This window comes from uncultured Sphingomonas sp. (genome assembly GCF_964237335.1).
GTDB lineage: Bacteria > Pseudomonadota > Alphaproteobacteria > Sphingomonadales > Sphingomonadaceae > Sphingomonas.
Genome location: NZ_CAXSHM010000004.1, coordinates 56617 through 114035 on the forward strand (window position 1 = coordinate 56617; position 57419 = coordinate 114035).

Sequence of the window (57419 nt, forward strand, 5' to 3'; positions counted from 1 at the left end):
CGCGAAGAAACTGTCGCGCCGGTCGATGCCGGGGGCGGGGAAGATGCGCGTGTCCGCCCGGTCGAACAGCGCCTTGATCTGCCCGGCCGCGCGCCGGACGGTGGCGGTGGAGGCGACGATCTTGGGGCGGACCCGCACCCGCTCGCCATCTGGCCCGGCCACCTCGCGCGTCGCCAGCCGGTCGATCGCCGCCTCGTACAGCCCCGCGACGGTGCCGAGCGGGCCGGAGATCAGGTGCAGCTCGTCCTGGATCACCAGATCGGGCGGATCGAGGCACCAGCCACGCCCCGCCCCGGCGTCGAGCGGGCGGCCCTTGCCGGGCTCCGCGGCGCCGTAGAAGCCGTCGTCGTCCGCGCGGTCGACATGGCCGAAGAACGCGCCCGCCTGCCCGCGCCACGGCAGCGCGGCGAACTTGTCGACGGTGGCAATCAGGAACGCGGGCAGCCGGCGATAGATCGCCTCGTCCACCGTCACGATCGGCAGCGACCGGTCGCCGGTGAACGCGCAGTCGACATCGGCGCAGCGCAGCTCCAGGTTGGTCGGGCGATCGTCATTGGGCACGCAGCGGAAGCTCTGCGCGACGAAGGCGGTGCCGCACCAGGGGCAGGCCTTGATCGGCGCGGGCGCGCGCGGGTCGCGGCCCGACCGGAAGCGGCGCACCCGCTTGACGGCGGTGTCGTCGCTCTTGTCGCCGCGGCCGCCCAGCCGGTTGGGGCTAGCGTCCGAGCCGACCCACAGCCCGATCTCGATCCGCCAGTCGCCCAGCGCCGGGCGACCGTCGGGAGGGCGATAGTCCCGCCCCTCGCGCAGCAGCTCCAGCGCGCAGACGAGCCCCGCGGCGCGGCCGAGCTGGTCGAGCGTCAGCAGCCGCAGCGTGTAGCGCATGACGACGCTGACGCCCGCGCCGATCAGCCCCGCCCCGCCCAGCCGCCGATGCGCGATGGCGAAGGCGGCCAGCCCCAGATACGCCTCCGTCTTGCCGCCGCCGGTGGGGAAGAACAACAGGTCGGCAATCTCGCGGTCGGGGTGGCGCTTGTCGGCCAGCCCTTCGAGGTTGAGCAGGATGAAGGCGAGCTGGAACGGCCGCCACGCGGGTGCCCGGTCGCCGGGCCGGCGCGCGCGGGCGGCGTCGGCGACCGCGCGGTTGGCGATCTCGAACGCGGTGCGCGCGCGCACGTCCGCCGCCAGCAGCGCGATGCCCGCCGCGATCCGGCCGCGCGCCGCCACCTGCGCCGCGATCAGCGCCGCGGCGGTCGCCGATCGTTGCGGCGCGGTCGCGACGTCGGCCGCCGACGCCGCGATATGCTGATCGACGGTCCAGGCCGCATAGCCGGTCACCAGCGGTTCCAGCACCGCCCGCAACGCCTCGCCGCCCTCCCGTGCCAGCTCGGCGAGCCGATCCATGCCGAAGGCGACGCCCGGCACGGCGGCGGCCACCGTCCGCTCCACCGCCGCGCGCGGCAGGTGGGTGGTGTGGACGCCACGCACCGCTCGGTCGGCATCCGCGACATGCCCGGTCGCGCAGCCGAGCCCGACGGCATAGGCGGCGGCATCGCGATAGTGGAGGTCGGCGAGCTGGTCGTCCCAGTCGTCGCGGCTGATGCGTGACAGGTCGTGCTGCGGCACGAAGCCGGCCGCGCAGCGCAGCGCCAGCCGCGCCTGGTAGGCATAGGCGAGGTCGCGGTAGCGGGCGTGCGGCTCCAGCCGCTTGTTGACCAGGAACACGGTCACGACCCGCACGTCGCGGAACGCGCCCGAGGCGAGCCGCAGGCGGAACGGCCGCGCGCGGATGCCAAGCTCCAGCGCGCCGCCGGGCCGCGCGGTGGCGGCCGAGTCCGGCACGACCGTCGTCACCAGCCCCTCGTCCTCGCGCGGGATCCGCAGCGTCCGGACCTGCGCACGGGGGACCCGCCGCCAGGTGACGGGCTCGCCCCGCGGCTCAGTGCCGCTGTCCAATATGTCGGGCGGCAGCGGCGGCTCGGGGACGTAATCGCCCCAGCTCACCGCGACCTCGATCTCGCTCACGTCGTGATCGAGCATCGCCGACAGCCCGATCGAGCTCGGCAGGAAGCGGCGCCGCGCGGCGGGCTGCTCGGGCTCGTCATGGTCGCCGGCCGCCCCGCCGGCGCCGAAGCCCTCGGACTCCGGGAAATAGCTGTCGACCTCGTCCGGCTCCGCCTCCGCCGACGTCATGTGGGCGGGGGTGAGCTCGCCCGACGGCGCGATGAAGCCGCTGAGATACCAGCGCGACGGGCTCTCGCCGGCGGGCAGGCGCTCGGCGGCGAGGTCCGCGTCGTCGGGCTCGCTCGGCCCGATCAGGTTGCGCCGCAGCCGCCGCACCAGCTCCTCGCGCACGCCAGCCGCTGTTTCTGGCGCCGCTATCATAGGCTCCGCTCCGCCGCCGCGCGCTGCTCGTTCAGGCGCAGGAGGCGCGCGAGCAGCTCGTCGCGGAACGCCGCCGGCCAGAACAGGCGGCCCTGGTACTGGTGATCGTCCTCAATCTCCGCGTCGAGGAACACGGGCGCGGCGCGCGTCGCGAGATCGTCCCAGCCATAGGCGCGCAGCACCGCGCGATCCATGTCGTCGTGCAGCCGGCGCAGCGCCACGATGTCGTCGGCTTCGTCGGCGCTGGCGTGGAAGCGGTTGTAAGTGGGCGTCATCCCCTGATCCCGCGCGATCATGAGCGCGGCGCGGGTGTCGTGGTACGCCAGGCCCGCGGCGTCGAGGTCGGGCGCGTCGGCATAGCCGGGCGGCAGCGGGAATGTCTCGAAACAGTCGGAGGGCGTGTAACGCAGATCGTCCTTCATCGAGGACGCGAAGAAGCGGGCCCAGACCTCGTGGACGCGGGACTGGAGGGTCGCGAAGGCGGCATGGGTTGAGAGGGCGAAGACGGCGGCCGTGTGCGAGAACACGCCTTCGGCCGATCTCCGGGCGAAGGATACGTGCGGCGTTGCTCCACAGTTGATTGCCAACACATGACTGAGGGGCTTGATGGTCCCGTACAACTCCGATCGCGTCCGCAGGAAGCGCCACCAGATGCGTCGTCCTGTTTCATCCCTCTGCTTCAGCCGCTCGGGTCTCACGCGATCTTCGACGATCGCCGCCAGTTCCGGCCAGTCCTCGGCCACGGGTCCCGGATACTCAGGTGCGACGATCCCGGATCGCAGTTGAACATGGCGCTCGACGTCCGACAACGATGACCAACTCGGCCCCTCGCCCTTCCGACGAAGCGGCCAGTTCGCGAAATCGATCGTGTATCGGTGATGTGAGAAGGTGGGCGAGTTGTTCAGCTCCTCCCCACCTATATACGGCTTTATCGCCTCCAGATTGCGAGGATCTTTCGCGATTAGCCGTTCCATGTCGGCCAGCGTCGACGCCTTGCCTCTTGCTGCGTTCACGTCGTCGAATGTGAATCCCATCCCCAACAGGAACGAGCCGATGAACGACTTGCCCGCATTCTCCCGCAGCGTCGCTGGCGAGCCGTCCATGTCGCCCTCGACCAGATAGGCGGAGATGCGCCGCACCGGTCGGCCGTCGAGCATCGCTCCCCCTCCGTCACCCCGGACTTGATCCGGGGTCCCGCTGACTGCCCCCGCGTCGAAGAAGCGGGACCCCGGGTCGAGCCCGGGGTGACGGTCAGGAGTGGGCCGGGTCGCCTGCGCATATGCTTCTTCGTGGCTGTGAGCGTCCGGATCCGGAGGGCTGTTACGGGATGGCGCCGACACCGTCGCGCCCTTCCGCACGAACACCTGGCTCACCACCACCGCCGCCTCGCCCTCCCAGCGGTGGCGGCTGACGGCGCGGTAGATGATGCCGCCGTCCGCCACGATCCGCTCGAGCCCGGTCGCGCGTGTGTCGCCCTGGCGGATGGTGTTGGTCGCGATCAGCCCGAACGCGCCGCCCCGCCGCAACAGGCCGAAGGCGCGGCGGAAGAAATGCGCCGACAGGTCCGCATTGCCGTGCGCGCCGGGGTGCAGCGTCTTGAGCCAGTCGGGATAGGCGAGCGGATGGCCGGACGCGATCGTGTTCTTGCCCGCGAACGGCGGATTGCCGACGATCGCGTCGAAGCCCGGATTGGGCCGGCTGAACACGCCCTCGAACTCGAGCTCCCAATGGAAGCCCGTGATCCCGATTGCGGAGGCGCGCAGCCGCTCACCCATCGCCGCAAGCCGCCCCCAACTCTGCGGGCTCGGCGCCTCGGCGCACTGCTGCACCTCGACGAGGTTGATCGCCCGCTCACGCGCATTGACGCCGGTGAAGAACGCCTCCAGCACCGCGTCAGCGATCAGTCGCGCATAGTGAAGCGCGCCAGCCTTTTTACGGTAGCGCGCCTCCTGCGCGGCGTAGGACGCGATCTCCGCCTCAGCGCGGATCAGCCGATCGAGTCCGGCCGCCTCGCGCAGGGCGTCCCGTACGATGCCTTCGATGAACGTGTGCTGGCCCGACACCTTGCCCCAGGTCACCGCCGTGATCTTGGGGTTGGGCAGGCCGACCAGGCTGTCGCCGTGGCGCAGCACATGGTCGAGGAAGGTGAACTCGTGCCGGCTCGCCAGCGTCTCCAGCCACAGCGACAGCTTCGCGAGGTCGAGCGCCAGCGGGTTGCGGTCGACGCCGTGCAGGCAATGCTGCGCCACCAGCCGCTTGGCGTGGAGCAGCGCGTCCTCGTCGGGTGGGATCGTCGGGCGCTGCGCGGGCCAGCGCTCCCACGCCTCGACCAGCCGGTCGCCCAATTGCCGGCACGCCTCGACCAGGAACGCGCCCGATCCCACCGCCGGGTCGCAGATCTTGAGGTCCAGCACCTCGCCTGGCGTCGCGTCCGGCCCGATCCGCATGAAGGCGGGTTCCAGCGCGTGGCGGACGATCGGCGCGGTCAGCGAGCGCGGCGTATAATGGCTACCGGTACGCCGCCGCTCGTCGGTCGGCTGCAGCGTCGGCGTCCCCTCCGCCACGGCGGCGCCGCGTGGGCAGGCGCGCGCGTCGATCACCGGGCGAGCGCGGCGGTCAGCGCCGCGACGTCCTCCGCCGTGCGAAGCGCCTTGGCCACCGTGGCCGGGAACTGCCCCCGCCCCGTCCACGCCTTCAGCAGCCGCGTCCGCTCCGTCCCGGCCGCCTGCGCGAGCGCGGCGAGGTCGACCCACACCGGCACCTTGTTGGCCTTGCCCGCGCGGATCGCCACCGTCGGCCCGCCCGCCAGCTCGACGGTGAAGCCCATCACCGTCTCGTACACCGACCCGATCTGCTCGACGCTGAGCGATCGGTACGCCACCCGCTCGCCGTCCAGCGTCAGCAGCCCGTCGAGCACGCGCAGCACACAGCCGTCGGACACCGTCAGCACCTGCTCAGGCTCGCCCGGCGCCGATCGGCCGAGCAGGAACGGGAACGCGCCCTCGTCGAACAGCTTGCCGCCGCGCGCCTGCATGAAGCCCGACGGATGCCCGCGCTCCACCAGCCGGAACAGCGCCAGCAGCCGCCCCCACGCACCGCGCCGGTCGTCCATCGTGTCGGGGTTGAGCGCCCGGTCGTCCAGCAGCCGGACGTGCAGCCCGCCCAGCGCATAGCCCTGCTCGTACAGCGTCGCCGCGGGGCCGCCCTCGGCGGACGGCATCAGGCCGCGATCCTCGGCGTAGAGGATGAAGATCAGCCGCAGCAGCACGGTCAGCAGTCCCTCGTACAACTGGTGCGGGTCGCTCGCCGCGACGCCGCGCACCAGCTCGGGCGCGGCGGCGTCCAGCCCGCGCAACAGCTCGTGGAGGCTGGCGAGCACCTGTCCCGCCAACCGCGCCGACACCGCCGCCTGCGCCGCCCGGCTTTCGGCCAGCAGCGTCGGCAGCCGGTGCGACGGAGCGCCGGTGAACAGCGCATGCGCATCGAGCAGCAGCTTCAGCCCCGCGAGCATCCCGCGCCCGGACACCTCCGCCAGCGCCGTCAGCGGCCAGGACGCGTGGCCCGACGCCTCGCCCTTGGGCGCGACGACCAGGCGCAGCACCGGCTCCAGCGGCGCGCGCTCGCCCTCGCCATCGCCGGGTTTGCGGCCCGTCTCGCGCAGGCCGACCAGCACGCCCGCCGCCACGCCCGTCTCGCGCAGCAGCCGCTCGAACCGTTGCTGCGCGGTCGCCTCCCACCCGTCGAGCGCGCCGCGCCGGTCGAGCACCGTGCCCGGCTCCTCGATGCAGACGAGCAACTGGACGCCGTCGCCGGCAGGATCGCCCGACGGGTCGACAGAGGGCGCGTGCACCGCCCAGTCGGGGCGCAGCAGCGTCTCGCCGTCGCGCAGCGAAACCGTCAGCCGGTCGGGCAACGGCGGCCCACCGGCCAGGCCCAGCATCCGTTCCGCCGGCCAGCCGAGTACGTCGCGGAACAGCGGCCACGCCTCGCCGCCCGCGAGCCGGTCGAGCGCCACCGCCACCGCCTCGCCGTCGCGCGCTCGCTGCGGCTCGGGCCACAGCCCCAGCCGCGCGAGCACCGCCGGCGCCACGACGAGCCCGGTGGGCTGGAGATAGCCGAGCCAGTCGTGCCGGCCCGCGTCCAGGAGGCCGCTCATGCTGCGCGCCCTCCCCCATTCTCCGTTCGTGCTGAGCCTGTCGAAGCACTGTCCTTCTTCGCGAGCGAGGACAGCCCTTCGACAAGCTCAGGGCGAACGGGATTGGGGGTGCCACGCTTTCCCTCAGGCCACAGGTACACCACCCCGATCGGCTCCAGCCGCGTGGCGCGGACGCGGTGGGCGGCGCGCACACGTTCGGGCTCGCGCTCCAGCTCGTCGTCCAGCCGCGTCGTGGCACGGTCCCAGGATCGCCGGTCCGCCGCCCGCTGCCGCGCCTCGCCCGCGTCGAGCAGCAGCGTGAGTTGGGCGTCGTCGTCGCCACGCTCGCGCCGGATGCGCTCGATCCGGTCGCGCAACAGCCGTTCGAGACTCGCCGCCTCCGCCTCCGCCCGGCGCGCGAGTTCCGCCGCCACCCGCTCCGCGCGTGCCGCCGCGCGCTCCTCCAGCGCCGGCCGGAGCGCGGCGACGTCGGCGGCCGCGCCGGCGGTCAGCCGCGCGACCAGCGCCGGATCGACGGTTCGCGCATTCGCCATCGCGGCGATCATCTCGTCCAGCACCCGCATCTCGGCCTCGCGGCCGGGCGCCAGCGGGCGCAGGCCACCTGCCTCGCCGGCGCGGTCCCGCCAGTCGGCGGCGACGCTCAGCACCTCCTCGTGCAGCCGCGCCGCGCCCTCGCCGTAGAGCGCCAGCCGCCCGATCAGCACGACTCGCGGGGCTGGGACGCTCGCCGCGATGACGCAGGCGCGGTCGAGGCCCTGCCGGAAGCCCGCGGTCAGGAACCGGCCGAGCAGCCGCCGCACCAGCCGATGCTCCAAGTGAAGCTGCACCACATCGCCCGCGTCGCGCCCGTCGGGCAGGATCGCGGGCGCGAAGCTGACGCGGCGGACGGCGGCGTCGGGGCTCGCGCGCCACTGCCCCGGCTTCTCGCCTGGCGCAGGGCCGCGGGCACGCAAGTCGTCGAGCAGCGGCTGCCAGCTCGGGTCCGCCGCCAGCGTCGCCTGGTCTAGCGCGAACACCGGCGTCGCGCCCACCGCGCCCTGCCCGTCCCACGCCCCGCCCGCGCGCGCCAGCGCCAGCCCCACCACCGATTGCAGCTCGTCCGGCTCCACCCCGACGCGCGCCCGCGCCTGCGCCAAGGCGGAAGCCAGATCCGCCTGCTCGCGCCGCAACCGCGCGAGCCGCGCCGCCTCGCCGTCATCGAGATCGCGCACCGCCGCCCGCACCCGCTCGTCCGCGCCTGCGTCGCGGATGCGCTCGGCGAGGTCGCGCGCGTCGGCCCGGCCGATGCCGCCGCCCGCCAGCCGCTCGGCGATCCGGTCGCCCAGCACCTGGCCCGCCGACCCAAGCTGCCGCCGGATCGCCTCGGTCTTCCGCACCAGCGCGTCGAGCACCACGTCCTCGGGCCGCTGCGCATAGACGAAATAGCGGCAGGTGACGGTGGCGCTCGGTTGCAGCTTGCGGTCGATCCGCCCGTTGCGCTGTTCGAGCCGCGACGGGTTCCACGGCAGGTCGACGTGCACCAGGTCGTGGCATTGCGACTGGAGGTTGATCCCCTCGCGCGCCGCGTCGGTGCAGATCAGGATGCGGATCGGATCGGCGGGATCGTTGAACGCGCGCTTCAGCGCCTCGCGCCGCTCGATGGAGGTGACGCCGGTGAAGCTGTCGATCCGCCTGGCCTCATGGCGATCCATCGGGTCGAGCAGAACCGACAGCTGCCGCTGCAGCCAGCGGCGCGTGTCCTCATATTCGGTGAACAGGATCAGCCGCCGATCGCGCCAGCGCCCGTCGGCATCGAGCAGGTCCGCGCGCGCCCAGTCGAGCAACCAGCGCACCCGCGCGTCCGGTCCGTGGCGCGCGGCTTCCGCCACCACCAGCATCGCCGCCGCCTGCGCACGCTCGGCCTCGAGCTGCGCGCGGTCCGCCTCCGCCGCGCCGGCGAGCGCCGCCGACGCCCCATGCGCCGCCTCGGCCAAGGCGAGCCGGTCGAGTGCCGCTTCCTCGTCGGCGGCAAGCTCCGGCGCTTCGGGCTCGGCATCGTCCACGTCACCGGGGCGCGCATCGCCGGCGATCAGCCGGTCCAGCGCGGCCAAATGGACGCGCAGCGTGCGCGCGAACGCCGGGATCGAGGAGAGCAACCGCTGCTGGAGCCCGACGAACGCGAGTCGCGCCTGCGCCGCGCGAACCTTCGCCAACCGCCCGACGCGCCGCTCCCGCAACGCCCGATAGTCGGCCAGCATCGCCGCCAGCCGCAGCTCGGGCGCGTCGTCGGCCAGGCCGTCGAGCACCACCGCCTCGACCAGCCGCTCGGGAAACGCCTCGCCCAGCGCGCGCAGGTCGCTCTTCAGCCGGCGCACCATCACCGGCTCCAGGTCCGCCGCCGTCACGGCCACGCCGCGCGTGAACCGCTGCGGGTCGAGCAGCTCCAGCAGCGTCGCGAAGCTGTTGGGGTGGCCGTTGTGCGGCGTCGCGGACAGGAACAGCCGGTGCTCGAACCGGTCCGACAGGTCGCGCAGCTCGCGGGTGAACTGGCTCTCGATCGCGTACCGGCCATCACCGGCGGGCGCGGCATGATGCGCCTCGTCGAGGATCAGGATCGATCGCGCGCGGAAATCCTCCAGTACATCACGTAGCCCGGCGACATAGGCCTCGTCGCCCAGCAGCCGGTGCGACAGGATGAAGCGCGATCCCGCCGCCCAGGGGTTGGCGCCATAGCCGCGCCGGCGGCGCAGATCCTCGAGGTAGCGGCGGTCGACGATGTCGAACGACAGGCCGAACTTGGTCGCCAACTCGTCGCGCCACTGGCCGGTCATCGACGCGGGCGCGAGCACCACCGCATAGTCGACCCGCCGCCGCACCAGCAGCTCGCGCAGGACGAGGCCAGCCTCCACCGTCTTGCCCAGCCCGACGTCGTCGGCGATCAGCAGGTTGACGCGCGGCAGCCGCAACGCCTTGCGCAGCGGCAGCAACTGGTACGGATCGAGGCGGATGCCGGCGCGGAACGGCGCCTGGAACAGGTCGCGCTCGGCAGCGGTCGCGGTGCGCCACTTGACCGTGCGCAGATAGGCGGAGAACGCGCGCGGATCGTCGCCACCGGCGGTTCCTAGCGCCGCCCACGCCTCCTCGTCGCGCAGCGTCGGATCGATCTCCGCGCCCCACAGCACCCGCGCGTTCTCGCCACTCGCATCGTCGTCGACGCAGGCGAGGCGGTGCCCCGCGAACGGCGCGTCGGGCTCGCCCTCGACCAGCCACAGCCGGCCGCGCAGCGAGACGAACTGGCCGGTGCGGGGTTGGAGGGTGGGCACGCGAGCGGGCGAGCGAACTAGAGCGACGTCATCGAGTAGGGCGACGCGGTTTCTGTCTCGCCAGCCCACGCAGCCTGTGCCTTCGCCACAACCTTGCTCCCCAACCCAGATCAGCGTGTCGCCGGATCGGGGCATGAGCCACCCGACGACTCATCCGTTTCGGCAGCAATGCCAGGATGTTCGATCGTCGTTTGATGTTCGTTCGACGATAGGTTCTTCCATTGCGGAGGGATCATGGTTCGTTCCGGGCGCATATCCGCTTCCGTCCTTCGAAATGGCGAACCATTGTCCCGACAGTTCATCCGCAAGGGACAGTGCCATGCCACCATTCGCCGACGTGATCTGGGCCAAGCTAGACTACGACTCGGACAAGAACGTCATCGCCGCGCTGCCGCTCGTCGAGCATGCGTTCGACGTGGCGGCGGCGTTCGAGGCGCTGCTGGCCGGCGGCGGGTGGGACGCCGCGCTGACGGCGACCGCCGGCCGCGCGCTCACCGCGCAGGATTGGGTGCGCCTGATCGTGCTGGCGGCGTTGCATGACATCGGCAAGGTGAATTGGGGCTTCCAGGCACGGCTGCACCCGGGGACGCAGAAGATCGGGCATGAAGGCCAGGTCGCGGCGCTGCTGTACAACCTCCGGCTGCTGAAGACGCCGGCGTCTCAGGCACTTTGGGGAATGCTGAGGGACTGGGGCGCGACAAGCTACATCTCGGCGTTGATGGCGCATCACGGCCGCCCGCGCGAGGAGTTCGGGCCAGCGCCATTATCCGGCGGCCAGAACCTGACATGGGAGAAGCACGTCAACTATTGGCTGCCCGCCGCCGGCTACGACCCCGCTGCGGAAGCCCTGCGCCTGATCGAGCAGGTGCGCGCGCGCTATCCTGACGCCTGGGAGCCAGGCGACAAGCTCCCGGACGCTCGGAGGTTCGTCGCGCTGTTCGCGGGGCTGGTGACGCTCGCCGACTGGCTCGGCTCGGACACGAGGCGCTTTCCGGTCGAGGGGCCTTACGGCGCCGAGCGCGAGGCGTGGCGGCCGACGCAGGCGGCGGCGACGGTCGCCGCGCGAGGCCTTGTCCCGCTCGCGACACCGGCCACCAATTTCGCCACCGCCTTCCGCTTCGACCCGCGCGGCGTGCAGGTCGAGGCGGCGGCCGACGACATGGGTCCGGTCGCGCTGATCGAGGCGGAGACCGGGTCGGGAAAGACGGAGGCGGCGCTGTGGCGCTGGCTGGAACTGCGGCGGCTGGGCCAGGTCGACGGGCTCTACTTTGCGTTGCCCACTCGGACGGCGGCGGTGCAGCTTTTCGAACGGGTAAAACGGATGCTGAAAGACGTTTGGGGCGAGGACGCGCCTGAGGCGGTGCTGGCGGTGCCTGGTTACCTGCAGGCGGGCGATGCCACCGGGCAGATACTATCCGGCTATGACGTGCAGTGGGGCGACGGCAACGATCACGACAGCCGCTGGGCGGCCGAGCGCACCAACCGCTTCCTCGCCGCGCGCGTCGCGGTCGGCACGATCGACCAGGCGCTGCTGGGGGCGCTGCGCGTCAAGCACGCGCCGGTTCGCGCCGCCGCGCTCGCGCGCAGCCTGCTGGTGGTGGACGAGGTCCATGCGTCGGACGCCTATATGGCCCGGCTGCTCGAACAGTTGCTCGACAACCATGTCGCCGCCGGGGGCCGCGCGCTGCTGCTGTCGGCGACGCTGGGCGGCACGGCGCGGGCGCGGCTGCTGAAACATCCCCTGCCGACGCTGGCCGAGGCGGAGGCGCAGCCCTATCCCGCGCTGTCCGGCCACGCGCTGCGGCCGCGGCAGGCGTCGTCGGCGGGCACGCCCGAGAAGCGGGTGACGATCGAGACCGCCGGCATCATCGAGGACGCGGACGCGATCGCCGCGCGCGCGATCGCGGCGGCCCGCGCGGGCGCGTCGGTGCTGGTGATCCGCAACAGCGTGGGCGGCGCGGTCGCGGTCGCGCAGGCGGTCGAGGCGCTCGCCCCCGATCTCGCCTCCCGCGTGAACGGAGTGGCGACGCTGCACCACGGCCGGTTCGCGCCGTCCGATCGCCGGCTGCTCGACGAGGGCGTGGAGGCGGCGTTCGGCAAGGGCCGCACCGCCGCCGGTCGCGTGCTGGTCGGCACGCAGACTCTGGAGCAGTCGCTCGACATCGATGCGGACCTGCTCATCACCGATCTGGCCCCGATGGACGTGCTGCTCCAGCGGATCGGCCGCCTGCACCGCCACCCGCGCAAAGACCGTGGTGCGTTCGCGGAGGCGACGGTGGTTGTCCTGCGCCCGGCGGACCGTGACCTCGCGCGGTTGCTCGGCTCGGTGCCCGATCGTCACGGCCTCGGCCCGATGGCGGACGGCGCCGGCGTGTACCCGAACCTCCTCCAGATCGAGGCGACGCTGCGGCTGCTGGAGACCAATCCGGCGGTGACGATCCCGGCCGACAATCGCCGGCTGGTCGAACATGCGCTCCACCCTGACGTACTGGCGGCGCTTGCCGTGGAACTGGGCACTGCCTGGCGCAACCATGCCGCGAACCGCGCCGCGAGCGACTATGGCGACCGCCAGACCGGCGGGGCGGTGGGGCTCAACCTCGACACGCCGTTCCGCGAGCTGCACTTCCCACCGGAGCATGTCGCGACCCGGTTGGGCGAGCAGCAGTTGCTGGTCGACTTCGAGACGCCGCTCGCCGGCCCGTTCAAGGCGCCGGTGAAAAGAATCGCGATCCCGCACTGGATGGCGGGCGGTGTCGGTCCCGACGATCAGCCCCAACTCCTCGGCGGCGACGCGGAAGGCGAGCGATTCGCGCTGGGTCCGCGTCACTACGCCTATGGGCGATGGGGACTCGTCAAAGCCGTCTGACGCCGATCGCGCGTCGACGCCTGCGTTGACGGCGATGGTCCTGACCGTGTTCCACCGCGTTGCAACAACGATCATGGTTACTGTCCCACGGACCGCTACAAGGTGGTTGAAGGCCGATCGGATCGCGTTAGGTAGCGCTCATGACATTACGGACCGCCGACGACTGCAACTTCGACCTGCTTCGGCATCAGCTTTCGGATGCGCTTGTCCAGGCGGACCGGTGCGATCCGATGATCGCCATCCACGTCGAGACTGCGTTGGCCCTGCTGGACGAGCGTTACGGCCCGGCCGATCAGTCCAACGCCCGCTGAGCGACGAACATTGCCTCCAATGCGTCTGTCAGCGCCATATGGCCGTCGACGCTCAACGCCAGCATGTCTCCCCGCCGATCGACCAGGCCCAACTGCACGAGATAGGCGACCCAGCGCTCGGTGACGGCAGGAATGTGATTTCCGGGCAAGGTCAGCTCACTGACCGACAGATAACGCGCATCTTCCTCGGCCACATAGAGCGACAGCAGGATGTCGAGCGCGGACGAGCCGACGATCCCTTGAGGAAGATGTTGCGCGAGCGTCAGCGACGCGTTCAGCATCCGGTGCGCCAGCTTGGTCGTCGTCGTCGGCGCCGGCACACGAGGCCGCGCTCCCCGTGCGTATAACGTCTTGGTCATATGGCGCCTACCTGCCCTCTCTCCGTTGATTTTATTACATAATATTGATAACACTTATGTCATCATACTGCCAAGAGTTATTATAAGATTATATCGACTTGCCGGTGTGACGGTTTTCCGCTCGCTCGTCACCATCACGTCGCACTCTAAAGATTTGTCCCCCGGTTGCCGCTGACTTGGCCCTCCCTGTGCGTCTGGCGGCCATCGATCAGCATGAACGACGGCATGTCGCGTGCGGCGCCCGCCTGCCGCGTTCGTCGATGGCCGGGGGTCATCTCGCCGGCACGGCGCTCGATGGCATGGAGCCGGTCGCCGCGCTGGGTGCTGCACCGGATGGGGGCGACGCTGCGGCGATGCTACGCACCATCTGGCCCATCTTGGCCATCCCGCGCTCGGTCGCCGGGCCATGGTACAGCGCCTTGAGATAACCGGCGTCGAACCCGGTCAGCCCGCGGGGACGACCGGCGGGATCGCCGGGGGCGAACAGCCCCAGGATCGTGTCGTCGGGGTTGGCGGAATGATGTCCCGTTCCCGCCGGCCGCGTCGGCGCCAGCGTGCGCATCGCGGCATAATCTGCGATCTGGTTCACCGTCTTGCCGATCACCGCGTCGACATCGATCAGCAGGACACTCGCTGTCATGTCGAGCCGGGTCGCGGCCAGGATGATGGATGCGTCGCGCACCTGGATCTCGGGCACGTCCTGCATCATCGTACCGACCCGCTCGGTATCGGCGTCGCGGCTGCGGCGGCGCGTGACGGTCCAGGCGTGGACAGGCCCCGCGTCGGCGGCCATTTCGGCGATCTGGTGCGGCTCCATGTCACCGAAGATGTAGCTCTGGGTCCGGCGCAGCGCGCGCACCACCGCTTGGCCGTTCGGCACGACCATGACGATCACGTTGGGATGGCAGCCCGGCTTGTCGACGCCGATCGCCGCCGCCGCCGCATCGGCGCGGATGCGCGCCACGATCCGCGCGTCATAATCGAGCGGCATTCCCTCGCTCGACGGGCACACCATGTCGGGAAAGCGCGCCAGCGCCTCGCTCGCATCGGCGCTCTGCGTCACCGCATGGGTCAGATGCTCCACCATTTTCGCGGGCGGCAACCGGCGGGCGGTGACGACGACGGTGGAGGACGACGCCGGCGGCGCGGAGGACGCGGGTCGGGTGGGCACACTCTGCGCAGGCGCGGTGTCGGCCGGCGTGGACGGCACGGGCTGCACGAGGGCCGCCGACGCCGTCGTCGCGGCACAGACCGGGGCCAGGACGAAGGCCAGGGACAGGAGGAAAGAACGGCGCATCACGGCACGATACGCCGCGATCGCCGCCCCGGCCAGTGTCGCCCGGGGCCTTTCGATCTCAGCGTGGGCACGGCGGAAAATATTTGCGTTCCCGGCCCGTTCCCTTGCGTTTCGCAGGAGGCGCGGAAGTCCACGCGTCGCGGCGGGCGTTGCGTCGGTAGTCGCCGTTCCAGGACAAACCAGGCCCGGATCGGACTTGCATCGTCCTTCACCCTTCTACAATCTCTTGTGGCAACAAGCGGTGCGGGACCCAAGTTGTGGTGTCGGGCGTCTTACCTCTTGAGGTCTGGACGTCATCGACACCATGGGTCCCCGACAGCGACGGTCTCATTTTGTTCTCGCGTGGCGCGTGGCAACCTAATAGCATGACCAGGCTCGTCCGAGTCGAACGAACGGTGAATCAGGAGCGTGGCGCAATGGACTTTAGGAACGACATGAACGGCGACACGATGGAATGGACGAATCCGGGCGAGCAGGTCACGGATACTGCCCAGATCAAGGCCGCATCGCCCGCGGCTCCGACGCCGCGCGGGCCCTATCCGGTCGAGGTCGACCATGGCCGCGACGCGCTCCTCACTGACTTCGGCCGCGAGACGCTGAAGGACCGCTACCTGCTGCCGGGCGAGAGCTATCAGGATCTGTTCGTCCGTGTCGCCTCCGCTTATGCCGACGATGCCGCGCATGCGCAGCGATTGTACGACTATATCTCGCGGCTGTGGTTCATGCCCGCGACGCCGGTCCTGTCCAACGGCGGCACCGGGCGCGGCCTGCCGATCTCCTGCTATCTCAACTCCGTCCCCGACAGCCTGAACGGCATCGTCGACACCTGGAACGAGAACGTCTGGCTCGCCTCGCGCGGCGGCGGGATCGGCACCTATTGGGGCAACGTGCGCGGCATCGGCGAGCCGGTCGGCCTCAACGGCAAGACCAGCGGCATCATCCCGTTCGTGCGCGTGATGGACAGCCTGACGCTCGCGATCAGCCAGGGCTCGCTGCGGCGCGGCTCGGCCGCCTGCTACCTCGACATCAGCCACCCGGAGATCGAGGAGTTCCTGGAGATCCGCAAGCCCTCGGGCGACTTCAACCGCAAGGCGCTCAACCTCCACCACGGCGTTCTGCTGACCGACGCGTTCATGGAGGCGGTGCGCGATGGCGCAGAGTGGCAGCTGCTCAGTCCCAAGGACGGTGCGGTCCGCCAGACGCTCGACGCGCGCTCGCTGTTCCAGAAGCTGGTCGAGACGCGGCTCCAGACCGGCGAGCCGTATATCGTCTTCGCCGACCATGTGAACCGCGCGATGCCCAAGCATCACCGCGATCTGGGGCTGAAGGTGTCGACGTCGAATCTGTGCTCAGAGATCACGCTGCCGACCGGCCGCGACCACCTCGGCAACGACCGCACCGCCGTGTGCTGCCTGTCCTCGCTCAACCTCGAGACATGGGACGAGTGGAACGCCGACCCGCGCTTCATCGAGGACGTGATGCGCTTCCTCGACAACGTGCTGCAGGACTATATCGACCGGCATGAGCCCGGCATGGAGCGCGCAGCCTATTCCGCGGGCCGCGAGCGCTCCGTGGGGCTGGGCGTCATGGGCTTCCACTCGTTCCTCCAGGCGCGCAACATCCCGTTCGAGGGGGCGATGGCCAAGAGCTGGAACCTGCGCATGTTCCGCCACGTGTCGGCGCAGGCAGCGAGCGCATCAATGATGCTGGCGCACGAGCGCGGGCCTTGCCCCGACGCGCAGGACATGGGCGTGATGGAGCGGTTCTCGTGCAAGATGGCGATCGCGCCGACCGCGTCGATCAGCATCATCTGCGGCGGCACCAGCGCGTGCATCGAGCCGATCCCGGCCAACATCTACACGCACAAGACGCTGTCGGGCAGCTTCTCGATCAAGAACCCGTATCTCGAACGGCTGCTGATCGCGAAATCCAAGAACTCGGACGCGGTGTGGAGCACGATCCTGGAGCAGGGTGGCAGCGTCCAGCACCTCGACTTCCTCTCGGTCGAGGAAAAGGACGTGTACAAGACCAGTTTCGAGATCGATCAGCGCTGGATCCTGGAACTGGCGGGCGATCGTACGCCGTTCATCGACCAGGCGCAGTCCTTGAACCTGTTCATCCCCGCCGACGTCGAGAAATGGGACCTGCTGATGCTCCACTTCCGCGCGTGGGAGCTCGGCATCAAGTCGCTCTATTACCTCCGCTCGAAGAGCATCCAGCGCGCAGGCTTCGCGGGCGGTGTGGAGGCGGACAACACGATCGAAGTGCCGCAATACGTGTTCGAGACGACGGATTACGACGAGTGTCTGGCGTGTCAGTGAGGTGCGGGCGGCCTCGCTTTGCGTAAGCAAAGCGAGGACTCGCCACGTCGGGCAGCGGTGTCGGCATAGCCGACAGCGTCTGACGACGTGGCGGAACGAGGCAATCTGGATGGATAATCGATGAATGAGGATAAAGAAAAGAAATCGGGAAGTTGGCGCAAGAACCTAGCCATAATTTTTGGCACGCTTGTCTATATGCTTCCGTTATTCTGGCTTTGGCAAAAGACGGGCTATCCAGAAAGTCTCGGCTTTCGCATCACTGCGCGTGGCAAAGGCGGCCTGATCGAGAATTGGTGGTATTCGTACCGTTTGATCGAGCGGCATAACATTTGGGATGTTGTAGCGTTCGTATATATGTGGGCAGCCGTCGTCGGGATTGTTGCGTGGTTGGTGTGGGCCGTCGTCAATGGCCGCCGCGCCGCTGCACAAGAAAAGGGCGCCGCCGCGTGAACGACGTCGCCCTCACCCTCCCAGTCTTCGACTGGGCCCCTCCCTCTCCCGATGGGAGAGGGACTATGGTCTCACGCGTCCTCTTCGAGCGTCAGCGCGTTGGCGCCAGTCGCGCTCAGGCGGACCTTGCCGTCCTCGATCTCGGCGACCAGGCCGATCGAGATATAGTGGTGCTTGGCACCCTCGCCGTCCTCGGCCTGGGGGCTGTCGTTCTTGGTCAGCTTGATGCGGTCGCCCTGGACGTGGTCCACGGTGCCGACATGGGTGCCGTCGGCGCCGATGACTTCCGCGTGCTCCTGGATCTGGCTGATGTCGACCATGATGCTTCTCCGTTGATGGTTGCGGGGGTGGAACGCACGTTGTGGGCGTTGGTCGCATGAGCGCGTCCGGCGATCCGACGCTGCTCGACTGGTTCACCGCGCCGCGCATCATGGGGCTGGTCGCCGCCGTGCTGACGGTCGCGACGGTGCTGGTGTGGACGCGGCCGGTGCGCAGCGACGGCGCGGTCTATGCGCGCCGCATCGCCGGCACGATGCTGGGCGCGGGCGCGGTGGTGCTGGCGATGTTCGCGTGGAACATGGCCGGCTGGGGGTCGGGGCGGTGAACGGTTTCTTGTTCGGCGCCGCCCTAGTGCTCCTCGCTGCCAGTGCCATGCTCTGGTTCAATCCCGAACGAGCGTTGCGTAACCTGCGCGTCGATTTCACCGGTTCTTTTCAGCCATCGCCTTGGTATCGTGTCGGCAGCATCCTCCTGCTGCTGATGGCTATTTCACTTATTCTGACCTCTTTATTTTCGGAGTAATCCCATGTCCCTCACCGAAGCCCGGAAGCAGTATAAGCCGTTCGAATACCCCTGGGCGTTCGAGTTCTGGAAGCGTCAGCAGCAGCTTCACTGGCTGCCCGAGGAGGTGCCGCTCGGCGAGGATTGCCGCGACTGGGTGCAGAAGCTCTCCGATCATGAACGCAACCTGCTGACGCAGATCTTCCGCTTCTTCACCCAGGCGGACGTCGAGGTGCAGGACTGCTACCACGAGAAATACGGCCGCGTGTTCAAGCCGACCGAGATCAAGATGATGCTGACCGCGTTCAGCAACATGGAGACGGTGCACATCGCCGCCTACAGCCATCTGCTCGACACGATCGGCATGCCCGAGAGCGAATACGGCGCCTTCCTCGAATATGCCGAGCTGAAGGACAAGCATGACTATATGCAGAACTTCGGCGTCGACACCGACGAGGATATCGCGCGCACGCTCGCGATGTTCGGCGGCTTCACCGAGGGCGTGCAGTTGTTCGCCAGCTTCGCGATGCTGATGAACTTCCCGCGCTTCAACAAGATGAAGGGCATGGGCCAGATCGTCACCTGGTCGATCCGCGACGAGACGCTGCATTGCGAGGGCATCATCAAGATGTTCCACACGTTCGTCCACGAGCGCCAGTGCCTGACCAAGGCGGTGAAGGACGATATCGCCGACGTGTGCCAGACGACGATCCGGCTGGAGGATAATTTCATCGATCTCGCGTTCGAGATGGGCCCGGTCAACGGCATGACGCCCAAGGAGATCAAGAAGTACATTCGCTACATCGCCGACTGGCGGCTGGGGCAATTGGGCCTGAAACCCGTCTACATGATCGACGAGCACCCCCTGCCCTGGCTCGCGCCGATGCTGAACGGCATCGAGCACGCCAATTTCTTCGAGGCCCGCGCGACCGAATACTCGAAAGCGGCAACCCGCGGCCAGTGGAACGACGTCTGGTCGAGCTTCGACTCGCGCCAGAAGGCCAAACTGCCGCGCGTGGCGAACGAGGAAGACGCGGGCGAGGACATGTTCGCGGCGGCCGGGATCGCGGCGGAGTAGAATAAGTGACGAGCAATGATGTCAGATTTCAAGTGTTCCTATCATCAACCTACGATGATTTAAGACTTGAGCGGCAGCAAGCCACGCAAGCGATTCTTGAAATGAGTCATATGCCAGCTGGTATGGAGCTGTTTCCTGCCTCTGATTTATCTCAGTGGGAACTAATAAAAACAGTTATAAACGAGAGTGATTATTACGTGGTAATCGTTGCCGGACGGTATGGAAGTATTCATCCCGAAACTGGACTAAGCTTCACCGAGATGGAGTATGACTACGCAGCAAGTCGAGGAGTCCCGATAATTGGATTTCTGCGTAAAGATGTTGGCAAGATAGTTGTTAAGTTTACTGACTCGGATCCCGCTGCTAAGATTAAGCTGGAAATATTTCGTAATAAAGTTACAAGTAAAATATGTAGGTTTTTTGATGAGCCGACTGAACTTGGCATGCTTGTAATGAAAAGTCTCATGAATGAGGTTCGTACGAATCCGCGTACAGGATGGGTCAAGGCTGACCAGGCTCGGAACAAAGAGGACTTAGATCGAGAGCAGACTCTGATTACAACTTTAAAGTCTAAAGAACGGTCTATAAAAAGACTTGAAAGAAAGCTTAGAGACATTTCAGTCCCACTAAAAGGAATAAACATAGAAGATTTGTCTCAAGGGAATGATAACGCTGGCTTAAGCGCGATTTATACTGACCCAAACAAGAGGGTCACATCTATACGACTTGACATAACTTGGGATGAGGCATTTGCTGTCATAGCGCCTAGTATGTATGGCTACATACTTCGTCGAGGCCCGCCGGCATATAATAAACTAATTGGCCAATACTCTTTTGAGTATGGCTTAATTGAGTACATCCGTTCGAAGATCATAGATCTTTGCGGCAATAGGCAAATATCTATACTTCCGCATCAAATCGACTCTATGCTAATTCAGTTTAAGCAGCTCGGATTAGTTGATATAACGGAAAAGACAGAAGAGGATGATGGAGAGAACTTTAGAGGATACTCTTTGACATTGGCTGGAGAAGAGCACCTTACGCTACTTAAAGTCAGCACCAGATTAAAACTCTCGACGCATTGAAGTGACTGCAATCCCGCTGTCCTACACGCCCCGCCTCGTATAACTGGTCCGGCTCCTCTCACCCAAGGAGCCACCCATGGCCAGTCAGCCTGCCACCCATCCCATCGACGCGGATCCCACCGACACCGATCCCGTCCAGCTCGACGCCTATCGCCCGGTTCCCCAGCGTCGCGTGCGGCATGATGGGTGGACTGCCGAGCGGCAGCGGACGTTCCTCACCGTGCTTGCGGAGACGGGCTGTATTTCGGAAGCTTGCGGCAAGGCTGGAGTGTCGTCGCGGTCCGCCTATCGCCTGCGCCAGCGTGCCGACGCGGTCGATTTCGCGCGCGGCTGGGACCAGGCGCTGCGGCTCGCGACGTTGCGCCTTACCACCATCGCGTTCGAGCGCGCGGTGCGCGGCACGGTCCGCGAGTTCTGGCGCAACGACGAGCTCGTCGCGACGACGCGCACGCCGTCGGACAAGTTGCTGACCTTCCTGCTCGGCCACCTGCTGCCCCGCAACGACGCGCCCAGCCGACTGGACGCGTTCGACAAGACGCTGGATACCATCCGCGCCGACTTCCCGGCCGCGCTTGACAGGCTGACCGATCATCCCGTCGACATGGTCGAGACAGAAAGCCGGGACTTCTTCCCGAACGCGCCCGGCGACCCGCGCGAGGACTGGTGAGCGTGCCGCGCGCGCGTACGCGAAGAGGGTGTGACTTTAGCGACTTTAGCCGCCATCCGACGAGGCGTTAACCGTGTCCGGAAACCTGCCCTCAACCCGGGGCGGGTGACGATCATCCATGGTCCCGTCCCGCATCTTCCGCAGCCGCTGGTCGGCGTTGTTCTGGGCCGGCGGCATCCTGTGGACCGCCTACGACGTGGCGAGCGGGCAGCCGCAGGAGGCGGCGGGCAACGCGCAGGCCGGGTCGGACACGGCGGCGGCCGGGGTCGATGCAACCGGCGAGCCGGTGAACGCACGCGATCTGGCGGCGCTGGCGAACGTGATGCAGTGAGGCGCGGGGCGATGAGGCGCGGGGCGATGAGGGACAAGGAACATCCTCACCCTCACCCTTTCGGCGCTTCGCGCCTCCCTACCTATCCATCCGGGAGAGGGAAACGCACAAGGGGCGCCGCTCACGCGACGCCCCCCGTGGTCCGATCGGAACCGATCAGAAGTGGGCGACGATGCCCGCCATCGGGCGCCAGCTGTGCGCCGCGCCGAAGGTGCTCACCTCGCCGCGGAACCGCAGCCCCGACCGGCCGGTGATGCCGCCAAGACCGATGTCCTTGGGACCGACCTCGAAGCCGATGCCATATTCCCAGTCCTTGTACGTCGGCGCGCTGTTGAACGTGCTGTTGGGGATCGAATTGAAGTTGACCCACTCATAGCCGACCTTGCCGTAGATCAGGCCACTGTCGCCCGCCCGGAAACCGGCACGACCCGCACCGCCATATTCCCACTTGATGTTGCCGCCGACGCCCTTGGCGACATTGCCCTCGGCACCGACGAACAAAACGCCCAGCGGGATGTTGAAGCCGACGATGCCCTGCGCCAGTGCGCTGTTCAGATCGCGCCGCTTGGTGCCGTTCGCGTTGAGGTTCTCCGGGATCTTGCGGTTCAGCTGGTTATCGAACTGTTCCCAGCCGCCCATGACGCCAAAATAGGGCTCGAAGCCGAAGGCCTTGCTGCCGTCGGGCGCGCTGGTGGACGGGGTCGGGTCGCCCGATGCGGTCGCGGTGTTGGTCGTGTCGGACGGGGCCGGCGCAGCGCTCATGGGAGCGGACGCATCCTGCGCCATGGCGGGGGCGGCGGCGATGATCGCCGCGGTCGCGGCGGCGAGGAGGAGGGTACGCATGGATCGAAAACCTTCTTGTTCTGCCCGGGCCCGGTGGCCGCATGCTCGCCGGGGTGTCGGGACTGGCTCAACCGTCGATGGGGACGTCGGTGCCACGGTTCAGACCCACGACGGCTGCTTTCGTGAAAGTGTTGCAGCGCGGCAACGGTTTATTGCTCAATGATGAACGAAAATAACAGCCGTGCTTGGCGCGTGGGCGCCAGTGGGACGGACGACGCGCGATCCGGACCGGCGTCGCCCATCGAGGATCAGGCTTTGGTCGCGACGTCGTCCCGATCGTCGAGGTCGTCGCCCTTGGCCAGCGTGTTGCCGTCAAAATCATCCTGCGCGTCGTCCTCGTCCATGTCCTCCTCGGACTGGGTGGCGTCGTCGTCCTCCTCGCCGGTCTCGCCGTCGGTCATGCTTTCCTCGTCGTCGTCGGGATCCTCGTCGTCGTCGGTGTCCGCGCCCAGGTCGGGATCGAGGTCGGTCAGGATCGTGCCGTCGGACGGCCCGTCGCGGGTCGCCTCCAGGATTTCGGCGCGCTGCTCCTCGTCATAGCCTTCGTCGTCATAGCCGTCGTCGCCGGGGCCACGGTTGGATACCTGGTTGCCACCCATGATCTTGCTCCTCGTCGGCCCGGACTTGGGCCTTCTCCGCCGCGAACGGCGCGGGGTGCAAACCGGTTCCGATCGACGACAGTCCGGGGGATCAGCCGGGGTGGAACAGCCGTCCACGCTCCGTCACCGCGACGACGGCCAGCGCGAACACGCCGGCGAGCAGGAAGCCCAGATGCACCGGCACCGTCGTGCCTGCATAGGATTGTCCGATCAGCGCACCCAGCATCGCGCCGCCGGTGACGGTGACGAAGCCCTGCACGCTCGACGCGGTGCCCGCGATCGCGCCCATGTCCGCCATCGCCAGCGCCGAGAAGTTCGCGTTGGCGAGCGCGAAACAGCCGAGCGCCACCGCCTGGAGCACGACGAAGCCGCCCAGCGTCTCATGCCCGGTCAGCGCCGCGCCCAGCGCGATCGCCGCACCGACGATCATCGTCACCAGCGCCGCCTGCGACAGGACGCGCGAGCCGACCCGCAGCACGAAACGCGAGTTGAGCAGGTTCGCCGCCGCCATCGCGCCCGCCGTGCCCGCGAACACGAGGTTGAGGAGCGGCGCGGCGTGGAAGGTGTCCGACACGATCGGCTGCACCGTCGTGACATAGCCGAAGATCGAGCCCTGCATCGCGGTCGCGGCGATCAGATAGCCGAGCGACCAGCGGTTCGCGAGCGTCTGGCGCATGCCCAGCCAGGTGCGCGCGATCGAGAAGGGCAAGCGGTCGGTGCGCGCCAGCGTCTCGGGCAGGCGGCGCCAGTACCAGGCCATCACCACCAGAGTCAGCGCGGCGATGACACCGAAGATCAGCCGCCACGATCCGAAGACCAACACGCCCTGCCCGAGCGTCGGCGCGAGCACGGGCGCGATCATGAACACCATCGAGGCAAGGCTCATCACCCGCGCCATCGGCCGGCCCGAATAGCAGTCGCGCACCGTTGCGACGGTGACGACGCGGGTCGCCGCGACCGCGACGGCGCCCGCGAAGCGTGCGACGAGGAGGACGACGAAACCGGTCGATGCGGCCGCGGCCAGCCCGGCGGCGGCATAGACGCCGAGCGCGGCGAGCATCACCGGCCGCCGTCCCACATGGTCCGACAGCGGCCCGTGGATCAACTGGCCGACGCCGAGGCCGAAGAGATAGACCGAGATCACGAACTGCGGCGCGTTGGCGCCGCGCGCGTGCAGCTCGGCCCCGATCGTGGGCAGCGCCGGCAGCATCGCATCGACGCCGAGCGCGCCCAGCGCCATCAGCGCGGCGACGAGCGCGACGAACTCGCCCATCGCGATCGGCGCGCTCTGATCGGCGGGGTGCGGGGGAGGAGATTGCATCATCGCGTGCCGCCATGCTGCATCGGGGCGCGCCGGTCACCCCCAGGCCGGCCACCCGGCATCGGCGGCGGGGCGGCGGGGGGTTGCCCGACCGCGATCAGCGCCTATCCTGGAGACATCCCGGCGCCCGGCGCCGCAACGGACACGCCCGCCATGCTCGACACGCCAGCCGCCCAGGTACCGACCCTCAGCCTATCCGACCAGGCGAGCGATCCCGACGGCTTCGCCCGGGCCTTCGGCGGATCGTTCCAGCGGTTCGGCTTCGCGATCGTCGCGGACCATGGCATCCCGCCGGCACTGATCGACCGCGCATGGGCCGAGACGGCGGCGCTGTTCGCGCTGCCCGACGAGGAGAAGCGCGGCTATCACCGCCCCGGCGGCGGCGGTGCGCGCGGCTATACCCCGTTCAAGACCGAGATCGCCAAGGGCGCGAGCGTCGTCGACCTCAAGGAATTCTGGCACGTCGGCCGCGAGCTGCCGACCGGGCATCGCTTCGCGACCGCGATGGCGCCCAACATCTGGCCGGACCGGCCCGAGGGGTTCCGCGACACCTTCGTGGAGCTGTTCGCTGCGTTCGACACGGCGGGCGACAAGCTGCTGTCGGCGATCGCGCGCTATCTGAAGCTGGCGCCGGACTGGTTCGATCGCGCCGTCGCGGACGGCAATTCGGTGCTGCGCCTGCTCCACTACCCGCCGATCCCCGCCGATGCCGAAGGCGTGCGGGCCGGCGCGCATGAGGACATCAACCTCATCACGCTGCTGCTCGGCGCCGAGGAGGCAGGGCTCGAACTCCTCGACCGTGACGGCCGCTGGCTGTCGATCAAGCCGCCGGAAGGCGCGCTGGTGGTGAACGTCGGCGACATGCTGCAGCGGCTGACCAACCATGTGCTACCGTCGACCACGCATCGCGTCGTCAACCCGCCGCCCGAGCGGCGCAGCCGCTCACGCTATTCGATGCCGTTCTTCCTGCATCCCGCGCCCGATTTCCTGATCGAGACGCTGCCCGGCTGCGTGACCACGGCCAATCCCGACCGATATCCGACGCCGATCACCGCGCATGACTATCTGCATGAGCGGCTGGTCGAGATCGGCCTGGTGAAGAGTTAGAGCGGCCTGACGCGAGGGCGGGCGCGTCGAGCCATGCCGGCTTGCGCGTCCAGCATGGTCCCGTAAGCAATGCCGCCGCCTCGCGTTGCTCGCGCGCGATGTGGCGGCGCATCCCCTCGATCATGGCGCGCGTGGCCGCGCGATATTCGGGCCAGGCGGCCGCCACGTCCCGCCGACTCCAGCGGGCAACATAGGCAGTGAAGTGACTGCCCGCCGCGATGCACTCGGCTCGCATCCGCCGCGCCACCGCTGCCTGATCCTTGTCGCCGTGCAGGATCGCGGGATCGAAGATCTCGGTGTGCTTGAACAGCTGGTATTCGCGCAGCATCCGCGCCAACGACCACCGTGCCTTGGCGATGGGGAGACAGGCGTCCGTCGCGTCGAGCGCCGCCAGCGCCATCGACTGCTCGATCTGCACGAGCAGACGGCTTTCATAGCCGCGTAGGCGGATCAGGACATCGACCGGCGTCATGGGACGGATGTGGACGGCGAGGATTAACGGAAACTGTCGAAACCATTGCGGCATCGATTGTGCCTGAGAACCGAGCTTCCGGGTTCAGGCGACGCCGAACGGCACGACGTGGTTGGTCACGACATGCCCGATCTCGGCCCGGCCGAGGTAGGGAACCCTCATCTCCCCGCACCAGCGCGGCAGCATCGTCTCCAGCGGCTCGGCCCAGGGGGGGTCGTTCCCCTGGATGTCGCTGACCGCGCCCAGCCGGACGCCGGCGATGCCCTGAAGCTGGGTCGCGTGCGCGATCTGGAACAGCTCGCGGTCGAACCGGTACATCGGTTCCGACACCTCCTCGATCAGCAGCACATGATCGGCGAGGTCGGGCAGCCACGGTGTGCCGACCAGCGCCTGCAGGATGGCGAGATTGAACGCCGCCGCCGGCGCGCTGCCGAGGCCGGGCTCCAGTCCGCGCCTGCCGCCGGTCAGCCAGTCGAGCGCGCGCGCCACCGTCGCGTCGCCGCCGCCGCCGTCGGCTCCCTTGGCGCGGTTGATGTCGATCGGCATCGGCCCGTGCGCGACCCGGCCGATGCCCTGGGTATAAAGCGCCGACAGCAGGAAACCCATGTCGGAATAGCCGATGTATCGCTTGGCGCGCGCGGCTGGGCCGAGCCTGTGCATCGCCTGCGCCAGGATGCGGTTGGAGCCATAGCCGCCGCGTGCGAACCAGATGGCGTCGACGGCGGGATCGTTGGCGACCTCGACGAAGACCGCCGCCCGCCGCGCGTCGGGGCCGGCGAAATGACCCTCGCTCTCGAAACACTGCGGGTGGATGACGAGGTCGACCGACGGGAAGGCGATCGCGGCGAACGCGGCGACGCGCGCGGCGACGACCGGTTCGATCGGGCGAGCGGGGGCGATCACGGCGATGCGCATCGTGGTGGTGTGCGGCACTCGGCCCCTACCCGCAAGCGCCGCAGTGCGCCGCAGTGCGCCGGGCGCACAAGCAGTCCGGTTGCCTTGTTGGAACCAAGCGGGGATAGCGCGCGCATGGACGATTACTTCCTCGTCGGCATCGGCGGATCGGGCATGATGCCGCTGGCGACCATCCTGCACGCGCGCGGCGCGCGGGTGGCAGGGTCCGATCGCGGGCTCGACGCCGGCCGGCTGCCCGCCAAGTTCGACGCGCTCGCCGCCGCGGGCATCGCGCTGTTCCCGCAGGACGGCAGCGGCATCGTGTCGCGCGACCAGGCCGTGGTCGCCTCCGCCGCGGTGGAGGAGGACGTTCCCGACATGGTCCGCGCGCGCGCGCTGGGCTGCACCGTGCTGCGCCGGCCCGAGCTAAACGCGCGCCTGTTCAACGCCGCGCGGCTGCCGATCGGCATCGCGGGCACGTCGGGCAAGTCCACCGTCACCGGCATGATCGGCTGGATCCTGCACGCCACCGGTCGCGACCCGACGGTGATGAACGGCGCGGTGATGCGCGACTTCCAGAACGAGCAGGGCGGCTATGCGAGCGCAATCGTTGGGACCGGCGACGCCTTCGTCAGCGAAGTCGACGAGAGCGACGGCTCGATCGCGCTGTACCGTCCTCGCATCGCGGTGCTGACCAACGTCAGCCTCGATCACAAGCCGATGGCGGAGCTGAAGACGCTGTTCGGCGGCTTCATCACCGCGGCCGGCACGGCGGTGGTCAACCTCGACAACGCGGACGGCGCGGCGCTGGCGATGACGTTGCCGCCCCCGCGCCGGATCGGTTTCGCGCTGGAGCGGGACGCGGACCTGTCCGCCCGCGCGATCGTGCTGGCGCCGACCGGCAGCCGCTTCGTCGCGGAGCATGGCGGCGAGCGCGTGGCCGTGGACCTGCGCGTGCCGGGCCGCCACAACGTCGCCAACGCGCTCGCCGCGCTGGGCGCGACGCTCGCCGCCGGCGTGCCGCTGGCCGCCGCTGCGGCGGCGCTGGCGGGTTTCACAGGCCTCAAGCGGCGGATGGAGCTGATCGGCAAGGCGGCCGGGATCACCGTCATCGACGATTTCGGGCACAATCCCGACAAGATCGCCGCGACGCTCGACGCGCTGCACGCGTTTCCGGGCCGGCTGCTGATCCTGTTCCAGCCGCACGGCTATGGCCCGCTGCGCCTGATGCAGCGCGAGCTGGTCGCCTGCTTCGCTGAGCGGCTCGCCCCCGGCGACGTGCTGGCGCTGCCCGATCCGGTCTATCAAGGCGGCACCGTCGACCGCTCGGTGGGCAGCGAGGCGATCGTCGCCCCGCTCGCCGCCGCCGGCCACGCCGCGAGCCACATCCCCGACCGCGCCGCCGCCGCCGCGCATCTGGTGGCGGAAGCGCGAGCGGGCGACCGCATACTGGTGATGGGGGCGCGCGACGACACGCTGGGGCTGCTGGCGGCGGAGATGCTGGCGCGGGTCGCCGACCGGGAGGACGACCGGTGAGCGGCGTGCCCCGGCCAGCGCTCGCCTATCACCTGACCGAGGGCACCGGGCCGACGATCATGTTCCTGCCCGGCTATGCTTCCGACATGACGGGCACCAAGGCGGTGACGCTGGAGCGATGGGCGCGAGCCACCGGCCGGCGGTTCCTGCGCTTCGACTATGGCGGCTGCGGCGCGAGCGAAGGCGCGTTCGAGGATCAGCGGTTCGCCGATTGGCTCGACGACGTGCTGGCGATGATCGACCTTGCCGGTGAGAAGACCGGCCGCCCGGTGGTGTTGGTCGGCTCGTCGCTCGGCGGCTGGCTGATGCTCCATGCGGCGCTGCGTCGACCCGGCCAGGTGATCGGCCTCGTCGGGGTAGCGGCGGCGCCCGACTTCACCGACTGGGGCTTCACGATGGAGGAGAAGATGACGATTCTCCAGCAGGGCCGATTGGCCAAGCCCAGCCGCTACGGGCCCGAGCCGACCGTCACCACCCGGGCCTTCTGGCAGTCGGGCGAGGCGCACCGGCTGATGGGCGGCCCGATCGGCATCGCCGCGCCGGTACGGCTGCTCCAGGGCCTGTCGGACGACGAGGTGCCGTGGGTGCGCGCCGGGCGGCTCGCCGAACTGATCGGTTCAGCCGACGTGCAGGCGTGGCTGGTCAAGGGAGGCGATCACCGCCTGTCGCGCGAGGCCGACCTCGCGCTGCTGGTCCGCGCGGTGGAGGAAGTGATCCCCGCCGCATGATCGACCTGATCCTCCTCCTGCTCGCCGGTCAGGTCGCCGCGGCGCCCGCCAGCCAGACTCGGTACGAGGCGTGCGTCAACCGCGCCGAGGATGATCCGGTGGTCGGCGAGCGCGAGGCCACGCGCTGGCGGATCGAGGGCGGCGGTTATTTCGCGCGCCAGTGCGAGGGAATTGCGATCGCCAACCAGCACCGCTGGCCAAGTGCGGCCGCCGCATTCGAGGAGGCCGCCCATGCGGCCGAGCTGTCCCACGACCGCCGATCCGCCGCTTACTGGTCGCAGGCTGGCAACGCGTGGCTGGCGGCGGGGGAGCCGGGCAAGGCGCGGGCGGCGCTCGACGCGGCACTGGCGTCGGGCGAGCTCGACGGGCTGGCGCTCGGCGAGGCGCGGCTCGATCGGGCCCGGGCGCTGGTCGCGGCCGGTGACCTGACGGAAGCGCGGACGGACCTCGACGCCGCGCTGGTGTCCGCGAAGGCGGACCCGCTCGCCTGGCTCCTGTCGGCGACGCTCGCCCGCCGCGCCGGCGACCTGTCCCGCGCGCAGCACGACATCATCGAGGCGCTGGCCCGCGCGCCCGACGACGCGTCCGTCGAGCTGGAACGTGGCAATATCGCGGCGGCGCGCGGCGACGTGCCCGAGGCGGAGGCCGGCTGGCGCGAGGCGATGAAGGTCCAACCCGCGAGCCCGGCGGCCGTTAACGCGGCGGTCGCGCTCACCCAGTTCGAGAGCACGCCGACTAGCACCGGGACGGGCACCAGGAAGATCGACGGGCGTTGACGCGCCGATACGAGACGGAGATCCCATGCGCTATCTGCACACCATGATCCGGGTCACCGATCCCGACGCGACGATCCGCTTCTTCGACCTGCTGGGGCTAAAGGAGGTCCGCCGGATGGAGAACGACAAGGGTCGCTTCACGCTGATCTTCCTCTCGACCCCCGAGGACCAGGCGATCGGTGATCGACGCGTCGAGGTGGAGCTGACGTACAACTGGCCGCCGGAAGGTGGCGAGGGTGAGGCCTATGCCGCCGGCCGCAACTTCGGCCATCTCGCCTATCGGGTCGAGAACATCTACGACACCTGCCGCCGGCTGATGGATGCTGGCGTCACGATCAACCGGCCGCCGCGCGACGGGCACATGGCGTTCGTGAAGACGCCGGACGGCATCTCGATCGAGCTGCTGCAAGCGGATGGCCCGCTGGAACCGGCCGAGCCCTGGGCGTCGATGCCCAACACGGGGAGCTGGTAGGTGGCCGGCCTGGAAGTCGTCCGCGTGCCGGTGCTGGCGGACAATTACGTCTGGCTGGTGCACGATCCGGTATCGAACGAGACGGTCGTCGTCGATCCGGGCGAGGCGCAGCCGGTGCTGGACACCGCCGCAGCGCGCGGGGCGCGTCACGCAGATCTGGAACACGCATTGGCATGCCGACCACACCGGCGGCAATGCCGAGGTGAAGGCGGAGACCGGTGCCGCCATCACCGGGCCGGCGGCGGAGGCGGCCAAGATCGCCGGGCTCGATGCGACCGTCGCCGACGGCGACACCCTGCGGATCGGCGAGCATATCGCGCGGGTGATCGCGACGCCCGGCCACACTGCGGGCCATGTGTCGTTCCACTTTCCCGACAACGGACTGGCCTTCACCGGGGACACGCTGTTCGCGATGGGTTGCGGCCGGCTGTTCGAAGGGACGCCGGCGGACATGTTCGCCTCACTCGCCCGCTTCGCCGACCTGCCCGACGAGACGATCATCCATTGCGGGCACGAGTACACGCAATCGAACGGACGCTATGCGCTGGTCGCGGAGCCGGACAATCCCGCGATCCACTCGCGGATGAACGACGTCGACCGGCTGCGCGCGCTCGGCGAGCCGACCGTGCCGACCACCATGGCCCTTGAACGCGCGACGAATCCGTTCCTGCGCGCGCAATCGGTGGAACAACTTGCCGCCCGGCGCGCGGCCAAGGATTCCTTTCGGGGTTAGCCGCGTTGAGCATGGCATAGTTCTATCGAGGATCAGACCCATGCTCCGCCTACCCCTGCTTCCGCCCACATTCGCCGCCAGTGCCCTCCTTGCCGCCAGTGCCCTCCTCGCCGGTTGTGCCCAGACTGCCGCCGGGCGGGCGCAGGCTCAGGCCGCCGAGGCAACGACGCAGCAGAAGCTCGCCGCGCGGCTGGCGGGACTTACGCCCGGCAAGCCCACCGACTGCATCCGCGAGTTCCCCACCGCCCATTCGACAGCCTATGGATCGCGGATCGTGTTCGAGGTCACCCGCAACGAGCTCTACGTCAACGAGACGACCGGCGGATGCGAGAGCATGGAGCGCGGCGACTATCTCGTCACCGTCTCAAACGAAGGGCGGCTCTGCCGTGGCGACATCGGCCGCACCTTCGAGCCGCAGGCCCATATCTCCACCGGCAGCTGCGCCCTCGGCTCGTTCACGCCCTACACCGGCCGCTGATCGGTCCAGCCTCAGCCGCTACAGCACGTAGCGGCTGAGGTCCGTGTCGCGCGCCACGCCGGCGAGGTGCGCGTCGACATAGGCCGCATCCACCGTCACCGTGCTGCCGACCCGGTCCTCCGCCTCGAAGCTCACTTCCTCCAGCAGCTTCTCCATCACCGTCTGCAGCCGGCGTGCGCCGATGTTCTCGATCTCGGCGTTCACCTCGGCGGCGATACGGGCGAGCGCACGAATGCCGTCCTCGGCGAACTCCACCGTCACGCCTTCGGTCGCAAGCAGCGCCTTGTACTGCTGCGGCAGGCTCGCCTTGGTGTCGGACAGGATGGCGACGAAATCGGCCTCGCTCAGCGCCTTGAGCTCGACGCGGATTGGCAGACGGCCTTGGAGTTCGGGCAACAGGTCGCTCGGCTTGGAGACGTGGAACGCACCGGACGCGATGAACAGGACGTGGTCGGTCTTCATCGGCCCGTATTTGGTCGCCACCGTCGTGCCCTCGATCAGCGGCAGCAGGTCGCGCTGCACGCCCTCGCGGCTGACCGAGCCGCCGCCGCGCTGTTCGGACATCGCGATCTTGTCGATCTCGTCGAGGAAGACGATCCCGTTCTCCTCCGCGTCCGCCAGCGCCACGCGGCTGACCTCGTCCTGATCGAGGCGTTTGTCGGCCTCCTCCTCCACCAGCTTGGTCCAGGCGGCGGGCACCGTCAGGCGGCGGCGCTTGAGCTGCTGGCCGCCGCCGAACGCCTTGCCCATCATGTCGCCCAGGTTGATCATGCCGACCTGGCCACCGCCGCCCGGCATCTCGAACGGCATCTGGGGCGCGGCCTCCAGCTCGATCTCGATCTCCGCGGTGTCGAGGTGGCCGTCGGCGAACCGCTGGCGGAAGCTCTCGCGCGTCGCCTGGCTCGAGTCCTTGCCGGTCAGCGCGTCGAGCAGCCGCTTCATCGCCGCTTCCTCCGCCTTCTCCTTCACCGCGACGCGGCGGCGGTCCTTCTCCAGCCGGATCGATTCCTCGACCAGGTCGCGCGCGATCTGCTCCACGTCGCGGCCGACATAGCCGACCTCGGTGAACTTGGTCGCCTCCACCTTCACGAACGGGGCGTCGGCAAGCTTGGCGAGACGCCTGCTGATCTCGGTCTTGCCGCAGCCGGTAGGTCCGATCATCAGGATGTTCTTGGGGCTAACTTCGTCGCGCAGGTCGGGGCTGAGCTGTTGCCGCCGCCAGCGGTTGCGCATCGCGACCGCGACCGCGCGCTTCGCGTCCGCCTGGCCGATGATGTGCGCGTCGAGCGCGGCGACGATTGTCTTGGGGGTAAGGGCGTCGTTCATCAGAAATACCGTTCGTTTCGAGCGAAGTCGAGAAACCCGTTCGGGCGCTCCATCAGCGTGTCTCGACTTCGCTCGACACGAACGGAGGAAAAATTGGCTAAGCCGCCGTATCGAGCGCTTCCACGGTCAGCCGGTCGTTGGTGTAGACGCACAGCTCGCCCGCGATCCCCATCGCCTTGCGGCAGATCGTCTCGGCGTCGCCCTCATATTCCACCAGCGCGCGGGCGGCGGCGAGGGCGAAGTTGCCGCCCGAGCCGATGGCGGCGATCCCCGCCTCAGGCTCCAGCACGTCGCCATTGCCCGTCACCACCAATGTCACATCCTTGTCGGCGACGATCAGCATCGCCTCCAGGTTGCGCAGGAACTTGTCCGTCCGCCAGTCCTTGGCGAGCTCGACGCACGCGCGCAGCAACTGGCCCTGGTGCCGCTCCAGCTTCGCCTCCAGCCGCTCGAACAGCGTGAACGCGTCGGCGGTCGCGCCCGCGAAGCCCGCGATCACCTTGCCTTCGTCCGGGCCCTTGCCGCCCAGCCGACGGACCTTGCGGGCGTTGGGCTTCATCACCGTCTGCCCCTGCGTCACCTGCCCGTCGCCGGCGATGACGACGCGGCCACCGCGGCGCACGGACAGGATCGTGGTGCCGTGCCACACCAGCTTGTTCTCGCTCATGCGGCGCATATGGGAGCCGCCCGCGTGCCCCGCAATCGACCCGGCGTTCGCGCGGCAAAGGTCACAAAGGTCACGCCATCCTCGCGTACGCGCGCGGGCGATGCGGCGCATCACGTCGAGGCCACCTCCTCACCCCGTCCGGTTGGCGAGCCAGCCGTACAGGAACGCCTCGTCCGCCGGGCGGCTCTCGGCGAGCTGCACATAGCGTGCGCCGCGCAGCGCCTGCACCGCGCGCACCAGCACCGCCTCCCCGCCCGCGCCACGCTTGCGGAGGAACGCGGCCAGCGCCGCCAGCGTGCCCGCGCCGACCTTGCCGTCGAGCGGGACGTCCGGATAGTCGCTCGCGCCGCGGTTCAGCGCGTTGAGCGCGCGCTGGAGGAAGCCGATCGCGGTGCCCGTCCCCATGTTGACGCCGGCGTCGAACAGCTCGGCGGCAAGCGTGGGCGCGAGCGCCGCGACCCGGTCGAGTCCCGGCGCGGTCCAGTAGAGCCGCCGGTAGATCGCCGCCGCCTGCGCCCGCGGCAGCGCCCGCATCGCGCCCGTATAGCCGTCGGCGCGCGCCACGGCCTGGGTGATGCCCCAGCACGTCGGTCCGCCGCGATCGGCGGGATGGTCGGCATAGCCGCCTTCGCGATTGATGACGGCATCGACAAGCGGGGCGACGAGATGATCGGTGTCCATGTCCATTCTCCTGCATCAAGGATCAGCGATTAACCCATCTGGTACGGTGTAGGACAGGATGGCCCGGCGCTGGGGAACTTCGGTGCGCGACGTGGCTTAGATGACGGATTCGACACTGGCCGCACGGCAGGTGGCCGCCGATGGTTCGGCCGTATCAAGGGGACGAGATGATGACGGACAAGCGATGCGTCGTGGTGAGCGGCGCGGAAAGCGGGATCGGGGCCGCCTGTGCGATCGCCTTCGGAGCGCAGGGCGACAATGTCGTCGTGCTGTTCCATGACGACCGCAACGACGGCAGCGACACGGTCGCCAAGGTGAAGGCGGCGGGTGGCGACGGCATCGCCGTCCAGTGCAACGTCGGCGACGAGGCGTCCGTCGAGGCGGCGTTCGCGGCGGCGGAGAAGGCCTATGGGCTCGCGACCGTGCTGGTGAACTCCGCCGGGATCAACATGGCGGGCGTCACCGTCCGCCAGATGACCATGCCCCAGTGGCAGCGGATGCTCGACACCGACCTGACGGGCGCGTTCCTGACGTCGCGGCGGTTCGTGCGCGACCGGCCGGCGGGCAATCCGGGATCGATCGTCCACATCTCGTCGATCCACGCCTATGCGGTGCGAGCGGGCGGCGCCGATTATTGCGCGGCCAAGGGCGGCCTGACGAACCTCATCGAGACGCTGGCGATCGAGGAGGCGCCCAACGGCATCCGCGTCAACGCGATCGAGCCGGGCATGATCCTGACGCCGATGAACGAGCGCGCCAGCACCGATGCCGCCTATCGCCAGTCGCTGGAGAAGAACATCCCGATGGACCGCGCGGGCAAGCCGGAGGAGGTGGGCGACCTCGCCGTGTTCCTCGCGTCCGACAAGGCGAGCTACATCACCGGCGCGAAGATCGTCATCGATGGTGGCTTGTCGCTGATGCAGGCGCTCGGCGCATGACCGACGGCACGGACATCCCCCGCGTGAGTGCCGGCACGAGCGACGTAACCGCCGGCGGCTGCTCGTTCTCCGCCCCGGCGACCGGGCATTCGGCGACCAACCAGGCGCAGGTCTCGGACAGCATCCCGATCGTCCGCTCGCGGCTGGCGCCTGACTCGGTCACCGGTGACCGCAAGGTGCTGCTGTACGACTCGCCCGGGCTGGTGGACTTCAACGTCCAGGCGATCCAGGATATCCAGCTCGATGGCCCACCGGTGTTGATGAACCGCGACCTGATGAGCCCGTACGTCTGGCTGGAGCCCGACGGCCGGTACGGCATCATGGTGCGCGCGGTGACGCGGCCAGGCGAACCGATGACCGATACCGGCATCATCTGGGCGGGCTGGAGCACCGACGGCGTGCATTTCGCGATGCTCGACGAGCCGTCGATCGTGCCCGGCACCGGTGCCGACAAGGATTCGGGCGGCGTCGAGGACCCGACGATGGTGAAGATGGAGGACGGCAGCTACGTCGTCTATTACACCGGCGTCGAGAGCGACATGTCGCATGGCGAGATGTTCTACGCCAGCGGGCCGACGGTGGACAAACTGGTGAAGACCGGCGTCGCGCTCGCCTCGACCAAGTCGCTGGGCAACACCAAGGAAGCGACCGTCGACCGCGAGAAGGACGGTCGCTGGAGCCTGTTCTACGAATATGCCGCCGACGAAGCGAGCCGCGTGGGCCTGGCGATCGGGCCCAAGGTGGACGGGCCATGGGACGAGCAACCGACGCCGTTCATGCCGCGCGAGGACGGCTGGGACAATTGGCACCTGTCGACGGGCCCGATGCTGCTCGACGATCCCCAGATGCCGGTGATGTTCTACAACGGCGCGACGCACGACGCGCGCTGGCGAATCGGCTGGGTGGCGTTCGACCGCGAGCTGACCCGCGTCGTCGATCGCTGTATCGAGCCGCTCATCACCCCACCTCCCTCGCCCGACCGTGCGGCGAGCGACATCGCCTTCGCCGCATCGTGCGTCAGTGGGAATGGTGAGATCTGGCTGTATTATTCGTTGGAGGACCGCCGCCTGTCGAGGGCGCGCATTCGTCGAAGCTAGAGACTATGCCCGACATCGTCATCCCGGCCTTGAGCCGGGATCCCGCTTCTTCCACGGCAAAAAGAAGCGGGACCCCAGATCAAGTCCGGGGTGACGGGCTTCGCAAGCGACAGCCGGTGAAGCAGCGCCCCACCGGCCACGGGATCACAGCTTCTTCGTCAGCTTGGTCGCGATCTCGTACATTTCCTCCGGCGCATAGTCCGGGGTGAACGCACACGGCACGCCCGCAAGCTGGGCGATCTTGCCGCCGTCGGGCAGGCCGGCGACGACTTCGAGCTCACCGGGGGGATCGCCGGGCAGCGCGACCTCGTCGTTGCTCCAGATGCCGGCGATCTCGGTATAGTCGTCGGGGCTCCAAGTATAGAGCCGGCGGTGCGAGCCCTCGTTCAGATACTTCTGGCACTCGGGGATCTTCGACAGGTCGATGTTGGGCGTCGGCAGCATCTTCTTCAGGTCGACGCCGGTGATCTTCTCCAGCGCCAGCGCATAGGCATGGGCGTGGACCGAGCCGCGGACCAGCAGATAGCCGCAGACCTCGCGCCCCGTGGGATCGGACAGCGTCTCGTACACGCGCAGCTTGTGCAGACGGGCGCCGCATTCCAAGTGGAAGTTGTGGAGGAGGTCCGTCACGACGTTGCCGGTCGTCGTGATGAAGTCCTTGTTCCAGGACAGGCCGTTGGAGTCCGCGGGCACGACGCCGCCGCCGTTGGACAGGAAGCTGGCGGCGTCGCGGATTTCCTTCATGCTCTCGAACGGCGTCATCGACACGTCGCCGCCGTCGCCCGTGTCGTCGCCGTCCGGGCCGTTATTCAGCATGTTGACGCCCGCCGACACGAGCTCGACATGGCCGAGCTCCTCGGCGGTGATCGACGCCACCAGGCTGTAGAACGGCCGGAGCTTGGACTTCGATTTGAAGTTGAAGCTCTGGAACATGTAATTGCCCAGCGTGGACATCTCGCCATATTTACCGCCCAGCAGCTCGCGGAGCGCGGCGCCGGCGTTGGGGTCCTGCTTCTCGGGCTCAGGCAGATTGGCTTGCAGCTTGTCGACACGCATGAACATGGGTCGGACCTTTCATAGAGGAGAGCCCCTGAACAGGTCGCGGCACAGCAAGGTTGCGCGCAATTTGACATACATCACGCTGATCGTGGTCAAGTCGGCGGGTCGTTTGTCTCTCGTCAGGCGTCCTTCGTCACGGGCGGCCCGCGGAACGTGTCGAGCGTGTCGTACCGCTTCAGCGTCTCGGGACGGTTGGACCGCTCGCTCTCGTACACCGCCTCCATGATGACATGGTCCTGCACACCCTCCTCGCCCGGTGTGCGGGGCTTGCGATCTTCGAGGAGGCAGGTCGCGAAATGGTCGATCTCGGCGGCGAACTGGTTCTTCGGTTCCAGCACGATCTCGTCGAGGCTGGTGGCGTCGCCCTCGCGGCCGATCACCGTCAGGCGCTGACCCTCGTATTGATAGGCGTTGGGCATGTCGACCGCCGCCGTCTCGAAGTTGAGCCGCTGATGCTTGTCGTCGCGCGCGCCATAGGAGCAGAAACACTGGATCAGCGCGTTTGACGGGAAGCGCAGCGTGAAGGCATTGGTCTCCTCCACCTGCGCGTAGCGCGGGTCGTTCGGCGGGCTGAACTGCGTCGCCCACAGGCTGACGGGCTCCTCGCCGGTCAGGAAGCGCGCGGTGTTGATGCAGTACAGCCCGATGTCGAACAGCGACCCGCCGCCCGCCAGCGCCTTCTTGTGCCGCCATTGCTCGGCGCCGTCGGGCGCGACCGTCTGGACGTTGATCGCGCTCATGCCGACCAGCCGGCCGTATTTCCTCGCCCGCGTCCATTCCATCAGGCGCGTGTTGTACGGCTCGAACTGGATGCGATAGGCGACCATCAGCTTGACGTTGGCCTTCGCGCACGCCGCGACCATCGCGCGAGCGTCGGCCGAGGTGGTGCTCATCGGCTTCTCGGTCAGGACGTGCTTGCCGATCCTCGCCGCGCGCTCGGTATACTCGCGGTGGAGCCCGTTGGGCAGCACGATGTACACCGCCTTCACGTCGGACAGGTCGCGCAGCTTCTCGAACGAGGCATAGTCCAGGCAACGGTCGGCAGGGATGCCGTATTGCTTGGCGACCACCGCGAGCTTCTCGGGACTGCCCGAGACAAGCGCCACCGGCTTCGCCTTCATCGACCGGGCGAAGGCGGGCAGGATCTCCTCCAGCGCCAGCCGTCCGAGACCGACGATCGCGAAGCCGACGCGGGCTTCGGGCGGCATCGGCGACGGCGGCGGCGCGGACGGCGTGTCGGCCGCCGCGCGCCAGGGCGGGAAGCGGACCTTGCCACCCTCGACATGGCCGGCGTCGACTGCGCTGGGCGGCGGGAGCGGCCCGCCCGGTCGCTGCGCACCGGTGGATTGGCCGCCGCCGGTGGATTGCGCTTCGGCCAGCCGCGGGGCGAGCAGCAGGCCGGCCGCGGTGGCTGTGCCGAGCTTAAGGAGGTTGCGGCGATCGAGCGCGGTCTTGTCGTCGGGATCGTCCATCGTGTCGTCCTTGGCAGGCTTCGCGTCACGGCTGAACGTGCGAGCGCGGGTTTGCTCCCCTCCCCGTTCGTGCTGAGCCTGTCGAAGCACATCATCGCCGTCATCTCGGACTTGATCCGGGATCCCGCTTCTTCCTGCCCGTCGAGAAGGTAGCGGGACCCCGGCTCAAGGCCGGGGTGACGGGAGAGGGGTCACGTCGCTAAGAACTGGTTTGTGCCCGCCCCACACCTCACCCACCCCTCCCGCGCCGGCCTCGGCCCCGTCGTGCCGCTCGTCGCCTCCATGGTGTCGCTGTGCGTCGGCACGTCGTGGGCGAAGTCGCTGTTCCCGATCGTGGGCGCGGCGGGGGTGACGGGGTTGCGCATCGGCCTGTCGATGCTGCTGCTGGTCGCGGTGCAGGGGCCGTGGCGGTGGCGGCCGACGGGCCGGCAACTGCGCGCGGTCGCCGCCTATGGCGTGGTGCTCGCGTGCATGAACCTCAGTTTCTACGCCTGCCTGCGCACCCTGCCGCTGGGGGTCGCGATCGCGATCGAGTTCCTGGGGCCGCTCGGCGTCGCGGTCCTCTATTCGGGGCGGCGGCTGGACCTCGCCTGGGTTGCGCTGGCGGCGGGCGGGATCGCGCTGCTGGTCGCGCCGCATGGCGGGCGCGCGCCGCTCGACCCGGCCGGGATCGGCTTCGCGCTCAGCGCCGCACTGTTCTGGGGACTGTACATCGTGACGGGCAAGCGCGCGGCGGCGCTGGTGCCGGAGCGGTGGATCGTCTGCCTGGGGCTGTGCTTCGCCAGCCTGGTGGCGGTGCCGGTCGGCGTCGCCTCGGCTGGCGCGAGCCTGCTGCGGCCCGAGGTGCTGGCGATGGGCGGCGTCGTCGCGCTGTTGTGCAGCGCGCTGCCCTATTCGCTGGAGATGATGGCGCTCAAACGCCTGCCCGCGCATGTCTTCGGCGTGGTGCTGAGCCTGGAGCCGGCAGTCGGCGCGCTCGCCGCCTTCGCGATCCTGGGCGAGACGCTGGGCGGGCGGCAGGGGATCGGCATCGCCGCGGTCGTCTGCGCGTCGATCGGCAGCACGCTCGCGCGCGACGCGGCGCCGCTCAAACAGGCGCCGCCCGCCGCGGCCTGAAACTCCAGCCATCACCCGGGGGTTGGAACGCCATTCCTCGACAGCGAGAACGACCATGCCCACCGACACCCCCGTCTGGTTCATCACCGGCTGCTCCACCGGCTTCGGCCACGATCTGGCGAGGCTGGTGCTGGACCGTGGCTGGCGCTGCGTCGTCACCGCGCGCGACAAGGACAAGGTGGCGGACCTGGTCGCAGACGCCGGAGACCGCGCGCTGGCGCTCACGCTCGACGTCACCGACCAGGCGCAGGTGGACGCCGCCGTCGCCGCAGCGACGACGGCGTTCGGCCGGATCGACGTGCTCGTGAACAACGCGGGCTATGGCTACCAATCCTCGATCGAGGAGGGCGAGGACGCGGAAATCCGCGCTCAGTTCGAGGCCAACGTCTTCGGCCTGTTCGCGCTCACCCGCGCCGTGCTGCCGGCGATGCGGGCGCAAGGATCGGGCCACGTCATCAACATCACCTCGGTCGCCGGGCTCGTCGGCTTTCCGGGATCGGGCTATTACGCGGCGTCCAAACATGCCGTGGAAGGCTTTTCCGACGCGCTGCACGCGGAGGGCAAGCCGCTGGGCATCCGCGTCACCTGCGTCGAGCCCGGGCCGTTCCGCACCGACTGGGCCGGCCGATCGCTCAAGCAGACGCCCAACCGCATCGCCGCCTATGCCGACACCGCCGGCGCGCGGCTGGCGAGCACCAGCGGCTATAGCGGCACGCAGGCGGGCGATCCGGTCCGTGCAGGCGAGGCGATGATCGCGCTGACCCAGATGGACACGCCGCCGCGCCAGATGGTGCTCGGCAAATGGGGCTTCGACGCGGTGACGGCGAAGCTGAAGGACCGGCTAGCGGAGATCGAGAGCCAGCGCGACGCGAGCCTGGCGACGGATTTCTCGGGGTGATGCTTTCTCCTGTCAATCTATAGCCAACACCGTCACCCCAGCGGAAGCTGGGGTCTCTCGCGGTGACGTACCCGATAACAACGAGACTCCAGCGTTCGCTGGGGTGACGGGTAGCTCAAGCGACGACTGGCTGAGGGATGCGGACAGGATCGTCAACCCCACGAAAGCGGGGGCCCTTCTCCGACCGTCGACTTAGCGCAGATGACGGGAGATGGGTCCCCGCTTTCGCGGGGATGACGGTGTGGGTCAGATGTGGCTCCGCGCCTCCCCCAGCGCATTCGCCAGCAGCGCCGCCCATACCGTCTGCCCGGCCGCATCGCCGATCAGGTCCTGCCGCACCTCGATCTCCGCATACGGTAGCCGGGCGGACCAGGCGTGGCGGGGGACGGTATAGTCGATCGTGTCCATCCGGTACGGCTCGTTGTCGCCGACGCACAAGCCGGGCCGGGCGCCGAGCGCCGCGATCAGCGCTCTCGCGAAGGCGGCCTCCCCCAGATGGTGCAGGATGCCGACCTGCCATGGCCGGGCGCGGCCGTCCTTCAGCATCGGCGTGAAGCTGTGCAGCGCGATCAGGATCGTCTCCTGTCCCGCCGCGCCACGCCGCGCGATCTCGGCAGCGATCGCCTGCTGATACGGCTCGTGGATCGCGTCGATCCGCGCCTGCCGCGCCGCCGGCGACAGGTCGCGATTGCCGGGGACGGGCGATCCGTCGCTCGTCGGCGGCACCGCGCCGGGCGTCTCGGCCGTCCCTGCGTCATCCGGGCGGCGGTTGCAGTCGACCACCAGCCGCGAATAGATCTGCCGGACGAACACCGCGTCCATGTCCCGCGCCATGATCTCGCCTAGCCCCGCGATCCCGATGTCCCAGGCGACGTGGCGCGTCCGGTCCGCGGGCGCGAGGCCGAGATCGCCGAGCGCGGAGGGGATGACATTGCCGGCATGATCGCCGATGAGGAGGAACGGCGACGCGCCGCCCGGGTTCAGGACGGCGACGGGCGATGGATCGCCGGGCTGGAGCAACGCAGCGGCGGGATGGCGCGTCGTAGGGGAATTGGCGGCTGATGCCATTGCTGAACCTCTCTCACGTGACGACCTATACGTACAGACAGGCGGTATCGTTCGGCGAGCACCGAATGATGCTGCGCCCGCGGGAGGCTTATGACCAGCACCTGCTGGACGCGGCGCTGGTGATCGATCCCGTGCCCGTCGATGTCCGCTGGCTGCAGGACGTGCTGGGCAATTCGGTCGCGGTCGCCCGGTTCGACCGGCGCGCGACGCGGCTGTCGATCGACAGCCGGCTGCGGCTGGACCATCGACCGGGTGAGGTGCAGCACGTCGACATCGAGGATTACGCGCGCGTCTATCCGTTCACCTACTCGTCCGAGGACATGCCGGACCTGCTCCGCTCGATCGAGCGCCGGCACCACGATCCGCAGCGGCGGATCGATGGGTGGGCGCGCCGCTTCGTCGACCCGTCCGGGCGGACCGACACACTGGCGATGCTGGCCGACATGACGGCCGCGATCCGGCGCGAGTTCACCTATGTGGCGCGCGCGGAGAAGGGCACGCAGACGCCGATCGAGACGCTGGAACGGCGCAAGGGCACCTGCCGCGACTATGCGATGCTGATGATCGAGGCGGTGCGCGCGCTGGGCTTCGCGGCGCGGTTTGTGTCGGGCTATGTCTACAACCCGCGTGGGGCCCGCGCGGGCGCGGAGCGCCCCGGTTCTGAAAGGGTCGGCGGCGGCAACACCCATGCCTGGGTGCGCGTGTACCTGCCGGGATCGGGGTGGGTGGAGTTCGATCCCACCAACGGCATCGTCGGATCGGACGGGCTGATCCGCGTGGCGATCGCGCGCGACCTGTACCAGGCGGTGCCGATCTCGGGCACCTGGGCGGGCTTCCCCGGCAGCTTCATCGGCATGGACGTGACGGTGGACATCACCGTCGACGCCGCTACGCCTGTTGCATCGCAGCGCGGGCCGCTCCCGCCCGCCTCCGCAACTGCCGCCCACCACGGCACCGACAGGAAGGAACCTGCCCCATGCTGATCCGCGCCGGCTACGACATCAGCTTCTCGAACGAGGCGCCCGTGCCGATGATGGCGATGCTGAGCGTCCACCCCTCGCGCCACCGGGACCTCAGGACGCCGCACCGGATCACCACCGACAAGAACGTGCCGCTGTACGACTATGTCGACGGGTTCGGGAACGTGTGCACCCGGGTGACGGTGCCGGAGGGCGGGCTGACGCTGTCGTGCGACTTCACGGTCGAGGATTCGGGCCTGCCCGACCGCTATGTGCCCGACGCGATCCAGCACGCGGTCGAGGACCTGCCCGACGACGCGCTCGTCTACCTGATGGGCAGTCGCTATTGCGAGACGGATCGGCTGTCCGACACCGCCTGGGGACTGTTCGGCGGCGTCGAGCCCGGCTGGAAGCGGGTGCAGGCGATCGTCGAGTTCACGCACAACCACATCGAGTTCGGATACCACCACGCCCGCCCGACCAAGACGGCATGGGACGCGCATCAGGAGGGTCTGGGCGTCTGCCGCGACTATGCGCACCTCGCCATCACGCTGTGCCGGTGCATGAACATCCCGGCGCGCTATTGCACCGGCTATCTCGGCGACATCGGCATCCCGCGGTCGGACGCGGTGATGGACTTCTCCGCCTGGTTCGACGTGTATCTGAGCGGCGAGTGGCACACGTTCGACGCGCGGCACAACACGCCGCGCATCGGTCGCATCCTGATGGCACGCGGCCGCGATGCGACCGACGCGGCGCTGACCACCCAGTTCGGCGGCGCAACGCTCGAGCGGTTCGACGTCCATGCCGACGAGGTGCAGGCCGTTGGCTGAGGCCGATCCCCATGTCGGCGCCGGCAGCGATCCGCTGCTGCCCGATCCCTTGCTGACCGCGAGCCCGCTGCCCTTCGGCGCGTCGGCGTTCGACCGGATCGCGGCGGCCGACTTCCTGCCCGCGCTGCGCATCGCGCTCGAGGCGGCGGACGCGGAGATCGAGGCGATTGCGGGCGACCCCGCCGCGCCGAGCTTCGACAACACGGTCGCGGCGATGGAGCGGGCGGGCGCCATGCTGGCGCGCGTCCGGCGCATCTTCTGGACGCTGTCGTCCGCCCACTCAACGCCCGAGATCCGCGCGATCGAGAGCGAGGTGGCGGCGCTCATGACCGCGCACGGCACGCGCGTGGCGCACGATCCGCGGCTGTTCGCGCGCGTCCACGCGCTGTGGGAGCGCCGCGACACGCTCGGGCTGGACGAGGCGCAGACGCGACTCTTGCACGACAGCCATCGCGGCTTCGTCGACGGCGGCGCGCTGCTGGGCGCGGCCGACAAGGCGCGGTTCGCGGCGATCGCGCAGGAGTTGTCGGCGCTCGGTACCCGCTTCGGCCAGAACGTGCTGGCGGCGAACGGCGCCTGGACGCTGCGGCTCGACGCGGCCGATGCGGTGGGGCTGCCCGACGCGATGCTGGCCGCGACCGCGCGCGCCGCCGCGGCCGCGGGAGTGACCGGCCACCTCGTGACGCTCGACCGCGGTGACGTGGAGGGCTTCCTCGCCTTCTCGCCGCGGCGTGATCTGCGCGAGGCGGTATGGCGCGCATTCACCACCCGCGCCGATGGTGGCGAGCACGACAACCGAGCGGTGGTCGCCGCGATCCTGGCGTTGCGCGCGGAAAAGGCCGCGCTGCTCGGCCACGCGAGCTATGCCGATCATGTGCTGGCCGACACGATGGCGGCGACGCCGGACGCGGCCGAGGCGCTGATGATGCGCGTCTGGCATCCCGCGCTCGCCCGCGCGGGCGAGGAGCAGGCGGTGCTCCAGGCGCTCGCCGACGCGGATGACGTGACGCTCGCCGCCTGGGACTGGCGCTTCTACGCCGAACGGGTGCGGCGTGATCGCTACCGGCTCGACGGCGGCGCGGTGCGGCGGTTCCTGACGCTCGACCGGGTGCGCGACGCGGCGTTCGCGGTCGCGGGCAGGCTGCACGGCCTGTCGTTCACGCCGCGCGCTGATCTCCCCGTCTGGCACCCGACCGTCGCGGCCTGGGCGGTGAGCGACGCGGACGGTAGCCACCGCGGGCTGGTCTATACCGACTATCTCGCCCGGCCCGAGAAGCACGGCGGCGCCTGGATGGGTGGCCTGCGCGTGCAGGAAGCGCTGGACGGCCCTGTCACGCCCATCGTCTACATGGTCGCCAATTTCGCGGGCGGCGAGCCGGGCGCGCCGGCCGGCCTGTCGATCGACGAGGCGCGCACGCTGTTCCACGAGTTCGGCCACGCGCTCCACGGGCTGTTGAGCGACGTACGCTATCCCAGCCAGTCGGGCACCGCCGTCAGCCGCGACTTCGTCGAGTTCCCCAGCAAGCTGTCCGAACACTGGATCGTCGCGCCCGAGGTGCTGGCGACGCTGGACGTGCCCCAGCCGCTGATCGCCGCGATCGGCCAGGCGGACGCGTTCGGAGAGGGCTTCGCGACGGTCGAGTTCCTGGCCTCCGCCATCCCGGACCTGGCGCTGCATCGCGAGCGCGCGGACGGAGACGGACAGCGGGACCCGTTCGCCTTCGCCGCAGACCTGCTCGCGCGGATCGGCCTGCCGGACACGATCGCGCCGCGCCATGACCTGACGCATTTCACCCACGTCTTCGACGGCGGCTATGCCAGCCAATATTACAGCTATCTGTGGGCCGAGGTGCTGGACGCCGATGCCTGGGAAGCGTTCGGCAAGGCCGGCATCTTTGATCCTGACCTCGCGGGCCGGCTGCGGCGCGAGGTGCTGGCGCGCGGCGACACGCGCGATCCGATGGCCTCGTTCGTCGCGTTCCGGGGACGGATGCCCGACGAAGGCGCGCTGCTGCGGGCACGCGGGCTGGCGCCGCTGTAGCGGCATTCCCTAATCATTGATTGAGGTTGGCCAACTTTGTCTCACCCAAGGGACCCGATCCGTGTAACAACTGTTAACTCAGATTAGGACCTCCGGCGATACTCATGTGCCACGTCCTCATCATCGAAGACGAACCGCTGGTCGCGATGCTGATCGAGGACGTGCTGTTGTCGTCGGGCGCCACGTCGGCGACCATCGCGACCACCCAGGCGGAGGCAATCACCGCCGCCGACGTGCAGCTGCCGGCGTTCATCTCGTCTGACGTCATGCTGACGGAAGGGACCGGCCCCGCGGCGGTCGACGCGATCCGGCTGGTGCACGGCGACATTCCGACGTTGTTCATCACCGCGACACCGTCCGCGTGCCGGCCGTGGATCCCGCCCGACCAGGTGGTCGTCAAGCCGTTCAGCACGACGCACATCGCCGCCGCGTTCCGCACCCTTATCCAGGACCGATGCTGACGGAGCCTGCCGGATACCGGCGGCCCGGCCGTTACCCACCACGCGAGGAGCGCGCTTCATGGCCAATATAACGTCTGCCGCCGACTCCGCGTTCAGCGAGGATCGCAATCCCAACGGTGCCGCGCAGGCGCAGGCGGCGCTGCTGCTGGAAAGCCTGATCCACAGCCTGATGGACAACGGCGCCCTGACCAAGGACCAGGCGCTGGAGGCGATCGGCAGCGCGTTCGAGGTGAAGGAAGAGAGCGAGTCCGAGGAAAAGGAGCCGGAGGCGATCCGCCGCCACTCGCTGGCGCTGTTGTCGAGCATGCGCAGCAGCATCACCGCGCATTCGGGCGCCTATGACAAGCAACCCGCCGCCCTCCGCGCCGATGAAGGCGCCGACGACTAGCGGACGTTATAGGCTGGGGTCGGCGATCCGGTCGGCCAGGCCGCGATAGAAGCGCGCGATGTCGCCGAAATCGGCCGCGTCGAGGCTCAACTCCTCTCCGAGCCGGGCGGTGCCGAGCCGGCCGCGTGCGTCGGGCCAGCCCATCGTCATCGTCGTGCCCCCGCGCCGGTCGGGCCGGCAGACGACGCCCTCGCAATAGAACAGGCAGGCGCGCGAGCGACCGAGCGCCAGCAGCCGGCGGTGGTCGTCGCGGGCCCGTGCTCCCGTCGGCTCCAGCGCGCGGTATTTGGCCGCGGTGTTCGCCTGGTCCGGGCGCTCGTCCCGGCCCGCGACCCGCGTCGCCGCGTCGAGCAGCAGGTTCAGGAACCGGTCGAGCTCGCGCAGGCCGTTGCCGGCGAGCCGCGCGCGATAGCGGCGCGCAATCGGCGCCGCGCCCGGCAAGGCAAGGCCGCTGCCCAGGAACGTCGCGCCGCGCCGCATCGTGCGCAACGCCGCGATGAGCGCGGGGTCCACGGGCTTGGGCTTGTTGGACGGGAATGGGATCATCGGCACTCCGACGCCGGAGGCGATGCGCGCGTCATGGCAGCTATCGAGCGCCGGGCCAAGCGCCGTCGCCGCTTGCACGCCGCCGCTGGCTGGTGGACAGCCCTCGCGTGAGCACGATCCGTCCCGCCCCCCTCACGCCGCTCCGCACGATCGTGGTCGTCGGCGACCTCGTCGAGGGCTGGCCCCCCGCCCCTGGTCCCACGCCGACGGAGGCGCGGGAGCATTGGGCGACGCTGGACGTGGCGCTTCGGCCGTGGCCGCCGACGCCGATCGGACAGACGCCGGTCGTGGCGGGCGGATACCTCGAGCGGCTGGCGCTGGCGATGGTCGCGGCGGGCCATGCCGATGGCGTCGAGATATGGCATCACTGGCGCGGACTCGGCCCGGCGCCGTTCCGCCGCGAGAGCCCGTGGCTCGCGCGCCGCGCGTTCCGCCTGCGCGAGGAGGGCGCACCGATGGCGTCGGACGACATGGCTGCCTTCGTCGAGGTCTTCGGTGCGCCCCATCTGCTGCTAGTGCTGGGGCTGGGCATCGCGCCCGAGCTGCTCGACCGGTGCGCGAACGGCGTCCGCGTCTACAACTCGATCGACGCTCCGGCGCTGCGCATCCCGCCTGAGGCCAGCGCGCAGTTCGACCTGATCCTGACGGGCGCGCAATGGCAGTCGGACGTGGTGCGCGAGCGGCATCCCGGCATGCCGACCGCGATCCTACCGATCGGCCCGGAGTTCGCCGCCCCCGATCAGTTCCGCCCGCTCGGCACGCCCAAGGACGTCGACCTGATCTATGTCGCCGCGGCGCAGGGTTATAAGCGGCACGACGTCCTGTTCGACGCGCTCGAGCGGCTGCCCCGCGACGTCACCGCGCTATGCGTGTTCGGCTATGGCGAGATGGCCGACGGCCTGCGCGCGCGGGCGGCGGCCTCCGGCCTGTCGATCGCCTTCATCGGCCCGCCGGGCGTCGCGTTCGACGAGGTCAACCGCCTGATGAACAGCGCGCGCTTCGGCGTGGTGTGCGGCGAGGACGACGGCGCGCCGGCGATCATCACCGAATACATGCTCGCCGGGCTGCCGGTGCTCGCCAACGAGCGGCTGTGCTGCGGGCTGCAGTATATCCTGCCCGAGACAGGTCGAATGGCATCGGCGGAAGATTTCGCGGCGGCGATCCTCGACATGCGCGCGACGGCGCACCGATACACTCCGCGCGCAGCGGTGCTGGACCGCTGGACGTGGCCGCATTCGGTCGCGCGGCTCCATGCCTTGATATCGCCGTTGGTTGATGCGAAGCAACGACAGGGGCTCGCCTGCGCGACATAGCCGATCGGGGCGCTTCAAACCGGGAGATGCGGGTGGACGGTTCTGGTTTCGAGACATTTTCCGCTCCCCGTCCGCTTTCCTCCGCCGCACCCTGTTCCATCCGGGGCTCCAACGACGACCATCCGGCGGCGGCGGCGCTGATCTGCTTTTCCCACCTGCGCTGGGATTTCGTGACGCAGCGGCCGCAGCATCTGATGCGGCGCTTCGCGCGCGAACGGCGGGTGTTCTTCTGGGAGGAGCATATCGCTTGCGATCACCCCCTCCCCTTCCTCGAACACCATGCGTTTCCCGGCGCCTCGTCGGAAGAAGGCGCCGTGATCGCGTTGCGCCCGCGCGTGCCGCACTGGTGGGACGCGGCCGAGGTGGAGAGGGGCCTGCGCGGCCTGCTCGACATGCTGGTCGACACCGCGGTCGCGCCGGCGCGGGCCGGCGATCCGCTGCTGTGGTTCTACACGCCGATGATGGCGGGGTTCGCTGGCCATCTCGCCGCGTCGGCGGTCGTGTACGACTGCATGGACGAGCTGTCCGCGTTCCGCTTCGCCGCGCCCGAGCTTGCCGCCAACGAGGCGCGGCTGATGGCGCGTGCCGACGTCGTCTTCACCGGCGGCCACAGCCTGTACGAGGCGAAGGCCGGGCGCCATCCGAACGTCCACGCCTTCCCGTCGGCGGTCGACACCGTGCATTTCGCCACCGCGCGTGGCGGCTCCGCGGGCCCGGCAGACCAGGCCCATATTCCCGGCCCGCGGCTCGGCTTCTTCGGCGTGATCGACGAGCGGATCGATCTTGCGCTGATCGATGCGGTGGCGGCGGCGCGGCCGGACTGGTCGCTGGTCATGATCGGCCCGGTCGCCAAGATCGATCCCGCCGCGCTGCCCCGACGCGCGAACATCCACTGGCTGGGGGGGCGCCCCTATGCCGATCTGCCGGCGTATCTGGCGGGTTGGGACGCGGCCTTGATGCCGTTCGCGATCAACGCGGCGACGCGCTTCATCAGCCCGACCAAGACGCCGGAGTATCTCGCCGGCGGATTGCCGGTGGTGTCGACGCCGATCATCGACGTCGAGCGGCAGTATGGCGCGCTCGACGCGGTCGCGATCGCGGCCGACGCGCCTGCTTTCGTCGCGGCGTGCGAGCGCGCGCTGGCGTTGCCGCGCGGAGGGCCCTGGCTCGCGCAGGCCGACCGGCTGATCGCCGGCCACAGTTGGGACAGGACGTTCGCCGACATGAAGACCCGCATCGCTCAAGCCGGCGCCCGTCCCGCCGCTCCCTCTGCCGTCCCTCCCACGCCGTCGCGCCGCCGGTTCGACGTGCTGGTGGTCGGCGCGGGCTTCGCAGGTTCGGTGCTCGCCGAACGGCTGGCGGCGGACGGCGACAAGCAGGTGCTGGTGGTTGACCGGCGGCCCCACATCGCGGGCAACGCGTTCGACGAGCGCGATGCGGCCGGCGTGCTGATCCACCGCTATGGCCCCCATATATTCCACACCAACTCGGCCGACGTGTTCGACTATCTGTCGCGCTTCACCGCCTGGCGCCCGTACGAGCATCGCGTGCTGGCCGAGGTGCGCGGGCAGCAGGTGCCGATCCCGATCAACCGCACGACGCTCAACGCGCTGTACGGCGCGGGGCTGAAGACCGACGCGGACGCCGCCGCTTTCCTCGCCGGCCGCGCCGAGCCGGTGGCCGAGGTGCGCACGTCGGAGGACGTCGTCGTATCCGCCGTCGGACGCGAACTCTACGAGCTGTTCTTCCGCGGCTACACGCGCAAGCAATGGGGGCTCGATCCCAGCGAGCTCGACCGCGCCGTCACCGCGCGCGTGCCGACCCGGACGGACACCGACGACCGCTATTTCGCCGACCGGTTCCAGGCGATGCCCGCGCGGGGCTATACCGCGATGTTCGCTGCCATGCTCGACCATCCCAACATCACGATCGACCTGGGCGTCGAATATCGCGACGTGATCGACGAGGTGGACGTCGACCACATCGTGTTCACCGGGCCGATCGACGAGTATTTTGGCTTCCGCTTTGGGAAGCTGCCCTACCGTTCGCTGCGGTTCCGGCACGAGACGCTCGACGCCGAATGGCTGCAGCAGGTGGCGGTGGTGAACTATCCGTCGGAGGACGTGCCCCACACGCGGATCACCGAATACAAGCATCTGACCGACGAGCAGAACCCGCGCACCAGCGTGACGTACGAATATCCCGCCGCCGAGGGCGATCCCTATTATCCCATTCCACGGCCCGAGAACCAGGCGCTGTTCAAGCGCTATGAGGCGCTGGCGGACGCGACCGACGGCGTCACGTTCGTCGGCCGGCTCGCCACCTATCGCTATTATAATATGGATCAGGTTGTCGGGCAGGCGCTGGCGACGTATCGCCGGCTGAAGGAGCGGCTCGACGGTGACGCCGCATCGGTGATGACCGCGACCCTGTCTGCGGCGGAGTAGCCTAATGACCAGCGTGTGTTTGGCGACGGACAGCGCCGTTCCGTCGGGCGTCGGCGCGCACATGCTCGCGCTCGCGGCTGGGCTCGGGTCGGGCGAGGTGGTGATCGCCGCGCGGTCCGACACCGACCTGCTCGCCCGCGCGGCGCGCGCCGGACTGGCGGTGAAGGCATTGGACGACCCCGCCGGGTTCGAGGCCTGGCTGCGACGCGCCCGTCCCGATCTGGTCCATGTCCATGCCGGGATCGGCTGGGAAGGCCATGCGCTGGCCCGCGCCGCGCGCGCCGCGGGCGTGCCGGTCGTGCGGACCGAGCATCTGCCCTATCTGCTTACCGATCCCGCGCAGCAGGCCGAGCATCGCGAAGCGGTGGCGAGCGTCGACCGGCTGATCTGCGTATCGGAGGCGGCGACGGCCAGCCAGGTAAGCTCGGGCGTCGAGCCCGACCGGATCGCGACCGTCCGCAACGGCGTCGTTGCCCGGGCGCAGAGCCGGCCACGCGGCGCGCTCAGGGCCGAATGGGGGTTCGGCACCGGCGGAGACGCGCCGCCCGTGCTCCTGATGATCGCGCGCTTCGCCGAGCAGAAGGGCCACCGCATGCTGCTCGACGCGCTGCCGGCGATCCGGGCGGCGATGCCAGGCGTCGTGGTGTTGCTCGCCGGCGACGGACCGCTGCTGGTGCCGATCGCGCGCGCGGTCGCGAAGGCCGGGCTCGCCGACAGCGTCCGGATGCTCGGGCCGCGGGACGACGTGGGCGATCTGCTCGCGCTCGCCGACCTGCTGCTGCTGCCGTCCGCGTTCGAGGGGCTGCCGCTGATCGCGCTGGAGGCGATGGCGGCCGGTCTGCCGGTGGTCGCGACCGACGTGCCCGGCAACGCCGAGGTGGTGGAACATGGCGTGACGGGCGCACTCGCGGCGCCCGATCCGGCGGCGTTCGCGGCGGCGGTGGTCGGCCTGCTGCGGGACCGGGACGCGCTCGCGGCGATGGGCGTGGCGGGACGTGAGCGGCAGCGGGCGGAGTTCGGCGCGACACGGATGATCGAGGAAACGCGCGCGGTGCACGACGCCGTGCGCCGGCAACATGAAGGAACGGGTGTGGAGCGGACGCGGATCGGGTTCATCGGCGCAGGGGGGATCGCCAACCGCCATTTCGGCGTGCTGGAGCGGTTCGACGATGTCGCGATCGTCGCGGTCGCGGACACCGACATGGCGCGCGCCACGGAAGCGGCGGGCCGGTTCGGCGCGCGCGCGTTCGACAGCGCGCAGGCGATGGTCGATGCCATGATGGCGGACGGGGGCGATCTCGACGCGCTCTACATCTGCGTGCCCCCGTTTGCGCACGGCGAGCCCGAGCGGCTGGCGATCGAGCACGGCCTGCCGTTCTTCGTCGAGAAGCCGGTGGCGCTGGACCTGGGCACTGCGGAGGACGTGGCGGCGTCGGTCGCGCGCGCCGGGCTGGTGACGGCGGTCGGCTATCACTGGCGCTACCTCGACACGGTGGACGAGGTGCGCGCGCTCCTGTCCGCCACCCCTGCCCGGCTGCTGTCGGGCTACTGGCTAGACTCGACCCCGCCGCCGCGCTGGTGGTGGAAGAAGGACGGCTCGGGCGGGCAGATGCTGGAGCAGACGACGCATCTGGTCGACCTCGCCCGCCACCTGATCGGTGACGTGGTGCGGGTGTACGGCCAGTCCTCGCGCACTGACCGCGCGGCGTTCCCCGGCCTCGACATCGCGACTACCAGCACCGCGACGCTGACGTTCGCGAGCGGGGCGATCGCCAATTTCGCCTCCACCTGCCTGCTCGGCTGGAACCACAAGGTCGGGCTCCACCTGTTCGGCGAGCGGCTGGCGATCGAGCTGACCGACCGCGACGTGATGATCGACATCGGCCAGGGCCGGCCGGTGCGCGGCAACCGCGTGGACCCGGTGTGGGAAGAGGATCGTGACTTCATCGACGCGGTGCGTGGCGCCGAAAACCGCATCCGCTGTCCCTATGCCGACGCGGTCGAGACGCTGCGCCTGGCGCTCGCGATCGAGGAGTCGGCTCGGCTCGGCCGGTCGATTGATGTCGCCTCCGCCGCGCGCGAGCCTGTGCATGTCTGAGTGGCGGCACGTCCGCTCGTTGGGCGTCGAGCGGCCCGGCCAAGCCTATTTCTTCGGCTATGACGAGGCGCCTCCGGGCGACGGGCAGGTGCGGCTCGACCTGCTGTACACTGGCTTCTCGGCGGGCACGGAGCTGACGTTCGTCAAGAACAGCAACCCCTATCTCCATTCGCGTTGGGACGCGGGGCGCGGCGTGTTCGTGCCTGGCGAGCCGAGCGCGCGCTATCCGGTGCCGTTCCTGGGATACATGGAGTCGGCGCGGGTCAGCGACAGCCGCGTGGGCGATTACGCGCCCGGCGACGTGGTCGGCGCCGTCTTCGGTCACAAGACGGGGCATATCGCCGATCCGTTCACCGACGTGCTGACCAAGCTACCCGACGGCATGGACCCGTTGCTGGGCATCTATGTCGGCCAGATGGGGCCGATCGCGGCCAATGGCATCCTCCATGCGGACGCCGAGCTGATCGGGCCCAACGTCGTCGGCCTCGGCGACGGCGTCCGCGGTCGGCCTGCATTGGTGATCGGCGCGGGCATCGTCGGCATGTTCACCGCGCTGTTCGCGGCGGAGGCGGGCGCGAGCGAGGTGGTGATCGCCGATCCCTCCCCGTTCCGCCGGTTGCGCGCCGAGTGCCTGGGGCTGACGGCGATGACGCAAGACCAGGCGTGGCAACATGCCAAGGCGCGCTGGCTGCACGGCGGCGACGATCGCGGCGCGGACGTGGTTTTCCAGACGCGCGCCGATACGGGCTCGCTCCACGCCGCGATGCAGGCGCTGCGCCCGCAGGGCACGGTGATCGACCTCGCCTTCTACCAGGGCGGCGCGGACCGGCTGCGTCTGGGCGAGGAGTTCCACCACAACGGCCTCAACCTGCGGTGCGCGCAGATCAACCGCGTGCCGCGCGGGATGGCGTGGCAGTGGGACCGGCGGCGGCTGGCCAACGAGACGGTGCGGCTCCTGGCCGCGCGCGGGCCCGAGATCAGGGCGCAGCTCGTGACGCAGGTCGTGCCCTATGACGACGCCCCCGGTTTCATCGCGCGACTGGTGGCGGAGCGGCCCGAGTTCCTGCAGATCGTGTTCAAGCACGGGGATTGATCCCGCCGGGAGCATTCGATGCAAGCCCTCCCTTCGTTCATCCTGAGCTTGTCGAAGGGCTGCCTTTCCTTGCAACTGCCGGAATAAGTACAGTGCTTCGACAAGCTCAGCATGAACGGAGTGAGGTGGGCCAGGAGTTGGTGGCTAGCGTGCCCCCCACCCGCCCCATCCGCATCCTGTTCGTCTTCGCCTGGCTCGTCGTCGGCGGCGAGGAGACGGAGGTGCGGTTGCTGGCGAAGCACCTCGACCCTGCGCGCTATCGGATCGAGGTCGTCGCCTGCTTCCGCCGCGAGAACATGCCCGAGCAGACGCACGACCAGCTCGCGGCCGCGGGCGTAGCGGTGGACACGACGCCCTATCACCTGTCGTTCGACGACACCGTCACCTACCTCGCCGACCTGATCCCCGGATACGATGTCGTTGTCTCGTGCCAGAACGTCGCCGACGTCTATCCCGCGCTCGAGCGGCTGCACCGGCCGCCGCCGCTGATCGAGCATGGCGGACTGGTGTCGGAGGCGCTCGCCGGGCCCAAGCACCTGACCGCGCGCTACGTCGGCGTCTGCGCCTCGATCCGCGACGCCGCCGCGAGCCGGATGCCGGGGCGCGAGGGCGATGCGGTCGCGATCCCGTCGATGGTCGACCTGTCGGCGTTCGACCCCGCTAACCGGACGGGGGCCCGGGCGGAACTCGGCATCGCCGGGGCCACGCCGCTGATCGGCTGGCTAGGGCGCCTGGATGCAAAGAAGCGCGTCGAGGACTTCATCGCCGCCGCCGCGCTGGTCCATGCGGCCCGCCCGGACGCGCGCTTCGTCGTGATCGGCGGCCCGGACGCGTTCATGCTCGACTATGCGCACCGGTTGCGCGAGCAGGCGGATGCGCTGGGCCTGTCGGGCGTGCTGACCTTCCTCGGCGATCGGGCGGACGTGCCTCGGCTGCTGTCGGCGCTCGACGCCTTCTGCTGGCTGTCGCGCGGCGAGGGGATGCCGCATGTCATCGCCGAGGCGGGCGCGGCCGGGCTGCCGGTGGTGGCGACGCGCGATAACGGCTCGGCCGAGCAGATCGACGACGGCGGCTCTGGCCTGTTCGTCCCGCACGAGGACCCGCCCGCGGTCGCCGCGGCGCTCCTGCGGCTGCTGGGCGATCGGGCGCTGGGCAGGCGGCTCGGCGCGGCACTGCGGGCGAAGGTCGAGGCGGATTATGCCGTCCCGGCGGTGGTGCCGCAGTGGGAGGCGCTGATCGCGCAGGTGCTCGCCGAACGACCGCCGCTGGCCCGCCCGACCCGCCTGTTCCGCAGCTTCGTCCAGGGCGGCTTCGAATGTTCGACGCACCGCCGCGCGCATGACCGCGCCCGCGTCGACGTGATCGCGGCGAGCCACCACGACACCCATGCGGAGGCCGATTACCGCGCGCTGGCGACCCATGGCCTGCTGTCGGTGCGCGACGGGCTGCGCTGGCACCTGATCGAGGCGGAGCCGGGCACGTACGACTGGTCCAGCCTCGACGCGCAGCTCGCCGCCGCGCGCGCGGTCGGCACCGAGGTGCTGTGGGATCTGCTCCATTACGGCTGGCCCGACGACATCGACATATGGACGCCCGCCTTCGTCACCCGCTTCGCCGGCTTCGCCGCCGCCGCCGCGCGCTATATCGGTCCCGCGCGGGCCGGAGCGCGCCGCTTCTATGCGCCGGTCAACGAAGTGTCGTTCCTCGCCTGGGCCGGCGGCGACGCGGCCTACCTAAACCCGTTCGCGCGCGGGCGCGGGCATGAGCTGAAGGTGCAGCTAGCGCGCGCGAGCATCGCCGCGATGGAGGCGATCCTGGCGGTCGATCCCGCCGCGCGCTTCGTCCACGCCGACCCTGCGATCCGCGTGATCGCCGACCCTCATCGGCCGTGGGACGCCGCCGGGGCGCTCGGCCACACGCAGGCGCAGTATCAGGGCTGGGACATGATCGCCGGCCGCGCCTGGCCGCAGATCGGCGGCCGCCCCGAGCTGCTCGACGTCGTCGGCGTCAATTTCTACCACAACAACCAGTGGATCCACGGCGGCCCGCCGCTGTCCCCCCACGACCGCCTCGCCCGCCCACTGCGCTACATTCTCGCAAGCACCTGGCAACGCTACGGCCGCCCGATCTTCGTGGCCGAGACCGGCATCGAGGGCGACGCGAGGGCGGACTGGCTGACGTACGTGCTGGCCGAGACGGACGCGGCGATCGCGATGGGCGTGCCGGTGGAGGGCGTGTGCCTGTACCCGGTGCTCGACCATCCGGGCTGGGATGACGGCCGCTATTGCCCCAACGGCCTGCTGAGCTGGTCGGCGGAGGCGGAGGGGCGAGTGGCGCATGCGCCGTTGGCGGACGTGCTGCGGCACCGGGCGGTAGCCGCAATGTGACGGGGAGCTTGGAACAAGTCTGGTCTTTCACAACGACCGTCGAGCGTTCCCGGATCAAGTCGAGGACACGGGCCGACTCACATGCTATTTGGCGGCGTCACCGACGGCGGCGCTGATCCAAGCGGGCGGCTCCTGCTCTAGCCGTCCATCGATCTTGACGTGACGTTCCCGCGCCCAGCGATATCCCCACATGGGACCATATTTCGTCGCAACCGACGGCATCGCCGAGTAGACCGGATCGGCTTGCGCTTCGGCAAGCGATACGAACCTGTAGCCGGCCGAGCGGAACAGTTCGAGCAGGGGCTTGATCGTCGCCGCGTTGAGCCGATTGACGTGCAAGAGCATGATCGCGGGCACGTCGCGCCCGACGACCTTGCGATCCAGCTGATCGTAGTAGGCGATCTGGGTACGGCTGTAGTCGAGATAGGCGCGCGTGATACGCTTCATCTCGGCCGTCTGCCGTGCGGCGAAGGCATGCTCGTAGGCGGTGTTGAACATATAGTCCGAGGTGTCGATCGTCGATGCTGCGAGCGTGTAACCGTGAGCGGCGAGAACCTGCCCGATCGCAGCGCGCCTGGCTTCGGTGTCGCCGACGTGATTGTAGGGAAAGCGGAAGAACGAGATGCCGCGTTCGGCGGTAGCGGCCATCGGCCGGATCGTCGCCTCGCCCTTCACGATCTCGCGCTCGATGCCGGCGACGTCGAGATCGTTGCTGTCGAAGTGACTGTACCCGTGGTTTCCGAGCGCGAGCAGACCCTTGTTCCACTCGGCAAGCAGCCGGGAGCCGACAGGTCCGAGCGCCTGCACCTTGTCCTCGTTGACGAAGCCGGTCGCGGGAACATGCCCGCACCGTAATGCCTGAACGATGCGATGCTGGGCTGCGACAGCCGCTTGGACCGGTGTCTTCGCTCCTTCATTCACGTACGGCAGATCGTCGAAGGTGATCGCGACGACGTGGCGGGGTGCGACCGGCGGCGTCGTCTGAGCGGATGCATCCGCGCCCAACGTCAGGCAATCAGCGAGCAACAACGACGCAAACAGCAACCGACCTACAACAAATCGCCTCACGCCGATCGCACTGCCAGCACAACGACGATAGCGTGTACCCTCGCCCTCAATGCTTAATGTCGCGCCACACGTTCTGATACGCGCCCCAGGCCAGGAAGCAGAAGATCGCGATGAAC

51 protein-coding genes and 1 pseudogene (2 of these 52 only partly in view) are annotated in these 57419 nt (G+C 69.2%); 31 read left to right on the top strand and 21 right to left on the bottom strand.

The features are described 5' to 3' along the window. The 4 genes in view from drmA to drmD are tightly spaced (each overlapping or abutting the next) and all read right to left on the bottom strand, a layout consistent with a single transcriptional unit that may run on beyond the window. On the bottom strand, window positions 1-2385 hold the 5' portion of the coding sequence (drmA, locus tag ACFE65_RS03675; protein ID WP_375380987.1) for a DISARM system helicase DrmA. It extends 1143 nt beyond the left edge of the window; the window shows 2385 of its 3528 coding nt (coding positions 1-2385); it begins with the start codon at window positions 2383-2385; the stop codon falls past the left edge of the window. Further along, window positions 2382-4985, bottom strand: a complete 2604-nt coding sequence (locus tag ACFE65_RS03680) for an Eco57I restriction-modification methylase domain-containing protein (protein WP_375380988.1) — start codon at window positions 4983-4985, stop codon at window positions 2382-2384. Before ACFE65_RS03680 ends, drmA begins: the two co-directional genes overlap by 4 nt. Next, entirely contained in the window at window positions 4982-6541 is a 1560-nt protein-coding gene (locus ACFE65_RS03685) for a hypothetical protein (RefSeq protein WP_375380989.1), read from the bottom strand. Before ACFE65_RS03685 ends, ACFE65_RS03680 begins: the two co-directional genes overlap by 4 nt. Next, complete coding sequence (drmD, locus tag ACFE65_RS03690; RefSeq protein ID WP_375380990.1) at window positions 6538-9843, bottom strand: DISARM system SNF2-like helicase DrmD; 3306 nt, start codon at window positions 9841-9843, stop codon at window positions 6538-6540. The genes ACFE65_RS03685 and drmD overlap by 4 nt, the downstream gene beginning before the upstream one ends. A gap of 319 nt (window positions 9844-10162) precedes the next feature. On the opposite strand from drmD, the gene cas3 reads away from it, so the two are divergent. Next, window positions 10163-12709 (top strand): CRISPR-associated helicase Cas3', encoded by a 2547-nt coding sequence (gene cas3, locus ACFE65_RS03695; RefSeq protein ID WP_375380991.1) that lies wholly within the window; start codon window positions 10163-10165, stop codon window positions 12707-12709. Window positions 12710-12849: 140 nt separating this feature from the next. Continuing rightward, window positions 12850-13020, top strand: coding sequence for a hypothetical protein (locus ACFE65_RS03700; RefSeq protein ID WP_375380992.1), 171 nt, complete (start codon window positions 12850-12852; stop codon window positions 13018-13020). Here the strand turns inward: ACFE65_RS03700 and ACFE65_RS03705 are convergent. Both ACFE65_RS03705 and ACFE65_RS03710 read right to left on the bottom strand, forming a co-directional pair. After that, window positions 13002-13301 carry a hypothetical protein gene (locus tag ACFE65_RS03705; RefSeq protein ID WP_375380993.1) on the bottom strand — a complete coding sequence of 100 codons (300 nt, stop codon included), beginning with the start codon at window positions 13299-13301 and terminating at the stop codon, window positions 13002-13004. The two genes, ACFE65_RS03700 and ACFE65_RS03705, sit on opposite strands and share 19 nt — an antisense overlap. A 349-nt stretch (window positions 13302-13650) precedes the next feature. Continuing rightward, complete coding sequence (locus ACFE65_RS03710) at window positions 13651-14676, bottom strand: hypothetical protein (protein ID WP_375380994.1); 1026 nt, start codon at window positions 14674-14676, stop codon at window positions 13651-13653. A 449-nt stretch (window positions 14677-15125) separates the two neighbouring features. On the opposite strand from ACFE65_RS03710, the gene ACFE65_RS03715 reads away from it, so the two are divergent. Beyond that, window positions 15126-16997 (top strand): ribonucleoside-diphosphate reductase subunit alpha, encoded by a 1872-nt coding sequence (locus tag ACFE65_RS03715; protein ID WP_375381079.1) that lies wholly within the window; start codon window positions 15126-15128, stop codon window positions 16995-16997. A 120-nt stretch (window positions 16998-17117) separates the two neighbouring features. Further along, a complete protein-coding gene (locus ACFE65_RS03720) occupies window positions 17118-17447 on the top strand; it encodes a hypothetical protein (RefSeq protein WP_375380995.1) in 330 nt (109 codons plus the stop codon). 71 nt (window positions 17448-17518) lie between these two features. On the opposite strand, the gene ACFE65_RS03725 is transcribed toward ACFE65_RS03720, so the two are convergent. Next, window positions 17519-17767, bottom strand: a complete 249-nt coding sequence (locus ACFE65_RS03725; RefSeq protein WP_375380996.1) for a DUF2171 domain-containing protein — start codon at window positions 17765-17767, stop codon at window positions 17519-17521. 56 nt (window positions 17768-17823) lie between these two features. On the opposite strand from ACFE65_RS03725, the gene ACFE65_RS03730 reads away from it, so the two are divergent. The 6 genes from ACFE65_RS03730 (at window position 17824) to ACFE65_RS03755 (ending at window position 21388) form a co-directional block, all read left to right on the top strand. Beyond that, a complete protein-coding gene (locus ACFE65_RS03730; RefSeq protein ID WP_375380997.1) occupies window positions 17824-18051 on the top strand; it encodes a hypothetical protein in 228 nt (75 codons plus the stop codon). Continuing rightward, complete coding sequence (locus ACFE65_RS03735; RefSeq protein WP_375380998.1) at window positions 18048-18248, top strand: hypothetical protein; 201 nt, start codon at window positions 18048-18050, stop codon at window positions 18246-18248. Before ACFE65_RS03730 ends, ACFE65_RS03735 begins: the two co-directional genes overlap by 4 nt. A gap of 4 nt (window positions 18249-18252) precedes the next feature. Beyond that, a complete protein-coding gene (locus ACFE65_RS03740) occupies window positions 18253-19305 on the top strand; it encodes a ribonucleotide-diphosphate reductase subunit beta (RefSeq protein WP_375380999.1) in 1053 nt (350 codons plus the stop codon). 5 nt (window positions 19306-19310) lie between these two features. Then, entirely contained in the window at window positions 19311-20390 is a 1080-nt protein-coding gene (locus tag ACFE65_RS03745) for a DUF4062 domain-containing protein (protein WP_375381000.1), read from the top strand. 76 nt (window positions 20391-20466) lie between these two features. Next, window positions 20467-21057, top strand: a complete 591-nt coding sequence (locus tag ACFE65_RS03750) for a hypothetical protein (protein WP_375381001.1) — start codon at window positions 20467-20469, stop codon at window positions 21055-21057. A gap of 118 nt (window positions 21058-21175) precedes the next feature. Continuing rightward, a complete protein-coding gene (locus tag ACFE65_RS03755; RefSeq protein ID WP_375381002.1) occupies window positions 21176-21388 on the top strand; it encodes a hypothetical protein in 213 nt (70 codons plus the stop codon). A gap of 156 nt (window positions 21389-21544) precedes the next feature. Here ACFE65_RS03755 and ACFE65_RS03760 read toward each other — a convergent pair whose 3' ends face one another. The 3 genes from ACFE65_RS03760 to ACFE65_RS03770 all read right to left on the bottom strand — a co-directional run bounded on the left by ACFE65_RS03760 (window position 21545) and on the right by ACFE65_RS03770 (window position 24151). After that, a complete protein-coding gene (locus ACFE65_RS03760) occupies window positions 21545-22231 on the bottom strand; it encodes an outer membrane protein (RefSeq protein WP_375381003.1) in 687 nt (228 codons plus the stop codon). Between the two features lie 248 nt (window positions 22232-22479). Next, a complete protein-coding gene (locus ACFE65_RS03765; protein ID WP_375381004.1) occupies window positions 22480-22830 on the bottom strand; it encodes a DNA primase in 351 nt (116 codons plus the stop codon). 91 nt (window positions 22831-22921) lie between these two features. After that, window positions 22922-24151 carry a Bcr/CflA family efflux MFS transporter gene (locus ACFE65_RS03770; RefSeq protein ID WP_375381005.1) on the bottom strand — a complete coding sequence of 410 codons (1230 nt, stop codon included), beginning with the start codon at window positions 24149-24151 and terminating at the stop codon, window positions 22922-22924. Between the two features lie 153 nt (window positions 24152-24304). Between ACFE65_RS03770 and ACFE65_RS03775 the strand changes: the two genes are divergently transcribed. After that, window positions 24305-25258, top strand: a complete 954-nt coding sequence (locus tag ACFE65_RS03775; protein ID WP_375381006.1) for an isopenicillin N synthase family dioxygenase — start codon at window positions 24305-24307, stop codon at window positions 25256-25258. On the opposite strand, the gene ACFE65_RS03780 is transcribed toward ACFE65_RS03775, so the two are convergent. Next, complete coding sequence (locus tag ACFE65_RS03780; RefSeq protein WP_375381007.1) at window positions 25200-25730, bottom strand: hypothetical protein; 531 nt, start codon at window positions 25728-25730, stop codon at window positions 25200-25202. The genes ACFE65_RS03775 and ACFE65_RS03780 overlap by 59 nt on opposite strands. A gap of 84 nt (window positions 25731-25814) precedes the next feature. After that, window positions 25815-26645, bottom strand: coding sequence for an LD-carboxypeptidase (locus ACFE65_RS03785; RefSeq protein WP_375381008.1), 831 nt, complete (start codon window positions 26643-26645; stop codon window positions 25815-25817). Window positions 26646-26759: 114 nt separating this feature from the next. Between ACFE65_RS03785 and ACFE65_RS03790 the strand changes: the two genes are divergently transcribed. The 6 genes and pseudogenes from ACFE65_RS03790 to ACFE65_RS03815 all read left to right on the top strand — a co-directional run bounded on the left by ACFE65_RS03790 (window position 26760) and on the right by ACFE65_RS03815 (window position 31347). Then, window positions 26760-28160 carry a glutamate ligase domain-containing protein gene (locus ACFE65_RS03790; protein ID WP_375381009.1) on the top strand — a complete coding sequence of 467 codons (1401 nt, stop codon included), beginning with the start codon at window positions 26760-26762 and terminating at the stop codon, window positions 28158-28160. Between the two features lie 59 nt (window positions 28161-28219). Then, window positions 28220-28888, top strand: a complete 669-nt coding sequence (locus ACFE65_RS03795; RefSeq protein ID WP_375381080.1) for an alpha/beta hydrolase — start codon at window positions 28220-28222, stop codon at window positions 28886-28888. Then, a complete protein-coding gene (locus ACFE65_RS03800) occupies window positions 28885-29664 on the top strand; it encodes a tetratricopeptide repeat protein (protein WP_375381010.1) in 780 nt (259 codons plus the stop codon). Before ACFE65_RS03795 ends, ACFE65_RS03800 begins: the two co-directional genes overlap by 4 nt. A 25-nt stretch (window positions 29665-29689) precedes the next feature. Then, window positions 29690-30136, top strand: coding sequence for a VOC family protein (locus tag ACFE65_RS03805; RefSeq protein WP_375381011.1), 447 nt, complete (start codon window positions 29690-29692; stop codon window positions 30134-30136). Further along, window positions 30137-30869: pseudogene (gene gloB / locus ACFE65_RS03810) on the top strand (hydroxyacylglutathione hydrolase). Window positions 30870-30909: 40 nt separating this feature from the next. Beyond that, a complete protein-coding gene (locus tag ACFE65_RS03815; RefSeq protein WP_375381012.1) occupies window positions 30910-31347 on the top strand; it encodes a hypothetical protein in 438 nt (145 codons plus the stop codon). Window positions 31348-31365: 18 nt separating this feature from the next. On the opposite strand, the gene hslU is transcribed toward ACFE65_RS03815, so the two are convergent. From hslU to ACFE65_RS03830, 3 genes are all read right to left on the bottom strand, one after another. After that, window positions 31366-32673, bottom strand: a complete 1308-nt coding sequence (gene hslU, locus ACFE65_RS03820; RefSeq protein ID WP_375381013.1) for an ATP-dependent protease ATPase subunit HslU — start codon at window positions 32671-32673, stop codon at window positions 31366-31368. A 97-nt stretch (window positions 32674-32770) separates the two neighbouring features. Then, complete coding sequence (hslV, locus tag ACFE65_RS03825) at window positions 32771-33340, bottom strand: ATP-dependent protease subunit HslV (RefSeq protein ID WP_375381014.1); 570 nt, start codon at window positions 33338-33340, stop codon at window positions 32771-32773. Between the two features lie 129 nt (window positions 33341-33469). Continuing rightward, entirely contained in the window at window positions 33470-34021 is a 552-nt protein-coding gene (locus ACFE65_RS03830) for a glycoside hydrolase family 108 protein (protein WP_375381015.1), read from the bottom strand. Window positions 34022-34191: 170 nt separating this feature from the next. Between ACFE65_RS03830 and ACFE65_RS03835 the strand changes: the two genes are divergently transcribed. Together ACFE65_RS03835 and ACFE65_RS03840 are read left to right on the top strand one after the other, a co-directional pair. After that, complete coding sequence (locus ACFE65_RS03835) at window positions 34192-34959, top strand: SDR family NAD(P)-dependent oxidoreductase (RefSeq protein WP_375381016.1); 768 nt, start codon at window positions 34192-34194, stop codon at window positions 34957-34959. Continuing rightward, window positions 34956-36056, top strand: coding sequence for a glycosidase (locus ACFE65_RS03840; protein ID WP_375381017.1), 1101 nt, complete (start codon window positions 34956-34958; stop codon window positions 36054-36056). Before ACFE65_RS03835 ends, ACFE65_RS03840 begins: the two co-directional genes overlap by 4 nt. A 144-nt stretch (window positions 36057-36200) precedes the next feature. Here ACFE65_RS03840 and ACFE65_RS03845 read toward each other — a convergent pair whose 3' ends face one another. Next, complete coding sequence (locus ACFE65_RS03845) at window positions 36201-37118, bottom strand: manganese catalase family protein (protein ID WP_375381018.1); 918 nt, start codon at window positions 37116-37118, stop codon at window positions 36201-36203. A 116-nt stretch (window positions 37119-37234) separates the two neighbouring features. After that, window positions 37235-38587: a Gfo/Idh/MocA family protein gene (locus ACFE65_RS03850; RefSeq protein WP_375381019.1), complete on the bottom strand. Its 1353-nt coding sequence runs from the start codon at window positions 38585-38587 to the stop codon at window positions 37235-37237. Between the two features lie 213 nt (window positions 38588-38800). Between ACFE65_RS03850 and ACFE65_RS03855 the strand changes: the two genes are divergently transcribed. Both ACFE65_RS03855 and ACFE65_RS03860 read left to right on the top strand, forming a co-directional pair. Beyond that, window positions 38801-39703, top strand: coding sequence for a DMT family transporter (locus tag ACFE65_RS03855; RefSeq protein WP_375381020.1), 903 nt, complete (start codon window positions 38801-38803; stop codon window positions 39701-39703). A 55-nt stretch (window positions 39704-39758) separates the two neighbouring features. Further along, window positions 39759-40601 carry an oxidoreductase gene (locus ACFE65_RS03860; protein ID WP_375381021.1) on the top strand — a complete coding sequence of 281 codons (843 nt, stop codon included), beginning with the start codon at window positions 39759-39761 and terminating at the stop codon, window positions 40599-40601. A 246-nt stretch (window positions 40602-40847) separates the two neighbouring features. Here the strand turns inward: ACFE65_RS03860 and ACFE65_RS03865 are convergent, their stop codons facing one another. After that, window positions 40848-41669: an N-formylglutamate amidohydrolase gene (locus tag ACFE65_RS03865; RefSeq protein ID WP_375381022.1), complete on the bottom strand. Its 822-nt coding sequence runs from the start codon at window positions 41667-41669 to the stop codon at window positions 40848-40850. Between the two features lie 17 nt (window positions 41670-41686). On the opposite strand from ACFE65_RS03865, the gene ACFE65_RS03870 reads away from it, so the two are divergent. From ACFE65_RS03870 to ACFE65_RS03890, 5 genes are all read left to right on the top strand, one after another. Beyond that, window positions 41687-42652, top strand: a complete 966-nt coding sequence (locus tag ACFE65_RS03870; protein WP_375381023.1) for a transglutaminase domain-containing protein — start codon at window positions 41687-41689, stop codon at window positions 42650-42652. After that, entirely contained in the window at window positions 42646-43461 is an 816-nt protein-coding gene (locus ACFE65_RS03875; RefSeq protein WP_375381024.1) for a transglutaminase family protein, read from the top strand. The genes ACFE65_RS03870 and ACFE65_RS03875 overlap by 7 nt, the downstream gene beginning before the upstream one ends. Then, window positions 43454-45502 (top strand): M3 family metallopeptidase, encoded by a 2049-nt coding sequence (locus ACFE65_RS03880; RefSeq protein WP_375381025.1) that lies wholly within the window; start codon window positions 43454-43456, stop codon window positions 45500-45502. Before ACFE65_RS03875 ends, ACFE65_RS03880 begins: the two co-directional genes overlap by 8 nt. Window positions 45503-45606: 104 nt before the next feature. Then, window positions 45607-45963, top strand: coding sequence for a response regulator (locus tag ACFE65_RS03885; protein WP_375381026.1), 357 nt, complete (start codon window positions 45607-45609; stop codon window positions 45961-45963). A gap of 58 nt (window positions 45964-46021) precedes the next feature. Further along, window positions 46022-46351 (top strand): hypothetical protein, encoded by a 330-nt coding sequence (locus ACFE65_RS03890; protein ID WP_375381027.1) that lies wholly within the window; start codon window positions 46022-46024, stop codon window positions 46349-46351. A 6-nt stretch (window positions 46352-46357) separates the two neighbouring features. On the opposite strand, the gene ACFE65_RS03895 is transcribed toward ACFE65_RS03890, so the two are convergent. Continuing rightward, on the bottom strand, window positions 46358-46897 hold the full coding sequence (locus ACFE65_RS03895) for a hypothetical protein (RefSeq protein WP_375381028.1): 540 nt from the start codon (window positions 46895-46897) through the stop codon (window positions 46358-46360). Between the two features lie 107 nt (window positions 46898-47004). On the opposite strand from ACFE65_RS03895, the gene ACFE65_RS03900 reads away from it, so the two are divergent. The 5 genes from ACFE65_RS03900 to ACFE65_RS03920 all read left to right on the top strand — a co-directional run bounded on the left by ACFE65_RS03900 (window position 47005) and on the right by ACFE65_RS03920 (window position 56235). Continuing rightward, complete coding sequence (locus tag ACFE65_RS03900; protein WP_375381029.1) at window positions 47005-48210, top strand: glycosyltransferase family 4 protein; 1206 nt, start codon at window positions 47005-47007, stop codon at window positions 48208-48210. Between the two features lie 32 nt (window positions 48211-48242). Further along, window positions 48243-50657, top strand: coding sequence for a UDP-galactopyranose mutase (gene glf / locus ACFE65_RS03905; protein WP_375381030.1), 2415 nt, complete (start codon window positions 48243-48245; stop codon window positions 50655-50657). A gap of 4 nt (window positions 50658-50661) precedes the next feature. Further along, on the top strand, window positions 50662-52755 hold the full coding sequence (locus ACFE65_RS03910; RefSeq protein ID WP_375381031.1) for a glycosyltransferase: 2094 nt from the start codon (window positions 50662-50664) through the stop codon (window positions 52753-52755). After that, on the top strand, window positions 52748-53848 hold the full coding sequence (locus ACFE65_RS03915) for a zinc-binding alcohol dehydrogenase (RefSeq protein ID WP_375381032.1): 1101 nt from the start codon (window positions 52748-52750) through the stop codon (window positions 53846-53848). Before ACFE65_RS03910 ends, ACFE65_RS03915 begins: the two co-directional genes overlap by 8 nt. A gap of 149 nt (window positions 53849-53997) precedes the next feature. Then, a complete protein-coding gene (locus ACFE65_RS03920; RefSeq protein WP_375381033.1) occupies window positions 53998-56235 on the top strand; it encodes a glycosyltransferase family 4 protein in 2238 nt (745 codons plus the stop codon). A gap of 84 nt (window positions 56236-56319) precedes the next feature. Here ACFE65_RS03920 and ACFE65_RS03925 read toward each other — a convergent pair whose 3' ends face one another. Next, a complete protein-coding gene (locus tag ACFE65_RS03925) occupies window positions 56320-57279 on the bottom strand; it encodes a polysaccharide deacetylase family protein (protein WP_375381034.1) in 960 nt (319 codons plus the stop codon). A 70-nt stretch (window positions 57280-57349) separates the two neighbouring features. Then, window positions 57350-57419, bottom strand: partial view of a cytochrome c1 gene (locus tag ACFE65_RS03930; RefSeq protein ID WP_375381035.1) — the final stretch only. Its footprint extends 800 nt past the window's final position; 70 of the gene's 870 nt are visible here — the last part of the coding sequence; its start codon lies off the right edge, out of view; it ends in the stop codon at window positions 57350-57352.

Coding starts and splice junctions, on each gene's coding strand:
- ACFE65_RS03720 (WP_375380995.1), top strand. CDS start 17,118: ATGAATGAGGATAAAGAAAAGAAATCGGGAAGTTGGCGCAAGAACCTA.
- ACFE65_RS03875 (WP_375381024.1), top strand. CDS start 42,646: ATGCTGATCCGCGCCGGCTACGACATCAGCTTCTCGAACGAGGCGCCC.
- ACFE65_RS03725 (WP_375380996.1), bottom strand. CDS start 17,767: ATGGTCGACATCAGCCAGATCCAGGAGCACGCGGAAGTCATCGGCGCC.
- ACFE65_RS03845 (WP_375381018.1), bottom strand. CDS start 37,118: ATGTTCATGCGTGTCGACAAGCTGCAAGCCAATCTGCCTGAGCCCGAG.
- ACFE65_RS03740 (WP_375380999.1), top strand. CDS start 18,253: ATGTCCCTCACCGAAGCCCGGAAGCAGTATAAGCCGTTCGAATACCCC.
- hslV (WP_375381014.1), bottom strand. CDS start 33,340: ATGAGCGAGAACAAGCTGGTGTGGCACGGCACCACGATCCTGTCCGTG.
- ACFE65_RS03710 (WP_375380994.1), bottom strand. CDS start 14,676: ATGCGCCGTTCTTTCCTCCTGTCCCTGGCCTTCGTCCTGGCCCCGGTC.
- ACFE65_RS03715 (WP_375381079.1), top strand. CDS start 15,126: ATGGAATGGACGAATCCGGGCGAGCAGGTCACGGATACTGCCCAGATC.
- ACFE65_RS03780 (WP_375381007.1), bottom strand. CDS start 25,730: ATGACGCCGGTCGATGTCCTGATCCGCCTACGCGGCTATGAAAGCCGT.
- ACFE65_RS03910 (WP_375381031.1), top strand. CDS start 50,662: ATGACCAGCGTGTGTTTGGCGACGGACAGCGCCGTTCCGTCGGGCGTC.
- ACFE65_RS03795 (WP_375381080.1), top strand. CDS start 28,220: ATGTTCCTGCCCGGCTATGCTTCCGACATGACGGGCACCAAGGCGGTG.
- ACFE65_RS03840 (WP_375381017.1), top strand. CDS start 34,956: ATGACCGACGGCACGGACATCCCCCGCGTGAGTGCCGGCACGAGCGAC.
- ACFE65_RS03815 (WP_375381012.1), top strand. CDS start 30,910: ATGCTCCGCCTACCCCTGCTTCCGCCCACATTCGCCGCCAGTGCCCTC.
- ACFE65_RS03805 (WP_375381011.1), top strand. CDS start 29,690: ATGCGCTATCTGCACACCATGATCCGGGTCACCGATCCCGACGCGACG.
- ACFE65_RS03755 (WP_375381002.1), top strand. CDS start 21,176: ATGGTCCCGTCCCGCATCTTCCGCAGCCGCTGGTCGGCGTTGTTCTGG.
- ACFE65_RS03915 (WP_375381032.1), top strand. CDS start 52,748: ATGTCTGAGTGGCGGCACGTCCGCTCGTTGGGCGTCGAGCGGCCCGGC.
- ACFE65_RS03895 (WP_375381028.1), bottom strand. CDS start 46,897: ATGATCCCATTCCCGTCCAACAAGCCCAAGCCCGTGGACCCCGCGCTC.
- ACFE65_RS03865 (WP_375381022.1), bottom strand. CDS start 41,669: ATGGCATCAGCCGCCAATTCCCCTACGACGCGCCATCCCGCCGCTGCG.
- ACFE65_RS03775 (WP_375381006.1), top strand. CDS start 24,305: ATGCTCGACACGCCAGCCGCCCAGGTACCGACCCTCAGCCTATCCGAC.
- ACFE65_RS03830 (WP_375381015.1), bottom strand. CDS start 34,021: ATGGACACCGATCATCTCGTCGCCCCGCTTGTCGATGCCGTCATCAAT.
- ACFE65_RS03765 (WP_375381004.1), bottom strand. CDS start 22,830: ATGGGTGGCAACCAGGTATCCAACCGTGGCCCCGGCGACGACGGCTAT.
- ACFE65_RS03790 (WP_375381009.1), top strand. CDS start 26,760: ATGGACGATTACTTCCTCGTCGGCATCGGCGGATCGGGCATGATGCCG.
- ACFE65_RS03850 (WP_375381019.1), bottom strand. CDS start 38,587: ATGGACGATCCCGACGACAAGACCGCGCTCGATCGCCGCAACCTCCTT.
- ACFE65_RS03700 (WP_375380992.1), top strand. CDS start 12,850: ATGACATTACGGACCGCCGACGACTGCAACTTCGACCTGCTTCGGCAT.
- ACFE65_RS03835 (WP_375381016.1), top strand. CDS start 34,192: ATGACGGACAAGCGATGCGTCGTGGTGAGCGGCGCGGAAAGCGGGATC.
- ACFE65_RS03760 (WP_375381003.1), bottom strand. CDS start 22,231: ATGCGTACCCTCCTCCTCGCCGCCGCGACCGCGGCGATCATCGCCGCC.
- ACFE65_RS03800 (WP_375381010.1), top strand. CDS start 28,885: ATGATCGACCTGATCCTCCTCCTGCTCGCCGGTCAGGTCGCCGCGGCG.
- ACFE65_RS03885 (WP_375381026.1), top strand. CDS start 45,607: ATGTGCCACGTCCTCATCATCGAAGACGAACCGCTGGTCGCGATGCTG.
- cas3 (WP_375380991.1), top strand. CDS start 10,163: ATGCCACCATTCGCCGACGTGATCTGGGCCAAGCTAGACTACGACTCG.
- ACFE65_RS03770 (WP_375381005.1), bottom strand. CDS start 24,151: ATGCAATCTCCTCCCCCGCACCCCGCCGATCAGAGCGCGCCGATCGCG.
- ACFE65_RS03685 (WP_375380989.1), bottom strand. CDS start 6,541: ATGAGCGGCCTCCTGGACGCGGGCCGGCACGACTGGCTCGGCTATCTC.
- hslU (WP_375381013.1), bottom strand. CDS start 32,673: ATGAACGACGCCCTTACCCCCAAGACAATCGTCGCCGCGCTCGACGCG.
- ACFE65_RS03890 (WP_375381027.1), top strand. CDS start 46,022: ATGGCCAATATAACGTCTGCCGCCGACTCCGCGTTCAGCGAGGATCGC.
- ACFE65_RS03860 (WP_375381021.1), top strand. CDS start 39,759: ATGCCCACCGACACCCCCGTCTGGTTCATCACCGGCTGCTCCACCGGC.
- ACFE65_RS03785 (WP_375381008.1), bottom strand. CDS start 26,645: ATGCGCATCGCCGTGATCGCCCCCGCTCGCCCGATCGAACCGGTCGTC.
- ACFE65_RS03750 (WP_375381001.1), top strand. CDS start 20,467: ATGGCCAGTCAGCCTGCCACCCATCCCATCGACGCGGATCCCACCGAC.
- ACFE65_RS03730 (WP_375380997.1), top strand. CDS start 17,824: ATGAGCGCGTCCGGCGATCCGACGCTGCTCGACTGGTTCACCGCGCCG.
- ACFE65_RS03705 (WP_375380993.1), bottom strand. CDS start 13,301: ATGCTGAACGCGTCGCTGACGCTCGCGCAACATCTTCCTCAAGGGATC.